Raw genomic sequence first — 51,852 nt, 5'->3', positions numbered from 1 at the left:
TTGGACCATTCGATGATGTCGGGGTGGTCGAGGTCGGGCGGTGGGGAAATTTTCAACTTTACAACGGCATAGATTAATAACGAATTGAAGATGAACAGGCCCRCCAGGCCCTCCCATAGAAAGGCGAGCACCCAGCCACGTCTGTGTGCGAACTCGATAAAGTCYTCTTTGTAACAGGTGAATATATTTTTGCCTGGCCGATTGTATTGAAACGTCTGGTCCTCGACCGCGTCGGGGCCGATTTCCATGTAGCAACGAATGCACTCCCATAACGCCATGGCTGCTTCACCGCCGCCACAGCCAAAGCCCATCGTGAAGTGTTGGTTGTCTTTAGTAGCGTTTGGGTCAGGGTTTTCAAGACTGACAACCAGCATGCCGTAGGTCATCTTTCCACCTTGGCTGGTCGAGGAGGCTTGGGTGGCGGCAGCCACGACACTTTCCCAGGGGACAATCCAGTATTCACCACTTCTTTTCAAAAAACAGGCCTCGCGACGTTGCCGATTGAAACGGATAGGAAGAGGGGTGGGGCGAAAGAGTAAATAGATCAGTCTCAGGCAGGAGGGTACTGTTATGACAGCTCCCAGAATCAGAAAGTTAATATCGTCCGTGAAATAGGCCAGGCTGCAAAAAATAATAATAATAGGCCAAAGTATCATGATGCCCGAGCCGATGCTGTAGTTGCTGATGTCCATGAAGACATCATTTTTACGCCAGATGATCCGCATACCGTCACTGGGTTTTTGTCCTGTCGGTAAAGGCAGGGGGGCCAGATAATCCTGCCTGGAAAAAAAGCCTTTTTTACAGGTGCCAGATGGAGGAAGGCTCATGGCTTCTCCTTGGGGAGCGAGATCATCGAATTATCCTGAATGCGAATGTTATGCAGGCGCGCCTGATCCAGCACCGGTGTGCCTGAGCTGCGTAACGGGATGACACCGCCGTCGGCCGACAGGGCGAAGGCCAGGCCGTGTTTGCCTCCTAGATATGGGTCTATCTCAAGCATTGTTGTCAGTGGCGTGCTGTATTTCACTCGCAGATACAGTTGGCGAGGAAGGGACAGGAATGTGCCGGTTATCAGTTTAAACGGCCCGCTCAAGCGCAGGCCCTGGCCTTGTTCATGAGGGATCCATTGGCAGCGCAGGTCTTTCAACCAATACTCGCCGATGTCTCGCATCCTGTGAACGGGACTGCCAAGAGCCGTTTTACCGCGACTGTCCACCCAGGCGTCGTAAATGATGGGATCACCGGTCAATGCCACTTGCAGGTTCATGGTTTCCGGTGTCGCACCCGGCAGGTCGATGCGCAAACCTGAAATATAAGCGTGCTGCTTCATGCCATCCCTGCTGTCGGTCAGTGCATAATCGAAAATGTGTTCATGGCTGATCTGAGGGGTATAAATAAGCGTCAACAGATGATTCATCTCTTCTTGTTGGCTTTTTCCATCGATAGGTCCCGGTATTTTGGCCTTGGCATGTGACCAGCAACTGTGGGATAAAAAATTCTGCAGTGGCGTGCGCTGAAACAGCGAGGCCACAAGGTAAATCACACCCAGGATTGCAGTAATCAAAATGATAGGCGCCAGCGCTATGCCAAGGCCGGTAAGGGCAGCGCCTGCCGACATGAGGCCTGTGAAGGCGGCGAACGTATAAAACGTACCGGCTATTGCTTGAGCAGCATAAACAGCAGTTTGTGCGCCGACGATATTCTTTCGAAATTCAAGCCACGGATCGACGAAGTCTTGGGATCTTTCTATCTGGAATGCTAGAGATTGAAACTCGCTATAGGCCGCACCTGCTGAAAGCGATCCAATGATGGCTATAAATAATGGCGGGACGAGTAGTGTGCCTGACCGTGTATTGAATTGTGTTATACCTGCGCCTTTGCGCACTCTATTGTCCACCACGGCGGCCAATGCGGCTGCCGTATAAAGCGTTGCCGACAAGGTGTCATGAAAACGCTGCTTATCCATCGTTTCCACAACCCCGGCCTGTGCCAAGTACCGACTGGCATTCCATATATTCAATATCAACACGATCAACGGCGTCAGCCCGCCACTGTCCTGCACCGCACGGCTATTGACGATGTCGGCCACACGCCCCTTGCCAATTGCCGCACCGGTTCGGGCTGCCCAGTGCCGTACTTCATCGACGTTCTGACCAAAAGCTTCCAGTATGCGAACGTTCTGCTGCTGTACCCAGCGAAAGCCCAACTGGGAATTGAGGCGGGCAAAGGTCATCAGGCTTACCCAGGTGGCGCTCAGGCGATCCCCCTGGTTGCTCTTGAGTTGCAGCACGGCCGGGCTCAGTCGATTGACCATGGCGGTCCACTGGCTGTTATTGGCCATGGCCTGCATATGGGCCAGCACGGGTTGGCCTTCGGTCCCCAGGATTTTTGATAACAAGGCTTTGGTATTGGCGATGTTTTCGTCGCTGAGCGCCGCCAGTATTTCGCCCAGGCGCGTCTCGCTATTGAGTGCCGCCTCCAGGCTCGGGCTCCAAGAGAAGAACAACTGCCGCAAGGCACCCGGGTCCTTGCTGCGCACATAGTCGGCGTACTGTTGGGCGCCCTGGCTGCGTATGCATTGGGCCGTCAGGCAACTTTCCGCCAGCTCATTCAGCCAGGTGCGGTGGCCGGCATCGTCATGGTTCACGAACCATGTACCGCTGTCATGGCGGGGCAGGAAGACACCACGGTCGGCATAGAGTCGTTGCTGGCGGTCTTCTATGTGTCGGTAATGGTCGGGGGCCGTGACGTCCAGCCAGTGGTTCATGGTCGGCAGGTCGACGTATTCACCGATTTTCCCATCAAGAATGCCATTCTTGTTGTTGTGCTTTTTCTGCTGGCGATAACGGCGTACTTCGCTTTCCAGATCGTCCTTGTCTATTTCCCTGGGCAGGAACGAGTCCATAGGCGCTCTCACGTGTTCGATTTCATCGTCGATGTCGGCCAGTCTTGCTTGAGCCCTGGCCTGCGTACGCACCCTGCTGAATTTTATGATCCTGGCCTTTTCAGCACGTAACGGCTCCAGCTGGCGACTGATCTCCAGCAAGGTTTCACCCTGTTCAGGCGTTACATTGGGTTTATGCGGCGCGAAGCGGTAATTGACCCGGTTTGCCACCTCCGTCCCGTCTTCCTTCAGCAAGCTGCGAACGAACCCGCCCACCGTCAGGCGGATCTGGTTGTCACCGATCCACTGCTGATGGCTGATTTCCAGATGATCCTGTTCGTGATCGATGTCGCGCAGCACGCCCAGGTCATCGTCCAGGCAGGCGAGTACCGCCCACAGCTCTTTTGCTTCCTGCCTCGCCGCTCGCAGCCAATGGTAGGTGGTNAACGAAACACCCGGTGAGCACGCGGCGCATAACAATCTCTGTCAGTCTGTTCGTGATCAATGTCGCGCAGCACGCCCAGGTCATCGTCCAGGCAGGCGAGTACCGCCCACAGCTCTTTTGCTTCCTGCCTCGCCGCTCGCAGCCAATGGTAGGTGGTCAGGGCATTCCAGGGGTGGGCGCTCCACTGGCCGGGGGCAGGGCGGTCTTTGTCGGCGTCGGGGTACCTGGCGAGGATGTCCTCGCGTGTGCTGATCCGGTTCATGGCAGCGGTGTAGGCCCTGGCGGTTTCAACCGTGTGGTGCTTGATCATCGTGTCGTACAGTTGTTCGGCCTTGCGGCGCTCGGCCTCGCCACGACGTTGATGTTCGCTGGCCGCCCCCCGGCTGAAGGTTTCCGGCATCAGTTCAGCGATGACTTTCTCAGCGTCTCGCAGCGGCGGGCAATGGGGGGCCTGCAAATGATTGGCGACCTGCGGCAGGTCGATCAGGCGCATGCGTCTTTGCCGTGTGGCCGGTTGGGCAAGTTCCGCGCAGCGTTGCTGGTCGAGCGGGTATTCGGTGTACATCAGCCAGGCCGGCTGGTGTTTGTTCAGGGCAAGACCTGTCAGGGTGCCGCACTGGATCAGCGTGTCATCGCCATCCAGAGGGTCCGGGTCCAGCCTGCCTTCCGGGCACACGCCAAAGCGTTGCAGCGGGCCGTTGCCCTGCCACAGGTAGAGGTANCAGCGTGTCATCGCCATCCAGAGGGTCCGGGTCCAGCCTGCCTTCCGGGCACACGCCAAAGCGTTGCAGCGGGCCGTTGCCCTGCCACAGGTAGAGGTAACCGCCCCGTAGTCGGCGGGCGGCCATGGCGTGGGACCTGGTTTCGACACCGGGCTGGCAGCCTGGGTGGCTGGCAGCTTTTTCGGCCAGGGCGTAACGCACCGGCACCACGAAGATCGTGTCCTGCCTGGCCGGGCAGGCGGCCACCGGGCTGTCGATGTCTTCATGAGGCTGCTCCCTGGCTGCGCGCTCGGCATTGCACAGGTTGAGCAGGGCGGTTTCGTTTGGGTCGGTGCTCATGTGTGGGGCTCCAGGCGGCGGACCCATTGCAGGGTCAGTTCGTCGATCAGGTCATCGAGGCGCTGCGCAGGGGAGCGGCCTCTGGTTGCAAGAATCTTGCGGTAGGCCTGAGGCACAGGTTCATCGGGGAAGTGAGCGCCCAGAAGCGCGTACAGGCTGACCCAGCGGGTGATCTCGTCTTTCGTGCTGTAGCCATGACGTTTGGCGCTGTCCCGGCAAGCCTTGGCCCAGGCGTATTGCGCGGGGCTGTCCAGTCCTTTGAGTGCATTCGGAAAATAGCGCTGGCAGTGCTCGATCAGGTGTTGGTCGAATTGCCGGTACCGCGCCGCGCTGAGGTGTTCAAGCTGTGCCGCGCTCAAGCGCAGCCAGGGAATAGGTGCATAGCGCTGCCCTGGCATCGGGTCGGTGTTGATGATCGACAGCTCGCTGCCGTCCTCGGCAGGCAGGCGAATCGACTGGATAGGCCCCATGACCCGGCCGCGCTCGGCAGGGGCAAGGTCTTGCAGCCATACACGGGCGATGCGCGGGTCGTGGTAACGAAAGAACGTCGTGACATCACCGTCCAGGCTGGCATGCACCAGGCTGCGCAAGTGATCGAGCAAGACCGGTTCCGGCGCCTCGGTTTCCAGCCAGAGACCGGCCTGCAGGCGCCACTGAGCATTGAATAACTGTGCCAACGGACTGTCTGGCACCACCGGGACCAGCAACGGTCCGCAATCGGCCAGTTCGGCGTAGTCGGTCGTCAGGTAAAGCGGGTGGCAGGGCATGAACTGGCCCAGGCTCAGCAGGTGCCGGGGCAGGTTCTCGATCAGGGCGCTGTCGAGCAACAGATAGGCGCGTCTCATGCGGTGGCCGCCTTGAGCTGTTGGCATATGGCGCACACGGGGGCTGCGCTGTTGGCCGCATTGATGAAAGCTTGTTTCTGCACGTTGAGGGTCAGTGTCAGCAACGCGGCAACCTGCACCGGTAACGTTGACAAGGCGGGCATGCCGGCCAGTGCCGGGCCGCCGGTCAGGATCGGGCTGCTGCTGAACAGGCCGGCGGCGCTGATCAGCAAGTGCTGGCCTCCGGCCTTGAGCGTGATGCTGGCCCCGGCATCGATGATCAGGTTGGCCCCGGACTTGAGGTGCACCTGCTGGCCGGCCTCGATGGCCAGCACCTGGCTTGTGCGGGTGTAGCTGTTGCCCTCGATGTGCAGGTAGTCGTCGGCCTTGAGGTGGGTCTTGCGATCAGCCGCCACTGTGCACTGCGCCTCGCCTTCCACCTGGCTGATGCTGTTGCCCTTGATGGTTTCCAGCCGGTCCTTGCCCACCTCCAGGCGGCTGTCGTTGTTGATCTTCTGTTCCAGGTCGCGCTGCGCATGCAGGTAGATCAGCTCCTGCCCGGTGCGGTCTTCGATATGCAGTTCGTTATAGCCGGTGCCCTGTGGTGTGCTGCGGCTGCGATAAACGCTGCGGGTCTTGTGGGCCGGCAGCGGGTAGGGCACAGGGTTGATGCTGTTGGGCAGGCAACCGCTGATCACCGGCTGGTCGGGGTCACCCTCCAGAAAGGTCACCAGCACTTCCATGCCGACGCGTGGAATGGTGACGCTGCCATGGGCGTTGCCCGCCCAGTTAGAGGCCACCCGCAGCCAGCAACTGCTGGCTTCGTTGTACTGGCCATGACGGTCCCAGTGAAACTGCACCTTGACCCGGCCGTATGCGTCGCAATAGATCTCTTCGTTGGCCGGGCCGGTGACCCGGGCGGTCTGGCTGCCGAGTATGCGCGGCCTGGGATGACGCAGGGCCGGGCGAAAGAAGGTGTCCCAGGGCGTGGCGGTGAAACGGTTGCGGTAGCCCTGGCTGAAGCCGTCAAGGTCGTCGGTGCCCAGGGCGTTTTCTTCCAGCACTTGAGGTTGTTTACCCTGGTGCTCGACACGGCTCAGCAGCCACTTGGTATTCCACTCCGGGCGTGGGTGATCGGCAAACCTCACAAAGTGGCCGCTGCGCAGTTGCGGATGATCGCTGCCGCCTTCGGCCAGGCAGTAGTCGGTGCGTCGTCGCTCCAGCGCCCGCCGGGTCAGCGGCTTGCCGCGCTCTTGACCCTCGAAGCCACCGGGGCAGGCATAGTCTTCGAGGTCAGGCTGCAGGATGTCCGGATCGGCAGGGGACTCATATTCCAGTTGTCGGCTGGCTTTCTGGAAGTCGTAGTCACGTCGTGTGGTGCGGCTGGTGCGTGCTTGCAGGCGCAGGCTCAGGTGCTGCATCACCGGTTGCTGTGCTGGCTGACCGCTGGGTGGGTGGTAGGAAAGTGGAAAGTCCAGCGTGTTGAACATGCTCTGGTGGTCGGCAAAGATCAGGACGTGGCCTTCGCGACTGTGCTGGAAGTGAAAGTGCAGGCCCTCTTCTTCGCACAGGCGCTGGATGAAATGCAGGTCGCTTTCAGCGTATTGCACGCAGTATTCCCGGGCGCTGTAACTGTCAGCGAGCCTGAACTGGCAAGTGTTGCTGAACAGCCCGTGCTCTTTGAGGATCGCCTCGATGATCTCTGGCACCGACTTTTTCTGGAAGATGCGCTGGTTGATACGGTGCTGCAGGCAGTCAAGCCGCGGCACGAGGGTCAGGCTGTAGTGCGCCAGGCGCTGGCCGCTGTCGCGTTGCACGATGCGCTGGACCTGGCCATGAATGCCCGCCCCGGTGCGATCGAACGCCAGGAACGCCATTTGATGCAGCAGTGAGGCAAGTTTCAGTTGCGGGCGTTCGCTGACCAGTTCCACCGTGAACCGATACGGTTGGCTGATCGCTTCCTCACCGTCGAAAGACAGCACTTGAAAGTCATGGCCGAGCGTGTCGAGGTACAGGTTGAAATGACCATCGGTGGCGAGCATGCATGGGTTCCTGGCAGTCGTTGAATCGAAAAGACCTGGCAGGCTAGCCATGAAGCACGTAGAAAAAAGCCGGGCATTTCTGCGTGTTGTGTAAGAAAAAGGACCTATACAGGCAGGGCTTTTACTACTTAAACACTGCAACACTCTGCGGCTGTACAGCCGGTGTTTCGCCGCCATTCTGTAAGGCTTTTCTGCCTGAGGAATGCTCATGCGCACAGGGATGGTCGCGCTTGCACTGGGTCTGTTGACCCTGCGTTTTTTGCCGGCCTTGCCGCCGGGCTGGCTGTTGCTGCTGATGCCGGTGCTGGCCTTGATGCTGTTGCCGTACCGCACCTATCCGCTGGCGCTGTGGCTGTTGGGGTTGAGCTGGGCCTGCCTGTCGGCGCAATGGGCGCTGGATGACCGGCTGTTGCCCAGGCTCGATGGCCAGACACTGTGGCTGCAGGGCGAGGTGAGCGGATTGCCGAGCGCCAGTGAGGGCGTTGTCCGTTTCGAGCTCAAGGACGCTCACTCACGGCGTGCCCGGTTGCCGCAGCGCATCCGGGTGAGCTGGCAGGGCGGGCCACAGGTGCGCAGTGGTGAACGCTGGCGGCTGGCGGTCAAGTTGCGGCGCCCGGACGGGCTGGTCAATCCAGGGACCTTCGATTACCCGGCCTGGCTGCTGGCGCGGCGTATCGGTGCGAGCGGTACGGTGGTCGATGGTCAGTTACTGGCATCCGGGCAGGGCGCCTGGCGCGAAGCCATTCGCCAGCGGTTGTTGGCGGTCGATGCACAAGGGCGCGAGGGCGCGCTGGCGGCACTGGTACTGGGCGACGGCGCCGGGTTGGGCAGTGACGACTGGCAGGTGTTGCAGGAGACCGGCACGGTGCACCTGCTGGTGATCTCGGGCCAGCATGTCGGGTTGCTGGCTGGCGCGGTGTATTTCCTGATCGCTGCGCTGGCGCGTTGGGGCCTGTGGCCGCGCGCCTGGCCCTGGTTGCCCTGGGCATGCGGGCTGGCCTTTGCGGCGGCCCTGGGGTATGGGCTGCTGGCGGGCTTCGAGGTGCCGGTGCGGCGGGCGTGTGCGATGGTCGCCATGGTCTTGCTGTGGCGCTTGCGCTTTCGACACTTGGGGCTGCTGTGGCCCTGGCTGGTGTCGCTCAACCTGGTGCTGCTCTTCGAGCCGCTGGCCAGCCTGCAGCCGGGGTTGTGGCTGTCATTTGCGGCGGTGGGCGTGCTGATGCTGACCTTCGGCGCACGGCTGGGTGCCTGGCGCTGGTGGCAGGCCTGGACCCGGACGCAGTGGTTGATCGCTATCGGGCTGTTGCCTGTGTTGCTGGCGTTGAACCTGCCGGTCAGTCTCAGTGCGCCTTTCGCTAATCTGCTGGCGGTGCCGTGGGTGAGTCTGGTTGTCTTGCCGCTGGCGCTGCTGGGCACACTGTTGTTGCCAGTGCCGGGGGCGGGGGAAGCGCTGTTATGGCTGGCCGGCGGTGCCTTGCACATGCTGTTCGTGGCGCTGGGCTGGCTGGCCGGGCAAGTGCCGGCCTGGGTGCCGGCGACCATACCTTTGTGGGCCTGGGGCTTGAGCCTGATCGGCGCGCTGTTGCTGTTGTTGCCAGCAGGCTTGCCCTTGCGGCCACTGGGCTGGCCGTTACTGCTTTTATGTGTCTTTGCACCGCCAGACAGGATTGCGCACGGACATGTGGAGGTGCTGCAGCTGGATGTCGGCCAGGGCCTGGCGGTCCTGTTGCGCACCCGCGACCACGCGCTGCTGTATGACGCCGGCCCTGCCACGGCCGGAGGCGATCTCGGCGAGCGCGTGGTGCTGCCCGTGCTGCGCAAGGCCGGGGTGCGCCAACTGGACCTGATGCTGATCAGTCATGCGCATGCCGACCACGCCGGCGGGGCCCTGGCGGTGCAGCGTGGCATGTCGGTCAAGCGGGTGGTGAGCGGTGAGGCCGAGGCCCTGCCGGCTTCACTGGCGCCTCAACCATGCCGCACCGGGGAGCGCTGGCAATGGAATGGCGTGCAGTTCGCGACCTGGCGCTGGGAAGACGCACGTAGCAGCAACGAGTCCTCGTGTGTGCTGAGTGTCGAGGCCAATGGCGAGCGCTTGCTGTTGACCGGTGATATCGAAGCCGGTGCCGAACGTGCACTGCTGGCGGCGGACTTTGACTTGCAGGCCCACTGGTTGCAGGCGCCGCACCATGGCAGCCGCACCTCGTCCTCGCGGCGTCTGCTGGAGCGCGTGGCCCCCAGGGGCGTACTGATTTCCCGCGGACGGCACAATACGTTCGGCCACCCGCACCCTCTGGTCATGGCCCGCTACAAGGCTTTGGGCATCGGCGTTCATGACAGCGCCGAGGCCGGCGCGATCCGTCTGCGCCTGGGGGCGTTCGGCGAGCCGGAGGCTGTACGTGCGCAGCGGCGTTTCTGGCGAGATTGATGCGTCGATACCGGCCATCGGTCGTGTTAGAGTGGCGCCAATTTTTCAGGGGAGACGGCACTGTGTGGGAACTGGTCAAATCCGGTGGCTGGATGATGCTACCGATCATTCTGAGTTCGATCGTCGCAGCCGGCATCATCGTTGAGCGCCTCTGGACGCTGCGCAGCAGCCGTATCACGCCGCCGCACCTGCTGGGGCAGGTCTGGCAGTGGATCCAGGAAAACAGGCTGGATGGCGAAAAGCTCAAGCAACTGCGTGCCGACTCGCCGCTGGGAGAGATCATGGCCGCAGGCCTGGCCAACTCCAAGCATGGTCGCGAGATCATGAAAGAAAGTATCGAAGAGGCCGCCGCGCGCGTTATCCACGAACTGGAGCGCTACCTCAGTGCCCTGGGGTCGATCGGTGCAATGGCGCCATTGCTCGGTCTGCTGGGTACGGTGCTGGGCATGATCGACATTTTCGCTTCGTTCAATGCCACCGGCACGGCCGGCAATGCCGTGGTCCTGGCCGGCGGTATTTCCAAGGCGCTGATCTGTACGGCTTCGGGCCTGATGGTCGCCATCCCGACGATCTTCTTTCATCGCTTCCTGCAAGGCCGGGTCGATGAACTGGTGGTCGGCATGGAGCAGCAGGCCATCCGCCTGGTTGAAGTGGTGCAGGGCGACCGCGAAGTGGATCTGGTCGATGCGCCGGTCGATCTCAGGTCCCTGGCCAAGACCGGGGGCAAGAGAAAGTGAAGTTCCGTCGCCGCAAGCAGCGCGACATCATCGACATCAATCTGGTGGCCTTGATCGATGTGGTGTTCATCCTCCTGCTGTTTTTCATCCTGACCACCACGTTTACCCGTGAGACGCAGTTGCGTGTCGACCTGCCACAGGCGGTGACCGGGGCTTCGAACGACGACGCCGCTCGCAAGCAGGTGGACATCGCGATCAATGCCGACGGCATCTTTTCGGTGAACAACCAGATGCTGCCCAGCAATGACCTGGCCAGCCTGATCGACGCCTTGCAGCGTGAGTCCGCCGGTGACACCAGCCTGCCACTGTCGATCAGTGCCGATGGCAAGACCCCGCACCAGGCGGTGGTCACGGCCATGGATGCGGCCGGCAAACTGGGTTTCAGCCATCTGCGCATGACCACCGTTCAGGCCGCTCAGGCTAACTGATGGCGCTTTCCGATCGCTTGCTTGCCGCCTGGTATCAAGGGCATCCGGCCCTGGCGCTGTTGCGGCCGCTGGAGTGTCTGTATCGGCGAGTGGTCAACAACAAGCGGGCGCGCTTTCTGGCCGGCCACGGCACGATCTACAAGGCGCCAGTGCCGGTTATCGTGGTGGGTAATATCACAGTGGGTGGCACCGGCAAGACGCCGATGATCCTCTGGCTGATCGAGCAGTGTCGCCGCCGTGGCCTGAAGGTCGGGGTGGTCAGCCGTGGTTATGGCGCCAGGCCACCGAGCCTGCCATGGCAGGTGCAGGCCGGGCAGAGCGCAGCCGAGGCCGGCGACGAACCCTTGCTGATCGTGCAGCGCACCGGCGTACCGCTGATGATCGATCCTGATCGCGGGCGCGCCGTGCAGGCGCTGCTCGACGCCGAACCGCTCGACCTGATTCTCTCTGACGACGGCTTGCAGCATTACCGCCTGGCCCGAGACCTGGAGCTGGTGTTGATCGATGCCGCTCGCGGGCTGGGTAACCGTCGCTGCCTGCCGGCCGGTCCCCTGCGTGAGCCGGTCGAGCGCCTGCAAGGCGTCGATGCGTTGCTCTACAACGGTGCGCCGAGCGATCGCGAGGATGGTTTCGCCTTTACCCTCCAGCCTTCGGCCCTGGTCAACCTGCGCACCGGCCAGCGCGTCGGCGTGGCGCATTTTCCGCCCGGGCAGGCCGTGCACGCGGTGGCTGGCATCGGCAACCCGCAACGTTTCTTCACCACCCTCGAAAGACTAGACTGGCGGCCTGTGCCGCATGCCTTCGCCGACCATGCCGTATTTGACGCACAAGCGCTGGCGTTCACACCGGCACTGCCGTTGGTCATGACCGAGAAGGACGCGGTGAAATGCCGTTCCTTTGCCGCCGAAGACTGGTGGTACCTGGCTGTGGACGCCCAGCCGTCTGCAGCATTCGTCAGCTGGTTCGACGAGCGGCTGGCACTTCTTATTCAATGACGGGACCTTTCATGGATACCAAACTGCTCGACATCCTCGCCTGCCCGATCTGCAAGGGGCCTCTTAAACTCAGCGCTGACAAGACCGAGTTGATCAGCAAGGGCGCCGGCCTGGCCTATCCCATCCGCGACGGTATTCCGGTGATGCTCGAAAGCGAAGCGCGCACCCTGACCGCCGAGGAGCGTCTGGAGAAATGACCGCCCCTTTTACCGTGGTGATTCCGGCGCGTTTCGGCTCCAGCCGCTTCCCTGGCAAGCCGCTCAAGACCATTGCCGGCAAGCCGATGGTCCAGCATGTCTGGGAACAGGCCCGCAAGAGCAGCGCCGAACGTGTGGTCGTGGCCACCGATGACACACGCATCGTCGAAGCCTGTCAGGGCTTTGGCGCCGAAGTGCTGCTGACCCGCGAAGATCACAACTCCGGCACTGACCGTCTGGCCGAAGTGGCCGGCAAGCTGGGCCTGGCGGCGGATGCCATCGTGGTCAATGTGCAGGGCGACGAGCCGATGATTCCCCCGGCGGTGATCGATCAGGTAGCCGCCAATCTGGCGGCACACCCCGAAGCCGGCATGGCCACCCTGGCCGAGCCGCTCGAGGATGTCACCAGCCTGTTCAATCCCAATGTGGTCAAGGTCGCGACCGACCTCAACGGCCTGGCCCTGACGTTCAGCCGCGCACCGCTGCCCTGGGCGCGCGATGCGCTGGCGGCCAGCCGTGATGTGCTGCCAGAGGGCGTACCCTATCGTCGCCACATCGGCATCTACGCGTACCGTGCGGGTTTCTTGCATGATTTCGTGGCGTGGGGGCCGTGCTGGCTGGAGAACACCGAGTCGCTGGAGCAATTGCGAGCGCTCTGGCACGGTGTGCGTATTCATGTCGCCGATGCCGTCGAGGCGCCGCCGGCGGGCGTCGACACCCCTGAAGACCTGGAGCGCGTACGGCGCTTGCTGGAGGGTTGAGGTGGGGATGAGTCTTGACGTGCAGCCCGGCGTTTCGCTCAAGCCGTTCAACAGCTTTGGCGTCGAGGTCCAGGCCCGGTTGTTCGCCCAGGCCCATGATGACGACGAGGTGCGCCAGGCCCTGGCCTGTGCCCGTGGGCTTCAGGTGCCGTTGCTGGTGATCGGCGGTGGCAGCAACCTGTTGCTGACCGCTGATGTGCAGGCGCTGGTGGTGCGCATGGCCAGTCGCGGCGTGCGTATCCTGAGCGATGAGCCGCAGCGGGTGGTGGTCGAGGCCGAGGCGGGCGAGCCCTGGCACCCCTTCGTGCAGACCTGTTTGCAGATGGGCCTGGCAGGGCTGGAAAACCTCAGCCTGATCCCTGGCACCGTGGGTGCTGCACCGATGCAGAACATCGGTGCCTATGGGGTAGAGCTCAAGGATGTGTTCCACAGCCTGGTCGCCCTGGAGCGTGAAACCGGCGAGTTGCACGAGTTTTCCCTGGAGCAGTGCCGCTTCGGTTATCGCGACAGCGTGTTCAAGCAACAGGCCGGGCGCTGGATCATTCTGCGCGTACGTTTCATCCTGAGCCGTCAGGCGCACCTGCACCTGGAATATGGCCCTGTGCGTCAGCGCTTGGTCGAGCAGGGTATTGAACAGCCGACCCCGCTGGATGTCAGCCGGGCCATCTGTGCCATTCGCAGCGAGAAACTGCCCGACCCGGCCGTACTGGGCAATGCCGGCAGTTTTTTCAAGAACCCGCTGGTGCCGGTCGCCCAGGCCGAAGCCCTCAAGGCGCGTTATCCGCAACTGGTGGCTTACCCGCAAGGTGATGAGCAGGTGAAGCTGGCTGCCGGCTGGCTGATCGAGCAGGCTGGCTGGAAGGGCTTTCGTGACGGGGATGCCGGTGTGCATCGCTTGCAGGCGCTGGTGCTGGTCAACCATGGCCAGGCCAGCGGCCTGCAGTTGTTGAGCCTGGCGCAGCGCATACAGGCCGATGTCATCGAGCGCTTCGGTGTCAGCCTGGAGATGGAGCCTAATCTGTATTGAGCTTCAGGCTCAAGGTGCAGGCGGCAGGCCGGGGTCGATTCCGGTCATGCTGATCGACTGCTCCCAGAGGCGTCGCGCCATTACAGGATCCTGCGCCTGCGCCGAGCGTGATGCCTCGCCTGAGGCGCCTCGGGCTTCACCTAGGCCGGTCGGGCCATAGTAAGCACCTGGCTTCACTATTGCTGTTGCTGCTTGCAACGCAGGCCATGCGCCTTTTTGCGCCGTGTTGAGCAGCCACCCCACCATGGGCCCGAAAACCTTCATGGGCCCCATGAAGCGTCCCAGTTCGGTGGCGGCGATGCCTGGATGACAGCCCACTGCCATCACCTTCGACCCTGTGGCACGCAGGCGTCGGTCAAGCTCGAAAAAGAACAAGGCATTGGCCAGTTTGCTGGCGCCATAGCGCTTCATTCGGCTGTAGCGGCGCTCGGCATTGAGGTCCTCCCAGTCGATGCTGGCGCCCCGGTGGGCCAGGCTGGAAGTGGTCACGACCCTGGCGCCAGGTGTTTCGCCCAGCTTGGGCAGTAACAGGGCTGTCAGTGCAAAGCTACCAAGGTGATTGACGCCCCATTGCAGTTCAAAGCCTTGCTGGGTCCGCATCAGCGGTGGTGTCATGACGCCGGCATTATTGATCAATGCGTCCAAGCGTGGTTCGCCTGTCGCCTGGCGGGCCGCTGCCTGGATGCTGGGCAAGTCGCTTAGATCCAGTGGCAGGAAGGCCAGGTCAGCCTGTGGCGCCAGCGTCTTGAGGCGCGTCATGGCCTGCTCGGCCTTGACCGGGTCGCGGCACGCGAGCAGGACACGTGCACCGCGTACAGCCAGGACGCGTGTTATTTCGTAGCCGAGTCCGGTGTTGGCCCCGGTGACGATAAAGCATTTGCCGGACTGGTCCGGGACGTCGGCATCGGTGAAGCCTTTCAAGGGGGAGGGCATGAAGAAACTCGTGTAGGGAAGGAGGCAGCCAATTGGCGGGTCATACCACAGACCAAAAAAAAGCCCCGTCTGCTTGCGCAGGCGGGGCTTTTTCATGAGGTCGATCAGACCAGCGGTTTGCTTTCGCTGGTTTCTTCCTCAGTCAGGGCCTTGCGAGGAGCGGTCGGTTCGACCTTTTCCTCTACGGTGTCCTGTGCCACGGGAGCCTCGGTGCTGACCAGAGGCTCTACGGCTGGTGCTTCGATTGCCGCGTTTTCAACCACAGGGGCTTCGACGACAGGGGCCTCGACCGGCGCCACAGGTGCTGCCTGGTTTTCAGCTTGCAGGCGACGCTGCTCCTCCGCTTCACGCTTGCGACGACGCACTTCGCGTGGATCGTTAGGCGCGCGGCCCGAGCTGCTGACCGGCAGGGCCGGGGCTTCGACAGGGGCTGGCACGTCGACGGCAGGCGTATCGATGACCGGCGCTTCAACCACCGGGGTTTCAATGGCCGGCGTCACAACGGCTGGTGCCTCGACCGCGACAGTCTCGACTACCGGTGCCTCGACGACAGCAGGGGCTTCGACGACGGGCTCGGTCTGGGCGACAGGCACGAGTTCAGCCGATTCGGTTGCCGGAGCATCGGTGATGCTGGAGGCTTCAACCTGGGCTTCGACTTCAGGTGTCGGCTCGGGTGTCGGCGTGAACCGTGCAGCAGGCTGGTCATCGGCAATCACGACCGGGGCAGGCGCTTCGGTGTTCAGCTCGACGTCTGGAACGGCCGGGCTTGCGGGTGCAGGCTCGAAACGTTCAACCACCGGCGCTTCTACCGGAACGATGTCTGCTGCAGGGGCCTGAGTAACCGGCGCCTCGCTGGCGGAGACGTCTGTGACCGGCGCTTCAAAGCGGGCAGGCTCGTCGGCGGCTGGCGCTTCGACCACTGCTGCCTGAGTGTCCACCCGGGCAGGCGCTTCAGTTTCAGTGCTGGCGGCAACCGTCTCTGCTGCAGGCTCGGTCGTTTGCACGGTGACATCACTGGCACGTTCGGCCTGTTGATGGGCATCGGCTTCGGCTGGCGCGCTAAGCACGCCGCCTGCGACGGCAGCCGTTACGACCAGGCCGGCGGCCAGGGCGTCGCTGTTGTCATCGTTACCGGCTTCTTCGCTGCCTTCAATGATGTTGCCGTTGGCATCGCGTTGACGCTCACGACGGTTGCTGCGACGACGTTGACCACGCGAGCGACGACGCGGGCGATCACCCTCGTTGCCTTCCTGCTGATCGTCGTGGGCCTGCTCTTCGCTGCTCAGAGCCTCTTCTTCAGCGGTGTCGGTGTCCTGCTCGACGCGAGGCTGACGCTCTTCACGCGGCGGGCGTGGCTGACGTTCTTCACGCGGTGCGCGCTCAGGGCGCTCTTCACGAACCGGTGCCTCGGCGCTGGGTGCAGCGACGGCATCGGCTGCCAGTGCAGCGGCGACCGGTGCGGCATCCAGTGGTTCGCGCAGTTCACGCACACGCTCTTCACGCGGCTTGCGGTCGCGAGAGTTGCGTTCTTCGCGCGGGGCGCGGGCCGGGCGTTCTTCACGCTGGCCGTTTTCTTCACGCGGTGCACGTTCCTCGCGTGGGGCACGTTCTTCGCGTGGTGCACGCTCTTCACGAGGTGCACGCTCTTCACGTGGAGCGCGTTCTTCACGAGGCGCACGCTCTTCACGTGGCGCACGTTCCTCGCGAGGCGCGCGCTCTTCACGCGGGGCGCGCTCGGCACGCTCTTCGCGTGGCTTGCGCTCTTCGTCGCGACGGTTGTTGCGGCCACGGCTCTGCTGGCGACCGTTACGACGCTCGTCATTGCGTGCCGGGCGCTCGGTGGCGGCAGGCTTTTCAGCCGCGACTGGCGCGACCGGCTCCGGCTTGCTGGTGGCAAACAGGCTGACCAGCGATTTTACCAGGCCCTTGAACAGGCTGGGCTCATGCACCGGTGTCGGCGCTGCGACAGGCGCGGGGGCAGGGGCTGCCTCTTCGGCTGGCATCGGGGCGTTGGCGCGGGCCGGCGCGGTCTTGACCGCCGCTTCCTGGCGAACCAGGGTGCGTGTGGCGCTGACCTGGGGCACGACCTCTTCGACTTCGGCGGCGGCCGCAGCGATTTCGTAGCTGGTGTTGATGTTGGCGTCCGGGTTGTCGTCACGCAGGCGCTGCACTTCGAAATGCGGCGTTTCCAGATGATCGGTCGGCAGAATGACAATACGGGCGCGGGTACGCAGTTCGATCTTGGTGATCGAGTTGCGCTTTTCATTGAGCAGGAACGCTGCGACCGGAATCGGCACCTGGGCGCGGACTTCGGCGGTGCGGTCCTTCAGGGCTTCTTCTTCGATCAGGCGCAGGATGGCAAGCGACAGGGACTCGACGTCACGGATGATGCCGGTGCCGTTGCAGCGTGGGCAGACAATGCCGCTGCTTTCGCCCAGCGAAGGACGCAGGCGCTGACGGGACATTTCCAGCAGGCCGAAGCGCGAGATGCGCCCGACCTGAACGCGGGCGCGGTCGGCTTCCAGGCTTTCGCGGACTTTCTCTTCCACGGCGCGCTGGTTCTTGGCCGGCGTCATGTCGATGAAGTCGATGACGATCAGGCCGCCGATGTCACGCAGGCGCAGCTGGCGGGCGATTTCCTCGGCCGCTTCCAGGTTGGTCTGCAGGGCGGTTTCTTCGATGTCGCTGCCTTTGGTGGCGCGCGCCGAGTTGATGTCGATGGACACCAGGGCTTCGGTCGGGTCGATCACGATCGAGCCGCCGGACGGCAGTTCGACCACGCGCTGGAAGGCGGTTTCGATCTGGCTTTCAATCTGGAAGCGGTTGAACAGCGGCACGCTGTCTTCGTACAGCTTGATCTTGCTGGCGTACTGCGGCATCACCTGGCGGATGAAGGTCAGGGCTTCTTCCTGGGCCTCGATGCTGTCGATCAGGACTTCACCGATGTCCTGGCGCAGGTAGTCGCGGATGGCGCGGATGATGACATTGCTTTCCTGGTAGATCAGGAAAGGGGCGGAGCGATCCAGGGATGCTTCCTTGATGGCGGTCCACAGCTGCAGCAGGTAGTCGAGGTCCCACTGCATTTCTTCGCTGCTGCGGCCCAGGCCGGCAGTGCGCACGATCAGGCCCATGTCGGCCGGTGCGATCAGGCCGTTAAGGGCCTCGCGCAGCTCGTTGCGCTCTTCGCCTTCGATGCGGCGCGAGATGCCGCCGGCACGCGGGTTGTTGGGCATCAGCACCAGGTAACGGCCGGCCAGGCTGATGAAAGTGGTCAGGGCGGCACCCTTGTTGCCACGTTCTTCTTTCTCGACCTGAACGATGACTTCCTGGCCTTCGCTCAGGACGTCCTTGATGTTGACGCGGCCTTCAGGATTTTTCTTGAAGTATTCGCGGGAGATTTCCTTGAGGGGCAGGAAGCCGTGGCGCTCGGAGCCGAAATCGACGAAGGCGGCCTCCAGGCTTGGCTCGATGCGAGTGATGCGGCCTTTATAGATATTGGCCTTTTTCTGCTCGCGGGCACCGGACTCGATGTCCAGGTCGTAGAGGCGCTGGCCATCTACCAGGGCAACACGCAACTCTTCGGGTTGAGTTGCGTTAATCAGCATTCTTTTCATGTAGTACCGTCGGTTTCCGGGCTGCCGGAAACGGCGTTCGGCACACACGACTTCTCACGGTCGGTGTCAGAGCACGTCAGGAGTACCGGGGTACTCCAGTTTCTGGCGAAGATTCCGGCCAACAGGGCCGGAAAGTCGCAACGACGTATCCTGTTTGCTGTGGTGACATAAGGCACCCAGCCAGCAAAAGCTTGATCAGGAGGAGGAATCGGCCATCGGTAGCGGACGAGATGAAGCGTCTTGAACAGCGTTGTTGCTACACAGTCCGATGGTCGTGCGTCTCCGCCCTACACGTATCCCTGATAATTCGGGTGCTGCCGTGCGCAGAATCCGCAGCGGGTTGGCATTTACCGCGATCTTCCCGTGGAAGGTCGCGCATCATGGCTCGAGGCGTTGTTCGTAAGGCTTCGCTCAAAGCGCCCGGAAGCGACTGCACCTTGTGAACTGGCCGTGGGTTCTTCGCTCGGGAAGGCGAGTATCGACTCAGCGATCCGGCGTATTTCAGGCCTCATGTCACGCGCGCTTGTTACATTTCCAGGGGGCTTCGTTATCACCGAGAGCCTTGCAGGGCGGCCTCCCGCCCTGTGAATTGCGTTGGTCAGGGCCGGTTGTCAACCGTTTGTCCGCTGTCCGACCGCTTTTGGCGGCGTTCGCGACTATAGCAGCAATCATTAAGTGCTTCAAATCCATAAAAAATTGTTATGATTCGCGGCATGACGAATATTGCCCCCCCAACCCCCGGCGTCCAGCTGGTCGAGGTTGCGCCGGAACTTGCCGGTCAACGCATTGATAATTTCCTGATCACGTACCTGAAGGGCGTGCCCAAGACCTTGATCTACCGCATCGTGCGCAAGGGCGAAGTGCGGGTGAACAAGGGGCGCACCAAGCCCGAGTACAAGCTGCAGGCTGGTGACATCGTGCGCATTCCGCCGGTGCGGGTGCCTGAGCGTGACGAACCGGTGCCGGTGGCGCAGGCCCTGCTACAGCGCCTGGAGGCCTCGATTGTCCATGAGGACAAGGCGCTGATCGTGATCAACAAGCCGGCGGGTATCGCCGTGCATGGCGGCAGCGGCCTGAGTTTTGGCGTGATCGAGGCTTTTCGCCAGCTGCGCCCCGATGCCAAGGAGCTGGAACTGGTCCATCGCCTGGACCGCGACACCTCAGGTCTGCTGATGATCGCCAAGAAGCGCAGCATGCTGCGGCACCTGCACGAAGCCTTGCGCGGCGACGGGGTCGACAAGCGCTACATGGCGCTGGTACGTGGCAACTGGGCGACCAGTTGCAAGCAGGTGCGCGCCCCGTTGCTCAAGAGCAACCTGCGTTCGGGCGAGCGCATGGTCGAGGTCAATGATGAAGGCAAGGAGGCCCTGACGCTGTTCAAGGTGCTGCGTCGCTTCGGCGATTTCGCCACCATGGTCGAGGCCAAGCCGGTGACCGGTCGCACCCACCAGATTCGCGTGCACACCCTGCACGCCGGGCATTGCATTGCCGGTGACACCAAGTATGGAGACGAGGATTTCTCCCGTGAGATCCGCGAACTGGGCGGCAAGCGCCTGTTCCTGCATGCCTATATGCTTAATGTACCGCTGCCCGATGGTGGTCTGCTGCAGTTGCAGGCGCCGGTCGATGAGATGTGGGCCAAGACCGTGGAGCGTTTGAGTGCACCGTGACTATGACCTGCTGATTTTCGACTGGGACGGCACGCTGGCCGACTCCATCGGGCGTATTGTCCAGGCCATGAGCGAGGCGGCGCTGACCGGTGACATGCCGGTGCGTGACGAGCTGGCGATCAAGGGCATCATCGGCCTTGGCCTGCCCGAAGCCATTCGCACGCTGTATCCGGACATTTCTCCCAATGCGCTGCTGGATTTTCGCCAGCGCTATGCCGACAGCTACATGGCCATGGATCAGGTGGCTTCGCCGCTGTTCGACGGCGTGCTGGAATCGATGCAGGCCTTTCGCGAGGAGGGCTACCGCCTGGCGGTGGCCACCGGCAAGGCGCGGCGCGGGCTGGATCGGGTGCTGGGTGCGCATGGCTGGCTGGAGTATTTCGACATCACCCGGGCGGCCGACGAAACGGCCAGCAAGCCTGATCCGTTGATGCTGCACGAAATCATGGCGCACTGCGATGTGCCGCCCGAGCGTTCGCTGATGATTGGCGATGCTTCCTTCGACCTGTTGATGGCGCGCAATGCCGGCATGGATTCGGTGGCGGTGGGCTATGGCGCCCAGTCGCTGGACTCGCTGCGTGCCTACCAGCCACGATTGGCCATTGAGCATTTTTCCGAACTGCGTGCCTGGTTGGGCAAGCGCAGCCACTCGCTTTTGCAGCAGGGGTAGATGAGCCATGTCTGATAAATGGAACGCACCGTCGCAGGACCGGGACGGATCGCCGGAAGACGCCAAGAGCTGGAAGCTGCTGGAGAAGACCCTGCTGGCCGGTGTTCAGGAGCAGCGCCGCAGCCGGCGCTGGGGTATTTTTTTCAAGTTTCTGACGTTCGCCTATCTGTTCACGGCGCTGATGCTGTTCATGCCGCTGTTTGGCGATAAAAAGGTATCGGGCTCGGGCAGCCACACCGCACTGATCGAGATCCAGGGCATGATCGCCGACAAGGAGTCGGCCAGTGCCGACAATATTGTCGGCAGCCTGCGTGCAGCTTTCGAGGATGCCAATACCCGTGGCGTGATCCTGCGTATCAACAGCCCCGGCGGCAGTCCGGTGCAGTCGGGCTATGTGTATGACGAGATTCGTCGCCTGCGCGCCGAGAAACCGGCCATCAAGGTCTATGCCGTGATCAGTGACCTGGGCGCCTCGGGCGCCTACTACATTGCCAGCGCAGCCGATCAGATCTATGCCGACAAGGCCAGCCTGGTCGGTTCGATCGGTGTGACTGCGGCCGGTTTCGGCTTTGTGGGCGCAATGGAGAAGCTGGGTGTGGAGCGGCGCACCTACACCTCGGGTGAGCACAAGGCCTTTCTCGATCCGTTCCAGCCGCCCAAGGCCGATGAGGCGCAGTTCTGGCAGGAAGTGCTGGCCACCACGCACCGTCAGTTCATCGCCAGCGTCAAGCAGGGGCGTGGTGATCGCCTCAAGGACAAGGAGCATCCCGAGCTGTTCTCCGGCCTGATCTGGACCGGTGAGCAGGCCGTGGGGCTGGGCCTGGTCGATGCGCTGGGCAGTTCGAGCTATGTGGCGCGCGAAGTGATCGGGGCCAAGGACATTGTCGACTATACGATTCAGGAATCGCCGTTCGACCGGTTCTCCAAGAAATTGGGCACCAGCATCGCCGAGCGCCTGGCCATGTGGGCCGGCTTTACCGGGCCGAGCTTGCGCTAAAGCCCGGCCGCTGGTCGGGCTTTTTTATCAGGGCACGCTGACGCCTTCCTTTAACAGCATGTCGACCAGCCGGATCAGCGGCAGGCCGATCAGGCTGGTGGCGTCCGTGCCTTCGGTGCTGCGAAACAGGCTGATTCCCAGGCCTTCGGCCTTGAAGCTGCCAGCGCAGTCGTAGGGCTGCTCGGCGTGCAGGTAGCGCGCCAGGGTGGCGGGTTCCAGTTCGCGAAAGGTGACGCTGAACGGCACGCAATCGACCTGGCACTGGCCGGTGCGGCTGTTGAGCAGCGCCAGGCCGGTGAGGAATGTGACCCGTTTGCCGCTGGCGGACGACAGTTGCGCCAGGGCGCGCTCGAAGGTGTGGGGCTTGCCGAGGATCTGCTCGTCCAGCACGGCCACCTGGTCGGAGCCGATGATCAGGTGGTCCGGATGACTGCCTGCCAGGGCCTGGGCCTTTTCCCGGGCCAGGCGTTGCACCAGCTCGATGGCGCTCTCGTGCGGTCGGCGGCTTTCGTCGATGTCGGGCGAGCTGCAGGTGAAGGGCAGGCGCAGGCGGGCAAGCAGTTCGCGGCGGTACGGCGAGCTGGAGGCAAGAAGCAGGGAAGGCATGCGATTCTCCAAGGATTGAACGCTGAATTCTAATCAAGGCCGGTCCTTGCTGACAGGCCGAATTTCCTTTGACATGCCATGGGGTGATCCCTAGAATGCTGCGCCTATGTTGAATGACCAGATTCCACCTCACGTTGACCCTCGCAAATTGGCTGATCGCGGCACTTCCCTTGAAGGAAACGTGCAGCTGGCCGATCTGGAGAGGCTGTGCGACCCGTTGGCCGACAGTGTCGGCACGGTACAAGCGAAATTCATTTTCGAGCGAGATGAGCGCCGGTCGGTGGTTTTCCACACCCAGTTGCAGGTCGCGGTCAAAATGGTTTGCCAGCGCTGTCTTGAGCTGGTCACCCTGCCGATCCAGAGCGAATGTACCTACATCGTGGTGAAGGAGGGTGCGAATACCCAGTCGTTGCCGAAAGGTTATGACGTACTGGAACTGGGCGAAGATCCATTGGATCTGCTGGCACTGATCGAGGAGGAGCTTCTGCTCGCCTTGCCCATTGTGCCGGCTCATCAACCGGAAGAATGCCAGCAACCGGCGGGTCTCGATGAGCCCGAACCGAGCGTGGACGAGGTAACACGGTCCAACCCGTTCAGTGTATTGGCGCAGTTAAAGCGTGACCCAAACGTTTAGGAGTTAATCAATTATGGCTGTTCAGCAGAACAAAAAATCCCGCTCTGCCCGCGACATGCGCCGTTCGCACGACGCCCTCGATGCCAGCGCTCTGTCGGTTGAGAAAACCACCGGTGAAGTTCACCTGCGTCACCACGTATCGCCTGAAGGCGTTTACCGTGGCCGCAAAGTGATCGACAAGGGCGCTGACGAGTAATTTCTTGTCCGCTCCGATCATCGCGATCGACGCAATGGGCGGGGACTTCGGTCCCCGCAGCATTGTAAAGGCAAGCCTCGCCTGCCTGACTGCCAACCCCTCGCTGCACCTGGTCCTTGTCGGCCAAGCCCCCCTCCTTGAAGAACTGATCGCCCGCCAACAGGGTGTGGACCGTACGCGCCTGCACGTTGTGCATGCCAGCGAAGTCATCACCATGGATGAGCGGCCTTCCCAGGCCTTGCGCGGCAAGCCTGATTCTTCGATGCGCGTGGCGCTCGGGCTGGTGGCGGCCGGTCACGCCCAGGCGTGTGTCAGCGCCGGCAACACCGGCGCGCTGATGGCGTTGTCGCGCTTCGTGCTCAAGACCCTGCCGGGGATCGATCGACCCGCGATGGTGGGGGCGATTCCAACCCGCAGCGGCTATTGCCAGTTGCTGGACCTGGGCGCGAACGTCGACTGCAGCGCCGAAAACCTGTACCAGTTCGCCGTCATGGGGGCGGTGGCCGCCGAAGTGCTGGGCAAGCCGCGACCCAGGGTCGCACTGCTCAATGTCGGCACCGAAGACATCAAGGGCAACCAGCAGGTCCGCCAGGCGGCTGCGCTGCTGCAAGCGGCACCGATGCTCAATTACATCGGCTTCGTCGAGGGCGATGGCCTGTACCGGGGCGAGGCGGATGTGGTGGTGTGCGACGGGTTTGTCGGCAATGTGCTGCTCAAGTCCAGCGAAGGCCTGGCCACCATGATTGCCGACCGGATCGAGGCCTTGTTCACTCAGGGTGTGCTGGGCCGGATGGCAGGTGTGGTTGCCTTGCCGCTGCTGCGGCGCCTGAAAAGCGACCTTGCGCCGGCCCGGCACAATGGTGCCAGCCTCCTGGGGCTGCAGGGTATCGTGGTCAAGAGTCATGGCGCCGCCGGTGTCGACGGCTTGCAAAGCGCAATCCAGCGCGCCGTGGTGCAAGTCCAGGAAAACCTGCCGCAACGTCTTGGCGGGCGGCTTGAGGCGCTTTTGCGCGAGCGCGGGCAAATGTGACGCTGCCTGCGGGTGCGTCATCAAACCGTTCAGTCGTGCCAGTTTGCATCATGTCGTCGGTCCTGCCGGCGGCTCATTTCGAAGATAACCACTCAGGGGCCTGTTACATGTCTGCATCCCTCGCATTCGTCTTTCCGGGTCAAGGATCGCAATCGCTCGGCATGCTTGCCGAACAAGGCGCGCAGCATCCGTTGATCCTCGATACCTTTGAACAGGCGTCCGAAGCCCTGGGCTATGACCTCTGGAAGCTGATTCAGGAAGGTCCGGCCGAAGACCTCAATCGCACCGACAAGACCCAGCCGGCCATTCTGACCGCCTCCATTGCCCTGTGGCATGTGTGGCTGGCCGAGGGCGGTGCCGTGCCTGCGTATGTCGCCGGTCACAGCCTGGGTGAATACAGTGCCCTGGTCGCCGCGCAAAGCCTGGCGCTGGAAGATGCCGTCAGGCTGGTCGAGCGCCGTGGCCAACTGATGCAGGAGGCCGTGCCGGCCGGGCAGGGTGGCATGGCGGCGATCCTGGGGCTGGATGATGCCGATGTCATCGCCGTGTGTGCCGAGGCGGCGCAGGGTGAAGTGGTCAGTGCGGTGAATTTCAACTCGCCAGGCCAGGTCGTCATCGCCGGCAGCGCCGAGGCGGTCAAGCGTGCGATGGAGCTGTGCAAGGCGCGAGGTGCCAAGCGTGCACTGCCGCTGCCGGTCAGCGTGCCGTCGCACTGTGAGCTGATGCGTCCTGCGGCCGAGCGTTTTGCCTCGTCTGTCGAGGCGATCGAGTGGCAGGAGCCGCGCATTGCCCTGGTGCAGAACGTCAGTGCTGCAGCCGTCACCGATCTGGCTACGCTCAAGCGTGACTTGCTGGAGCAGTTGTACAAGCCTGTGCGTTGGGTCGAGTCCATCCAGTGCCTGGCCGGTCTCGGTGTGACCCAATTGGTGGAGTGTGGCCCGGGCAAGGTGCTCGCCGGCCTGAACAAACGCTGCGCCGACGGCGTGGTGACCTACAACCTGGATACACCCGATGCCTTTGCTGCCGCCCGTGCGGCACTGGCTTGAATAAGGAGAAACCTGCATGAGTCTGCAAGGTAAAGTTGCACTGGTGACCGGCGCCAGCCGAGGTATTGGCCAGGCCATCGCCCTGGAGTTGGGGCGCAACGGTGCTGTGGTTGTCGGTACGGCGACATCCGAAGCCGGTGCAGAGCGCATCAGCGCAACCCTCAAGGAACATGGCATCGAAGGTTTCGGCCTGGCGCTGGACGTATGCAATGCCGAGTCCGTCGAAACTGTCCTGGCGACCATCCAGGCGCGGGTGGGCGTGCCGTTGATCCTGGTCAACAATGCCGGCATCACACGCGATAACCTGATGATGCGCATGAAAGACGACGAATGGCATGACGTCATCAATACCAACCTGACCAGTCTGTACCGCCTGTCCAAGGGCGTGTTGCGTGGCATGACCAAGGCGCGTTGGGGCCGAATCATCAATATTGGTTCAGTTGTCGGTGCCATGGGCAACGCCGGTCAAGTAAACTACGCTTCCGCGAAGGCTGGGCTGGAAGGTTTCAGTCGTGCCCTGGCGCGTGAGCTCGGTTCTCGTGCCGTGACCGTGAATGCGGTAGCGCCAGGCTTTATCGATACGGACATGACCCGCGAATTACCCGACGCCCAGCGTGAAGCGCTGTTGACCCAGATTCCTCTGGGTCGCCTTGGGCAGGCGCAGGAAATTGCCAACGTAGTAGCATTTCTGGCGTCCGAGGGTGCAGGCTATGTGACCGGGGCTACGATCCCGGTGAACGGCGGGATGTACATGTGAGCTGATTGCGACGGTTCGTTTCAAAAAAATGTAATACGAGCTGTCTAAAATCCGTTATAAAGCTGCAATCTTTCAGTAGGTACAGGGCCGGTGGGGAGCCGGAGGGGTGCGACAAGCTTGAAAAAGCCAAAACCTCTTCTATACACTTACCCACTGGCCAGATGCCTGAACATTTCCACTAGGAGTTAAAACTAGGTATGAGCACCATCGAAGAGCGCGTCAAGAAAATCGTTGCCGAGCAACTTGGCGTCAAAGAAGAGGAAGTGAAGAACGAGTCCTCTTTCGTTGAAGACCTGGGCGCTGACTCCCTGGACACCGTCGAGCTGGTCATGGCTCTGGAAGAGGAATTCGAAACCGAAATCCCTGACGAAGAAGCGGAAAAGATCACCACCGTTCAGGCTGCCATCGACTACGTGAACAGCCACCAGGCCTGATTCTTCGTAATCGCTGCCTGTTGTCATGGGAAAACCGCACTGCTTTTACCGGCGTGCGGTTTTTTCTTTGAAACGATGAAGATGTTTCGCCAACGAGAGAGAAGGAGAGTCCTGTGTCGCGTAGACGCGTCGTGGTCACCGGGATGGGAATGATATCGCCACTGGGCAATGATGTGCCCAGCAGTTGGCAAGGCATTCTGGCAGGCCGCAGTGGTATTGATCTGATCGAACACACTGACCTGTCGGCTTTCACTACACGCTTCGGTGGGTCGGTGAAAGGATTTGATGTCACGCAATACCTGGCGCCCAAGGAGGCGCGGCGGGTCGACCTTTTTATTCAGTATGGGCTGGCGGCCAGTTTTCAGGCAGTGCGTAACGCCGGGCTTGAAGTGACCGATGCCAACCGTGAGCGCATCGGCGTTGCCATGGGCTCGGGCATTGGCGGCCTGACCAACATCGAGAACAGCAGTCGTCTGATGCACGAGCAGGGGCCAGGGCGGATTTCTCCGTTTTTCGTGCCAGGCTCCATCATCAACATGATTTCCGGCTTCCTGTCCATCCACCTGGGTGCACAGGGACCCAACTACGCCATTTCCACGGCCTGCACCACCGGTACCCACTGCATTGGCATGGCGGCCCGCAATATTGCCTACGGTGAAGCCGACGTGATGATTGCCGGCGGCGCCGAAATGGCCGCATGCGGTCTGGGCATGGGTGGTTTCGGCGCGGCCCGTGCGTTGTCGACCCGCAATGACGAACCGGCGCGTGCCAGCCGGCCCTGGGACAAGGAGCGCGACGGTTTCGTGCTGTCCGACGGCTCGGGGGCGATGGTGCTCGAAGAGCTTGAGCACGCCAAGGCGCGTGGTGCAACCATCCTGGCCGAACTGGTCGGCTTTGGCATGAGCGGCGATGCCTTCCACATGACCTCGCCACCCGACAGTGGGGCCGGTGCTGCGCGCTGCATCACCAACGCCCTGCGTGATGCGCGGGTCAACCCCGAGCAGGTGCAGTACATCAACGCCCACGGCACCTCGACCCCGGCCGGCGACCTTGCCGAAGCCCAGGCGATCAAGAGCGTATTTGGCGATCATGCCTACCGACTGGCGGTCAGCTCCACCAAGTCGATGACCGGTCACCTGCTGGGTGCAGCCGGTGCCGTCGAGGCGATTTTCAGCGTACTGGCCTTGCTCGATCAGGTGGCGCCGCCGACCATCAACCTCGACCAGCCCGATGAAGGCTGCGACCTGGACTTCGTGGCCCATGAGGCCCGGCGTCTGCCGATCGACGTGGTCCTGTCCAACTCCTTCGGTTTTGGCGGTACCAACGGCTCGCTGGTGTTCCGTCGGTTCAGCGAGTGATGCAAGCCTGGGTCGACGGCTGCCCGGCTGACGCCCTGTCGCTGACCAGTCGGGGGCTGGCCTACGGCGATGGCCTGTTCGAGACCGTTGCCGTCAGGGCCGGCCGGCCCGTGTTGTTCGAGCGTCACCTGCAGCGCCTCGAGGCTGCCTGCGCACGGCTGGCCATCGAGCCTGACCTGTCGCGGGTGCGGGACGAGATGGTTCGCTTCGCCGCCGGACTGGATGAAGGGGTCATGAAACTGATCCTGACCCGTGGCGACAGCCTGCGCGGTTATGCCCCGGCGCCTGATGCGCCGGCACGGCGCATCCTGCAAGGATCCGCTGCCCCGTCATACCCGGCCGGACATTACGAGCAGGGCGTGCAACTGTTCGAATGCCAGACCCGCCTGGCCGAGCAGCCACTGCTGGCCGGCCTGAAGCACCTCAATCGCCTTGAGCAGGTGCTGGCCCGCGCCGAATGGCGCGACCCCCGTTATGCCGAGGGGCTGATGCGCGACACCTCGGGGCGACCGGTCGAAGGGGTGTACAGCAATCTGTTCCTGATTCGTAACGGCGTGTTGCTTACTGCCGCGCTGAGCCGCTGTGGCGTGGCCGGCGTCATGCGCGGCGAACTGCTCGATCAGGCACGAACGCTGGGTATTGCGGTCGATATACGCGATTTGTCGATGTCCGACCTTGAGCAATCGGACGAACTCTTTGTGTGCAATAGCGTGTATGGCATCTGGCCGGTGCGTGGGTTTGCGCAGTTGAACTGGCCGGTCGGACCGCTCACCCGTAAACTGCAGTCTATTGCGCGCGTGCTTCTGGGTAACTGATTCGTGATCCGAAAATTACTGGTGTTGCTGGAAACTGCCGTGGTGCTGGTCGTCCTGGGGCTCGGCTATGCGCTCTGGGAGCAGAACCAGGCCTTGCATCAACCGTTGAATGTCGCACAGGAGCGCCTGCTGGACGTGCCCAATGGCTCTACGCCGTCGGGCGTGCTCAATCGCCTTGAGGGTGAAGGCGTCATTGATGGCGCGTTCTGGCTGCGCCTGTACTGGCGCTTCAACCTCGCCGGCCAGCCCTTGCACAGCGGTGAATATCGCCTGACACCAGGCATGAGTGTCCAGGACCTGTTCGGTGTCTGGAAACGCAAGGAAGTGGTGCAATACAGTGTGACACTGGTCGAAGGCTGGAATTTTCGTCAGGTGCGTGCGGCACTTGCGCGCCAGGACAAGCTGGAGCAGACCCTGCAGGGCCTGAGCGACAGTGAACTGATGACGCGCCTCGGCTATCCGGGTGTCGTGCCCGAAGGCCGGTTCTTTCCGGACACTTACCGCTATGTGCGTGGCATGACCGATGCCGAGCTGCTCAAGCTGGCTTACAAGCGCCTTGAAGAGGTGCTGGACGACGAATGGCGCCAGCGAGCCCCGGACCTGCCGTATGTCGATCCGTACCAGGCGCTGATCATGGCCTCGCTGGTCGAGAAGGAAACCGGCGTGCCCCATGAGCGTGGCCAGATTGCCGGTGTGTTCGTGCGCCGTCTGCAGATCGGCATGCTGCTGCAGACCGACCCGACCGTGATCTACGGCATGGGTGAGCGCTACAACGGCAAGATCACCCGCGCGCACCTCAAGGAACCCACGCCTTACAACACCTATGTGATTGCCGGTCTGCCGCCGACCCCGATCGCCCTGGCCGGTCGTGAAGCCATCAACGCCGCCCTGCACCCGGTGGCCGGGCGCAGTCTGTATTTCGTGGCCAAGGGCGATGGCAGTCATGTGTTCTCTGCCAGTCTGGACGAGCACAATGCCGCTGTGCGCGAGTACCAGATCAAGCGCCGCGCCGACTACCGGTCGAGCCCCGCGCCCCTGGCGCCACCGGCCACCGGTTCAACCCCTGCGCCAACCGATCCTGCCGAGGCTGAACAAGCGTCCGGCGACGAGCCGGTGGCGCCATGACCCTCAAGGATTTTTTGTGACTGGCCTGTTTATCACCCTCGAAGGCCCTGAAGGCGCCGGCAAGAGCACCAATCGTGAGTACCTGGCGGCGCAGCTGCGTGCCCAGGGTGTCGATGTGGTCATGACCCGCGAGCCGGGCGGCACGCCACTGGCCGAGCGAGTTCGCGAAATTCTCCTGGCGCCCAGTGCCGAGGTGATGAGTGCCGATGCTGAACTGCTGCTGGTGTTTGCGGCGCGTGCCCAGCATGTGGCCGAGGTCATCCGCCCGGCGCTGGCGCGTGGTGCGGTGGTACTTTGTGATCGATTTACCGATGCCACCTACGCCTATCAGGGCGGTGGGCGCGGCCTGTCTCATGAGCGCATCGCCATTCTCGAACAGTTTGTGCAAGGCACATTGCGACCCGACCTGACCCTGGTATTCGACCTGCCGGTGGAGATCGGTCTGTCGCGGGCAGCGGCCCGGGGTCGGCTGGATCGCTTCGAGCAGGAAGGCCGGGCGTTTTTCGAGGCGGTGCGCAACACCTACCTGCAACGCGCACACGCTGAACCTGCACGCTATCAACTGATCGATGCCGCGCAGTCGCTCGAACAGGTCCAGCGCTCGCTCGACGCGCTGCTGCCCGCCTTGCTGGAACGTTGCCGTGGCTGAGGCCTACCCTTGGCAAGATGCGCTGTGGAAGCAACTGGCCGGCCGTCCCCGGCATGCGCATGCCTACCTGTTGCACGGACCGGCCGGTATCGGCAAGCGGGCCCTGGCCGAGCGGTTGATGGCGCACCTGCTGTGTCAGCGGCCCGAGGCGCTCAAGGCCTGTGGGCAGTGCAAGTCGTGCCTGTTGCTGGTCGCCGGCAGCCATCCCGACAATTACATCCTGGAGCCTGAAGAGGCCGACAAACCCATCAAGGTCGATCAGGTGCGCGACCTGGTGAGCTTCGTGGTGCAGACGGCACAGATGGGCGGGCGCAAGGTCGTGCTCATCGAGCCGGTCGAGGCGATGAACATCAATGCTGCCAATGCCTTGCTCAAAAGCCTGGAAGAGCCTTCGGGCAACACCGTGCTGCTGCTGGTCAGTCACCAGCCGAGCCGTTTGCTGCCCACCATCAAGAGTCGCTGCGTGCAACAGGCCTGCCCCCTGCCGGGCGAGCGCATGAGCCTGGACTGGTTGCAGGCAGCCCTGCCGGATGCCGGTGAGTCACTGCGGATCGAGTTGCTGACCCTGGCCGCCGGTTCGCCGCTGCTGGCGGTCAAGCTGCAGGCCCAGGGCGTCAGTGAGCAGCGGGCGCTGGTGGTCGACGGCGTCAAGAAACTGCTCAAGCAGCAGCAATCACCGACCCAGTTGGCCGAAGCCTGGAAAGACGTGCCGTTGTTGCTGCTGTTCGACTGGTTCTGCGACTGGTCGTACCTGATGCTGCGCTACCAGTTGACCCAGGACGAAGAGGGCCTGGGCCTGGCGGACATGCGCAAGGTGGTGCAATACCTGGCGCAGAAGTCGACGCGCAACAAAGTGCTGGCCATGCAGGACTGGGTACTGGCCCAGCGCCAGAAGGTCATGGGCAAGGCCAATCTCAATCGCGTGCTGCTGCTCGAAGCCTTGCTGGTGCAGTGGGCAGGCTTGCCCGGACAAGGGTAGACTGCGTTGAATGTCACCTTGAGGAGCTGCAATGAGCTTGCCGATCAGTCCTGGTCCGCGTAACGGCATTCTGTCCTTGACCATCAAGGACAAGTCCGTGCTGTATGCCGCCTACATGCCCTTCGTCAAGAACGGTGGCCTGTTCATCCCGACTGGCAAGAACTACAAGCTGGGTGACGAGGTGTTCATGCTGCTCAACCTGATGGACGAGCCGGAAAAAGTCCCGGTCGCCGGGCGCGTGATCTGGATCACGCCCAAGGGCGGACAGGGCAACCGCGCCGCCGGCGTCGGTGTGCAATTCAGCGACGGTGACAATACCGCCCGCAACCTGATCGAAACCCATCTGGCCGGTGCCCTGAAGTCCGACCGTCCCACCCACACGATGTAGTTGTGTCCTTGCCCATGCTTGTAGATTCCCATTGTCACCTTGATCGCCTTGACCTGACCTCGCACGCGGGGTCGCTGGACGCTGCGCTGGAGGCCGCCCGCGCCCGCGGCGTCGGCCACTTTTTATGCATCGGCGTCAGTGCCGACAACGCCGCCGTGGTCAAGGCCGTGGCCGAGCGCTACAGCGATGTCGACTGTTCGGTGGGCATTCATCCGCTGGACGTGACACCGGGCGGGGCGCCAGCCTTGCAGTGGCTGTTGAGCGAACTGGATCACCCCAGGGTGGTGGCTATCGGTGAAACCGGTCTGGATTACCATTACGAGCCCGAGGCGGCCGAGGTGCAACAGGACTCGTTTCGCCTGCACCTTCAGGCTGCGCAAGTCACCGGCAAGCCGGTGATCGTGCATACCCGTGCGGCCCGTAGCGACACCCTCGCGCTGCTGCGCGAAGCCGCGTTGCCGCAGGCCGGCGTGCTGCATTGTTTTACCGAGGACTGGGAGATGGCCAAGGCTGCCCTGGACCTGGGCTTTTACATCTCGCTGTCCGGCATCGTGACCTTCCGCAATGCCGATGCCTTGCGCGATGTCGCGCGCCAGGTGCCGGCCGATCGCTTGCTGGTCGAGACCGACTCGCCTTATCTGGCGCCGATTCCCTATCGTGGCAAGCCCAACCTGCCGCAATACGTGCGTGAAGTGGCCGAGTTTCTGGCCATGCTGCGCGGCGAACCCTATGAGCGTTTTGCCGAGCAGACCACCGCCAACTTTGCCCGCTTGTTCCCCCTGGCCCGGGTGCAGGCCTGAAGCCTGCCGCACAAGCCGTAAACCGCAGGCAAAAAGAAACCCGGGTTCTGGGGGGGGAATCCGGGTTCAAGACCATTAGGAGTAAAACAAAGGCAGGGTCATCCATGGTTGCCTTTACTGGCGCGACATTTGGGGGAATGCGCACCAACGCTTTAAGTATTGATGAGGATACGATGGCGTCCAGTCGTCTTTGATCATTTTTTAAACAGTTTTGGAATAGCAAACCATCGCTTCAGAGCTTGATGAATGGTCTGTAGGCCACTCCTCGGCGCTTGTGGGCGGTTTTTCAGGGCGCTTTGGCGTGCCGTTTTATGTGAGGCGATGAAAAATGGAGTTTTCCAACGGCTTTCTGCTCAGCCTGTCGTTATGCCTGGACATTGGCCTGGCCAATATCGCCATGATGACCCTGGCCATGCAACGTGGTTTTTCCAAGGGCTTATGGCTGGGCATTGGCACCTGTTTCGGTGACCTGGCCTATGCGGTGCTGGCCATGACCGGCATGGCGGTGCTGTTGCAGTATGAGGCGGTGCGTTATGTGTTGTGGCTGGGCGGCACGGCGGTGCTGACCTGGTTCTGCATCAAGATGATCATGAGCGCGATGTCGGCCACGGCGGTGTTGCAGACCCCGGAGCGTGTCGGCAACGACAGCAATCGCACCTTGTTCTTTCGCGGCATTTTCCTGGCCATGTCGTCACCGACCGCCATTTTGTGGTTCGCTGCAGTGGGTGGGGCGATCATTGCCCGCCAGGGGGCAGACCTGGGCGGCGCGTCGGCTTTTCTGAGCGGGTTCTTCATGGCCGGGCTTTGCTGGTCGTTTGCCTTGTGCGCATTGGCCCACCAGGGGGGACGCTTGCTCGGCGAGCGCATGCTCAAGTGGTCGTATATCGCCTCGGCATTGATTTTTGCCTACTTCGCCATTTATGTCGTCGTGACCGGCTACATGGAGTTCATTGGCGGCGCGTCGCCGGTTTTTGCGCACTGACACCTTGAATGTGGGCTGAAACACCGGCAGATTTGCCGGTTGCGCACTGTCGCAGCGCGTGGATGATCCGTGCAATTTCGCGCCAGACAGGCATAATACCGGGCTTCGATTTAAGCCCTGCAGATTGACTCACTATGCAAAAAGAACCTCGAAAGGTCCGTGAATTTCGCCGTCGTGAGCAGGAAATCCTCGACACTGCGCTAAAGCTGTTTCTGGAACAGGGCGAAGACAGCGTCACCGTCGAAATGATTGCCGACGCGGTCGGCATCGGCAAAGGGACGATCTACAAGCACTTCAAATCCAAGGCTGAAATCTACCTGCGCCTGATGCTTGATTATGAGCGCGACCTGAATACGCTGCTGCATTCGGCCGATGTCGACAAGGACAAGGAAGCGCTGTCGCGCGCCTATTTCGAATTCCGTATGCGTGACCCGCAGCGTTACCGGTTGTTTGATCGTCTTGAAGAAAAGGTCGTCAAGGGCAATCAGGTGCCCGAACTGGTCGAAGAACTGCACCGCATCCGCGCGTCTAACTTCGAGCACCTGACCCTGCTGATCAAGGGACGGATCAACGAAGGCAAGCTTGAAGACGTTCCCCCGTATTTCCATTACTGCGCGGCGTGGGCGCTGGTGCACGGCGCCGTGGCGCTGTACCACTCGCCGTTCTGGAGCAATGTGCTCGAAGACCAGGAGGGGTTCTTCCAGTTCCTGATGGACATTGGCGTGCGCATGGGCAACAAGCGCAAGCGTGATGCCGACAGCCATCCTGAGCCAGCACTCGATCCTGCCGATAAATAAGGCGGCCAGTCGAATCTGTCTGCAATCCGGGTGGAAATGGCGCGGAAGCTGCATCAGGCGACCATTCGCCGGTTTTTCGTCACCGGCCTCTGGGAGGAACATGATGCGTAGCCTGGTCTTGCTGCTGGCGCTTGTGGCGCTGGGCGGTTGCATGAAAGTGAGTGACATGGGGGAGGGGGTGCGCGAGCAGTTCAGCGATGCCGGCCTGCTCGATCATAGCCAGACCCGGCGCACCAGCAACTTTCGCCTGCAACCCGACTCCTTCATCTACATCGCTCAGGGCGCTTTCGTGCCGCCTGGCAAGGCTTACCCGCGCCCCAATGTGGTGGCTGAAGAGGCCTTCGATAACTTTGTTGAGTTCTTTCCCATGGTCCGCCGTGCCCGTGGGCCGCTCGGCCTTGACGATGCCTTGACCGAGGCGCGCAGTGCCGGTGCTCACTATCTGCTCTACGCGCGTTTTGCCAGGGCTGACGACCGGATCGGCACCTATGATCAGTGGGCAGACGAAGAAGCACTGGATCGCATGGGCATCGACAGCGGCGTCATCCAGTTGATGCTGGTTGAAACCAGTACGCGTTATCTGATCGACAGCGCCCGTATTCGCAGTCGCGGCGGATTGCTGACGCTTTACGATACCCGTCCTGAAGATTTGCTTGGTCCGCCCCTGGAAGACTACGCTCGCAGTCTGTTGGGACTTTCCCGTTAGGACTCATCATGAGTGATTCAGGCAAGGTTAACGATCTGCTGGGGCAGATTCCGAAAAGTGGTGCATTGCCGCCGGTGCACCTGTGGAATCCGGCATTCTGCGGTGATATCGACATGCGTATCGCTCGCGACGGCACCTGGTACTACCTGGGCTCGCCCATTAGTCGCAAGCCGATGGTGCGGCTGTTTTCCCGCATCATTCGCCGCGACGGCGATGATTATTTCCTGGTCACGCCGGTGGAAAAGGTCGGCATCCAGGTCGATGACGCACCCTTCGTGGCCGTGATCCTGCAGGTGACGGGCGAAGGTGAAACCCAGGTCCTGCGCTTGCTGACCCACGTCGACGATGAAGTCGAAGTCGGCCCCGGTCATCCCTTGCGTGTTCACACCGACCCGCTGACCCAGGAGCCTGCGCCGTATGTGCTGGTGCGTGACAACCTCGAGGCCCTGATTCATCGCAATGTGTTCTACCAACTGGTCGAGCTGGCGGTGGTGCGTGAGATCGACGGCCAGCGCTGGCTGGGTGTCTGGAGCCATGGGGCCTTTTTCTGCCTCGGCCTGGAGCCGTGACCTCGTTTGCCTGACAGGCGTTGCCCGCGTAAAGTGCCGCTCCCTGTTTTTTCCTGAGGTTTTTGCATGAGCCAGTCCTTTGATATCGCCGTGATTGGCGCCACCGGTACTGTCGGCGAAACCATTGTCCAGATTCTTGAAGAGCGCGATTTTCCGGTGGGTGAGCTGCATTTGCTCGCCAGCGCCGAATCTGCCGGCAGTTCAGTGCCCTTTCGCGGCAAGAACGTACGAGTGCGTGAAGTCGATGCCTTCGATTTTTCTCGCGTGCGCCTGGCGTTTTTCGCCGCCGGTCCCGCCGTCAGCCTGAGTTTTGCCCCGCGTGCGCTGCAAGCGGGCTGCTCGGTGGTCGATTTGTCCGGTGCTTTCCCGGCTGACCAGGCGCCGCAGGTGGTGCCTGAAATCAATGCGGCACGACTGGCGGGCCTGTCGGGTGCGTGCCTGGTGGCCAGTCCGAGTCCGTCGGCCACTGCGCTGGCCCTGGTCCTGGCACCCTTGCAGGATTTGCTGGACATTCAGCGCGTCGATGTCACGGCCTGCCTGGCCGTCTCTACCGTGGGCCGCGAAGGCGTCAGCGAGCTGGCACGCCAGACCGCCGAATTGCTCAATGTCCGTCCACTGGAACCGCGCTTTTTTGATCGCCAGGTGGCTTTCAACGTGCTTGCGCAGGTGGGCACGCCCGATGCCGACGGTCATGTGGCCCTGGAAAAACGCCTGATCCTGGAGTTGCGCCAACTGCTTGGTCTGCCTTTGCTGAAGGTTGCGGCCAGTTGCGTTCAGGTCCCTGTGTTTTTTGGCGACAGCTTCAGCGTTTCTCTGCAAGGCGCCAGGGATGTCGACCTGCAGGCCATCAATGAACGCCTTGAGGCGGCAGCCGGGATCGAGCTGGTCGAGGCAGGTGACTATCCAACGCCGGTAGGCGACGCAGTGGGGCAGGATGTGGTCTATGTTGGTCGGGTGCGTGGCTCGATGGACGACCCCAAGCAGCTCGGTTTGTGGCTTGTGTCAGATAATGCACGCAAAGGTGCTGCGCTCAATGCTGTGCAGTTGGGTGAATTGTTGATAAAAGACCATGTGTAAAAGATACTTGTCGGTAATTTGCAGAAATACTCTAGCAACAACACGCTTTAGACCCATTGCGGAACTAAGTTCTTCAGCTTCGGGGAATATTTAACAAGGGATGGGCTATGGTTCAGGTTCGTAAACTGGTAGTAGCAATCGCTGCAGCTTCGGCACTGTCATCGGGCATGGTGCATGCGTTGGGGCTTGGTGAGTTGTCGGTCAAGTCGACCCTGAACCAGCCGCTGCTGGCTGAAATCGAGCTGACGGATGCGAAGGGCATCAACGCCTCGCAACTGGTGCCCAGCCTGGGCACGACGGCCGATTTCGCCCAGGCAGGCGTGACCCGGCAGGCCTTTCTCAGTGACCTGACCTTTACCCCGGTGATCAATCCCGGTGGCAAGAGCGTCTTGCGCATTACTTCCAGCAAGCCGGTGCGTGATCCTTACGTAAAGTTTCTGGTGCAGGTCCTGTGGCCCAATGGCCGTGCTCAGCGTGAGTACAGCCTGCTGCTGGACCCGCCCAAATTCGAAACGGCTGCCGCGCCTGCCGAGAAGCCGGCAGCCGTGCCTGCGGCGGCCGCCCCGCAACTGCCATCGGTGACACCGCCGGTGGCTGCACCGGTACAGCAAGCCCCGGCGGCCGCTGCGGCAGCGCCTGCCGAGGCGCCTTTGCCGGCACCGAGCGCCGACAAGGCGGCCCGCTACGTCACCTCCAACAACGATACCTTGTGGGAAATCGCGGCGAAGGTGCGCAATGGCGGCACCATTCAACAGACCATGCTGGCCATCCAGGCACTGAATCCGGATGCGTTCATCGATGGCAACATCAACCGCCTCAAGAAAGGCCAGGTCTTGCGCTTGCCGACTGCGCCGCAGGCCACCGCCTTGCCGCAAAGCCAGGCCGTGGCCGAAGTGGCCCAGCAATACCGCGCCTGGCGCGAAGGCCGCAGGACGCCTGCCGGCAGTCGTCAGGTGGATGCGACTCGCCGCGCCAGTGCAGGCGCAGCCCCCGCCCAGGTCGAAGCCAGGGATAACCTCAGCCTGGTCGCGGCCGGCCCCGCCGCCCAGAAAGGCGCGGCGGCCGATGCCGACCTGGCCAACAAGCTGGCGGTGACCCAGGAAGCGCTCGACACCACGCGTCGTGACAATGCCGAGCTGCAAAGCCGCATGGGCGATCTGCAGAGCCAGCTCGACAAGCTGCAGCGCCTGATGGAGCTCAAGAACGATCAACTGGCCAAGATGCAGGCCGGAGCCAACGCACCGGCCGCGCCGGCCACCCCGGCTGTCGCACCGTTGCCGGCCACTGCTGTCGATGCCGCCGGTGCGCCGATCAAGCCGGCCGGTGAGGTTGCACCTGAAGACGCCCTGGCGGCAGCCCAGGTGGCCACACCGCCAGCCGATCAGCCGCTGGCGGTGGAGCCTGTGGCTGCAGAGCCTGAATCCGATCCGCTCAAGGCCGTGCTCGACAACCCGGTGATGCTTGGCCTGATTGGCGGTGCCGCCTTGCTGGTCCTGGCCTTGCTGCTGCTGTTTCTGGCGCGTCGTCGCAATGCCAAGGCCGAGAAAGACAAGCACAAGCGCATGGCGCGTGCCCTGGCCGAAGAGGCGCAGTTCACCAACGACATGGAGCTCAATGCGCCGGCCGACAGCTTCGATGGCCTGGACGTCGCTTCGCCCAGCTACAAAATGGCCCCGGCTGCCGTGGCCGCCGCTGCTGCCAATGCCTCGCGCGACCGACCGACCGATCCTCTGGTGCAAGCCGAGATCCATATTGCCTATGGCCGCATGAACCAGGCTGTGGAACTGCTGGAAGAGTCGGTCAGAGAAGAGCCGCAGCGCGACGATCTGCGTCTGAAACTGATGGAAATCTACGCCGAGCAAGGCAACCACAAGGCGTTCGCGGCTCATGAACGAAAGCTGGTGGCGGCGGGAAAGCTTCAAGCTGAGGCCGGGCCGGCGCTGGCGCCGGCCGTTGTGCCATTGCCTGTAGAGCCTAAAGTGGCCGATACCGCAGCGCCTGTGGCCGCCGTTGCCGCTGCCGCCGCAGTCGCCGCCACTACGGCGGCGCTGTCGACGGAACTGGATGCCAAGTACCTGGAAGAACTGCTGGCCGATGACGAGCCCGAGCAGGCGCCGGTGGTCGAGCCAGTCGTTGAGCCGCCAGCCGTGGCGCAGGACGAGGCTGAAGTCGACCCGCTGGAAAACGAGTTTGACCTGAGCCTGGATGCCCTTGAGTCGGCGCCTGAAGATCATGTGGTCACGGTGGACGACCTGGATGACCTGCTGCTCGACGACGCGCCAGGTGCCAGCGATACGCCGGTCATGGATGAGCCGCTGTCAGCGGTGAGCCCCGAGCCTGACAATCTGTCGGACTTCGACCTTGATCTGGCCGACGACGATCCGGTGCTCAATCACGAGGACGATTTCCTGGCAGGCTTGGGTGAAGATCCGCTGGACCTGGGGGCGAGCGAGCCTGAGCACGCCAACGTTGACCTGGAGCTGCCCGAGGATTTCGACCTGTCTTTGGCCGATGAAATTGAAACCGAGCACGCCAGCGAAGCCTTTGCCTCCGAGATCGACGACGTCAATGCCGAACTCGATCGTCTGTCGCAGAGCCTGGAGAATCCACCGCTCGAAGAACAGGCCTTCACGCGCAACGAGCCGGCGCCTTTCACCAGCGACGATGCGTTGGCCTTCGATGACGAGCCTGAATTCGATTTTCTTTCAGGCACCGACGAGGCGGCAACCAAGCTGGACCTGGCACGGGCTTATATCGACATGGGCGATGCCGACGGCGCGCGCGACATTCTTGGCGAAGTAGTCGACGAGGGTGACGAAGGGCAGAAAAGCGAAGCGCGGGAGCTGTTGGCAGGCCTGACCTGACATCATGCATCGGGGCGGCTGGCGTCTTTTGTCCGCCGCCTTATAATGGCCGCCCTTTTTGTAACCCTCTCAGGCTGTAATCCTTGGCCAATATCGATAACCCGGCTGCCGAAACGGCTGCCGAGGGCGTTTACCGCATTGCGCTGGGCGTCGAATACAAGGGCTCGCGCTACAACGGCTGGCAGCGTCAGCTCAGCAGTGCGACCACCGTCCAGGAAGTTCTCGAAAATGCCCTTGGCAAGGTGGCGGCAATGCCCGTCTCGCTGCAGTGCGCCGGCCGCACCGACGCCGGGGTGCATGCCTGCGGTCAGGTGGTGCACTTCGATACCACGGTCGAGCGCTCTGAAAAAGCCTGGGTCATGGGCACCAATGCCAGCCTGCCGCACGATGTCAGTGTGACCTGGGCGCGCGTCATGCCGCCGCATTTTCATGCGCGCTTCAAGGCCATCGCCCGACGTTATCGCTATGTGATCTACAACGACCAGATCCGCCCGGCGCACATGGGCCAGGAGGTCACCTGGAACTACCGGCCGCTGGATGTCGAGCGCATGGCCGAGGCGGCGCAATACCTGATTGGTACCCACGATTTCAGTGCCTTCCGTGCCGGGCAATGCCAGGCCAAGTCACCCATCAAGAAAATGCACCACCTGCGTGTGACCCGTCACGGCAAGATGATTGTCATTGATGTGCGGGCCAACGCCTTCTTGCATCACATGGTCCGTAATATTGCAGGTGTCCTGATGACCATCGGCACCGGCGAGCGGCCGCCGCGATGGGCCCTGGAAGTCTTGCAGAGCCGGGTGCGGCGCAATGGCGGGGTCACGGCGCATCCTTTCGGCCTGTACCTGGTGCAGGTCGAGTACCACGATGAGTTCGCCTTGCCGGAACGTTACATCGGTCCGCATTTTCTCACCGGCTTCACTGGCCTTGCCGGCTGACGATCGCAGCAGCATTTGTTAACATCCGGCACTTTCCGAAAGGACTGAGGTTTCGCGACATGTCAGCCGTTCGAAGCAAGATCTGCGGGATTACCTGCATGGAAGATGCACTGGCTGCCGTGGATGCCGGCGCAGACGCCATCGGGCTGGTGTTTTATCCGCCCAGCCCGCGTGCGGTCACTGTGTTGCAGGCGCGGGCAATCATTGCCGCCTTGCCGCCGTTCGTCACCACGGTCGGGTTGTTCGTCAATGCCACCCGGTGCGAGCTCAACGAGACCCTCGAGGCCGTGGCGCTCGACCTGCTGCAGTTTCATGGCGATGAATCACCCGAGGACTGCGACGGTTACCACCGGCCGTTCATCAAGGCGCTGCGGGTCAGGCCTGGCGATGACATCGCCGCCGCTTGCAGGACATACGCCAAGGCCAGCGGGCTGTTGCTCGATGCCTATGTGCCCGGCGTGCCGGGCGGCACCGGAGAAGCCTTTGACTGGAGCCTGATTCCCGAGGACCTGGCAAAGCCGGTGATTCTGGCCGGTGGCCTGACTCCGGACAACGTGGCGCAGGCCATTGCACAGGTCAGGCCTTATGCGGTGGATGTCAGTGGCGGGGTGGAGTTGCGCAAGGGCATCAAGGATCACGACAAGGTACGGGCTTTCATGCGTGCTGTGCGTGGGGCCTGATGTGACGGTTGCCAAAGTGCTGCCGTCCATTAGCCTGTCCCTGTGTCGAACCGCATCGGCAGGTCTTATTGAGCAGGTCAGGTCCTGATGGGCGCTGGCCGGATTGTAAATACCATGGTCGAAAGCAGGCAGGTCTGGCCAGGCGCCGGCCGCAGGCTGTCTGTTTCGGCCAACATCACGAATTTAGTCAAGGGCATGCACCCGACGCACAGGCGTCAGGTGCTGGAACCGAACCGGTACTGGAGAAGCAAAGCATGAGCAATTGGTTGGTAGACAAACTGATCCCTTCGATCATGCGTTCCGAGGTCAAGAAAAGCTCGGTCCCTGAAGGCCTGTGGCACAAGTGCCCCTCCTGCGAAGCGGTGCTGTATCGCCCCGAACTGGAAAAGACCCTGGATGTCTGCCCCAAGTGCGATCACCACATGCGCATTGGTGCGCGCGCGCGCCTGAACATTTTCCTCGATGCCGAGGGCCGCAATGAGCTGGGTGTCGACCTGGAGCCTGTGGACCGCCTGAAATTCCGCGATGGCAAAAAGTACAAGGACCGCCTGGTCGCTGCGCAGAAGCAGACCGGCGAAAAAGACGCCCTGATTTCCATGAGCGGTACGCTGCTGGACATTCCTGTCGTGGTGTCGGCGTTCGAATTCTCGTTCATGGGCGGCTCGATGGGCGCTGTCGTTGGCGAGCGCTTTGTACGCGCAGTCAACTACGCGCTTGAACACCGCTGCCCGATGATCTGCTTCTCGGCCTCCGGCGGTGCGCGCATGCAGGAAGCGCTGATCTCCCTGATGCAGATGGCCAAGACCTCGGCGGCGCTGGCACGTCTGCGCGAAGAAGGCATTCCGTTCATCTCCGTGCTGACCGACCCGGTCTACGGCGGCGTTTCCGCCAGCCTGGCCATGCTGGGCGATGTGATCATTGCCGAACCCAAGGCGCTGGTCGGCTTTGCCGGGCCTCGCGTCATCGAGCAGACCGTGCGCGAGAAACTGCCCGAAGGTTTCCAGCGCAGCGAGTTCCTCATCGAGCATGGCGCCATCGACATGATCATCCCGCGCCAGGAACTGCGCGTGCGCATGGCCCGGCTGCTGGCACAGATGCTGGGCCTGCCGTCGCCAAAGACACCAAAGCCGGTCTTTGAGGCCGTTGCCGCCGAGCCGGACCTGGCCACCGTATGACCGCGCGCACGCTGGATGACTGGCTTGCCTATCTGGAGCAACTGCACCCGTCGGCCATCGACATGGGGCTGGACCGTTCACGGCAAGTCGCTCGCCAGCTGGGCCTGACCCGGCCGGCACCGCGGGTGATTACCGTGACCGGCACCAACGGCAAGGGCTCGACCTGTGCCTTCCTGGCAGCTCTGTTGCAGGCGCAGGGCCTGAAGGTCGGCGTCTACAGCTCGCCGCACCTGCTGCGCTACAACGAGCGTGTGCAGGTGCAGGGCGAGCAGGCCAGCGATGCACAGTTGTGCGCAGCCTTTACCGCTGTCGAGGCTGCGCGTGGTGGCATCACCCTGACTTACTTCGAGATGGGCACCCTGGCGGCGTTCTGGCTGTTCGAGCAGGCGCAACTGGATGCCGTGGTACTGGAAGTCGGCCTGGGCGGGCGCCTGGATGCTGTCAATCTGGTCGATGCCGATCTGGCGCTGGTGACCAGCATCGGGCTGGACCATGCCGACTGGCTGGGCGACACCCGCGAATCGGTGGCATTTGAAAAGGCCGGGATCTTGCGCGCCGGTGTGCCGGCGCTGTGTGGTGATCTCGATCCACCGGCGCCATTGCTTGAGCGTGCTGCCGAGCTGGCGTGTCCGTTGTCACTGCGCGGCCGCGATTTCGATCTGAGCATCGAGGCGCGGGGCTGGCACTGGCAGGGGCGTGACCGGGCAGGGCACCCGCTTGAGCTGCGTGAGGTGCCCTTGCTCGACCTGCCGATGGAAAATGCCGCCCTGGCCTTGCAGGCCTATGCCCAGCTCGACCTGCCCTGGCAGGCTGATGTATTGCGTCAGGCGCTGAGGGATGCGCGTATCGTCGGGCGGCTGGATCGGCGGGTCGTGCGCTGGCAGGGCAAGACCCTCACGTTGCTGCTGGACGTCGGTCACAACCCGCATGCTGCCCGCTTCCTGGCGCAGCGCATGGCCCAGCGGCCGCTGTCTGCCGGGCGCCTGGCCGTATTCGGCCTGCTGTCCGACAAGGACCTTGAAGGCGTGGTGGGTGAGTTGCAGGGCAGCATCCGGCACTGGGCGGTGGCGCCTTTGCCGACGCCGCGTACCCGACCGGTCGTGCAATTGCAGTCGACCCTGCAGAACCTTGGCGCGAATGTGACGTCTTATCAGGATGTCGCGCAGGCGCTGCAAGCACAGTGCGTGGAGGCGACAGCCGATGACGAGATCCTGGTGTTCGGGTCTTTTTATTGTGTGTCCGAGGCGCTGGCGTGGTTGGCCCGGCACACCGATTGAGGATTGAGGAAGCTGCACATGGCGTTTCTGGATAAGGCTTACAAGCAGCGGATGGTGGGTGCGCTGGTATTGATCGCTTTGGCGGTCATCTTCCTGCCGATGTTGTTTACCCGCCAGGACGAGACCCGTTCGGTGCAGGTCGACGCCCCGGCAGCCCCCCAGGCACCGGCGGTGCAGCCCTTGCAGGTCGAGCCGGTGCCGGTGCCTGAGCAGCAGGAGGCGCTGGTTGATAATGCGCCCACTGGAACTGCGCCGCCGTCGATGCCGATTGCACCGTCACCCACCGCTTCTGCGCAAGCATCGGCACCGGTTGCCAGCGCACCGGCGCCCAGGCCTGCGCCCGCTGCCAAGCCGACCCCGGCGCCTGTGACCACCGCTTCGGTGCCTGCCGCCACGGCCCCGGCGACCACGCCCGCCAAACCGGCGGCGCCCAGTGGTGTCGATGCCAACGGCCTGTCGGTGAGTTGGTCGGTGCAACTGGCCAGCCTGTCGAACCGGGCCAATGCCGACAACTTGCAGAAGACCCTGCGTGCCCAGGGCTATAACGCCTATATCCGCACTGCAGGCGAGGTCAATCGGGTGTTCGTCGGGCCGCTGATCGAGCGTGCCGAGGCCGACCGCCTGCGCGATCAGCTCGACAAGCAGCAAAAGCTCAAGGGCATCGTGGTGCGCTTCCAGCCTGAGCGCGGCTGACTCTCCTGCATTTCTGCGTAATACGGGCCAGTTTCCTGGTCCGTTCTGGATAAAAATCCCTGCACCGATAATCGCAGCTTACCGAGGGCCGAGCGCTCTGCTAAAATGCGCCGCCTTATCCGTCTGCAGGCTGCAACGTGTCATTTACTCCGGTTGACTGGGCGATTCTTGCGATTATCGCCATCTCCGCTTTGATCAGTCTCAAGCGCGGCTTCGTCAAGGAAGCCCTGTCGCTGCTGACCTGGATCATTGCAGGTGCGGTCGCCTGGATGTTCGGCGCGGGGCTGGCCCACCACCTGGCTGACTACATCGCAACGCCTTCTGCGCGCATCATTGCCAGTTGTGTCATTCTTTTTGTCGCCACCCTGCTGGTAGGCGCCATGGTCAATTTTCTCATCGGCGAACTGATTCGCGTCACCGGGCTGTCCGGGACCGATCGTTTCCTGGGCATGGTCTTTGGTGCCGCGCGCGGTGGCCTGTTGGTCGTCATCGCCGTCGGGCTGATGAGCCTGGGGCCGGTGCAACAGGATCAATGGTGGCAGCAATCGCGTCTGCTCCCGCAATTTCTCATGGTCGCTGACTGGTCGAAAAACCTGGTTCTCGGGATGTCCGGTCAGTGGTCCGCCAGCGGTATCAGCATTCCTGCTGAGCTACCGTTCAAGGAGCAGGTCCTGTCGCCGGAAGCGGCGCAGGACGTGCTTGGTAAATCCAGTTCCATTAAGTAGGGGTTGTGTCGCATGTGTGGCATCGTCGGAATCGTCGGTAAGTCGAATGTCAATCAGGCGCTCTATGACGCGCTGACTGTCCTGCAGCATCGCGGCCAGGATGCTGCCGGTATCGTGACCAGCCATGACGGCCGGTTGTTCCTGCGCAAGGACAACGGATTGGTGCGCGATGTGTTCCAGCAGCGTCATATGCAGCGTCTGGTCGGGCACATGGGCATCGGCCATGTGCGCTATCCGACAGCGGGCAGCTCGACCTCGGCCGAGGCTCAGCCGTTTTACGTCAACTCGCCTTATGGCATTACCCTGGCGCACAACGGCAACCTGACCAACGTCGTGCAGTTGGCCAAGGAGATCTACGAGTCTGACCTGCGTCACGTCAACACCAACTCCGACTCGGAAGTGCTGCTCAACGTGTTCGCCCATGAGCTGGCTGTGCGCGGCAAGCTGCAGCCCACCGAAGAAGATATCTTCGCGGCCGTCACCGACGTGCACAAGCGTTGCCGTGGTGGCTACGCCGTGGTGGCGATGATCACCGGTTATGGCATCGTCGGCTTCCGTGACCCGGACGCCATTCGTCCGATCGTGTTCGGCCAGCGTCATACCGACGAAGGCGTCGAGTACATGATCGCCTCCGAGAGCGTGGCCCTGGATGTGCTGGGCTTCACCCTGATTCGCGACCTGGCGCCGGGCGAGGCGGTGTACATCACTGACGACGGCAAGCTCTACACCCGTCAGTGCGCGCCGAACCCCAAGTACGCACCGTGCATCTTCGAACACGTCTACCTGGCGCGTCCGGACTCGATCATCGACGGCATCTCGGTGTACAAGGCGCGCCTGCGCATGGGTGAGCGGCTGGCCGACAAGATCCGTCGCGAGCGTCCCGAGCACGACATCGACGTGGTCATCCCGATTCCTGACACCAGCCGCACGGCGGCGCTGGAGCTGGCCAACCACCTGGGCGTCAAGTTCCGCGAAGGCTTCGTCAAGAACCGCTACATCGGCCGTACCTTCATCATGCCCGGCCAGGCGGCCCGCAAGAAGTCCGTGCGCCAGAAGCTCAACGCCATCGAGCTGGAATTTCGCGGCAAGAACGTGATGCTGGTCGACGACTCGATCGTGCGCGGCACCACCTGCAAGCAGATCATCCAGATGGCCCGTGAAGCCGGCGCCAAGAATGTGTATTTCTGCTCGGCGGCGCCTGCTGTGCGTTATCCGAACGTGTACGGCATCGACATGCCGAGCGCCCACGAACTGATCGCCCACAACCGCAGCACCCAGGAAGTGGCCGACCTGATCGGTGCCGACTGGCTGGTCTACCAGGACCTCAGCGACCTGATCGAAGCGGTCAGCGGCAGCAAGAAGATCAAGATCGACAATTTCGACTGCTCGGTCTTCGATGGCAAATACGTGACCGGCGACATCGACGAGCATTACCTGAACCGGATCGAAGATGCGCGCAACGACGCGGCCAAGGTCAAGACCCAGGCCGTAAGTGCGATCATCGACCTGTACAACAACTGATTGCGACAAGGAATACGCGCATGTCTGAGCAATGGGATGCAGGGCGCCTGGACAGTGATCTGGACGGCGCAGGCTTCGATACCCTGGCCGTACGTGCCGGCCAGCACCGCACGCCGGAGAGTGAACACGGTGATCCGATGTTCTTCACCTCCAGCTATGTGTTCCGTACGGCGGCCGATGCCGCCGCCCGGTTCGCAGGTGAAGTGCCAGGCAATGTCTATTCGCGCTACACCAACCCGACCGTGCGCTCCTTCGAGGAGCGCATTGCCGCCCTCGAAGGCGCCGAGCAGGCGGTGGCCACGGCCACCGGCATGGCCGCCATCCTGGCTGTGGTGATGAGCCTGTGCAGCGCCGGCGATCATGTGCTGGTGTCGCGCAGCGTGTTCGGCTCGACCATCAGCCTGTTCGAAAAGTACTTCAAGCGCTTCGGCGTCGAAGTCGACTACGTGCCGCTGGCCGAACTGACCGGCTGGGATGCGGCGATCAAGAGCAACACGAAACTGTTGTTCGTCGAATCACCGTCCAACCCGCTGGCCGAACTGGTCGATATCGCCGCGCTGGCTGAAATCGCCCGTGCCAAAGGCGCGATGCTGGTGGTCGACAACTGCTTCTGCACACCGGCCTTGCAACAGCCGCTGAAACTGGGCGCCGATGTCGTGGTGCATTCGGCCACCAAGTTCATCGACGGCCAGGGCCGTTGCATGGGTGGCGTGGTTGCCGGTCGCAGCGAGCAGATGAAGGAAGTGGTCGGTTTCCTGCGCACCGCAGGCCCGACCCTGAGCCCGTTCAACGCCTGGATCTTTCTCAAGGGCCTTGAAACCCTCAGCCTGCGCATGCGTGCCCATTGCGCCAGCGCCCAGACCCTGGCCGAGTGGCTGGAGCAGCAGGACGGCATCGACAAGGTGCATTACGCCGGCCTCAAGAGCCATCCGCAGCATGCCCTGGCCCAGCGCCAGCAAAAAGGCTTCGGTGCGGTGGTGAGTTTCGAGGTCAAGGGCGGCAAGGAGGGCGCCTGGCGCTTTATCGATGCAACCCGACTGGTGTCGATCACCGCCAACCTGGGCGACAGCAAGACCACCATCACCCATCCGGCCACCACCTCCCATGGTCGCCTGTCGCCTCAGGAGCGCGCCTCGGCGGGCATCCTTGACAGTCTGATCCGTGTGGCTGTCGGGCTGGAAGAAGTGGCCGACCTGCAGGCTGACCTGGCACGCGGGCTGGCAGCCCTGTGAGTGACTGGACGCTGCCGGTCCACAGCAACAGCAACGGTCGGGTGGCGCTGGTCACCGGGGCCGCACGCGGCATCGGCCTGGGCATCGCCGCCTGGCTGATCAGCGAGGGCTGGCAAGTGGTGCTGACCGACGTGGACCGCATGCGCGGTGCCAGGGTCGCCGAAAGCCTGGGGGACAACGCCCTGTTCATTTGCATGGACGTGGCCAGTGAAAGCCAGGTGGTGGGCGGCGTGGCCCAGGTGCTGCGCCAGTTCGGGCGTCTGGATGCGCTGGTGTGCAACGCGGCGGTGTCCGAGGCGCACAACGGCACACTCGAAAGCCTGGACCTGGAGCGCTGGAACCGGGTGCTGGCGGTCAACCTCAGTGGTCCGATGCTGCTGGCCAAGCACTGTGCGCCTTACCTGCGTGCCCACGGCGGCGGCATCGTCAACCTGACCTCGACCCGTGCGCATCAGTCCGAGCCTGATACCGAGGCTTATGCAGCAAGCAAGGGCGGTCTGCTGGCCCTGACCCATGCCTTGGCGATGAGCCTGGGGCCGGAGATCCGCGTCAATGCCGTATGTCCCGGCTGGATCGATGCCCGTGATCCCTCCGTGCGGCGTGCCGAACCGCTGGCCGATGCCGATCATGCGCAACACCCGGTTGGCCGGGTCGGCACCGTTGAAGACGTAGCGGCCATGGTCGCCTGGCTGTTGTCGCGCAACTCCGGTTTCGTGACGGGGCAGGAGTTCGTGGTCGACGGCGGCATGAGCCGCAAGATGGTCTACGTAGAATAGCGGCAAGCGGCAAGTTGTCAGCGACAGGTAAAAGCGCTCTGATTCGGAGAGATTTTAAAAAACTTCAATCAGGGTATTGACTTAGGTTCTGTAGGTGCGTAAATTTCGCGGCCTCAGCGAAGCAAAGGGTGATTAGCTCAGCCGGGAGAGCATCTGCCTTACAAGCAGAGGGTCGGCGGTTCGATCCCGTCATCACCCACCATCGTTGAGTTTGAAGGCTGTTTCACGAGGGTCTTCAAGGTTTCAAAACCAGGGTGAAAGTCCTGAATGCGCAGCGGTAGTTCAGTCGGTTAGAATACCGGCCTGTCACGCCGGGGGTCGCGGGTTCGAGTCCCGTCCGCTGCGCCATATCATCCAGACCGGGTTCGCCGGGTCCGGGACTGAAAAGCCCAAGGGCTGATCAGTCAGGCAGTGATGCAAACTACCGAAAGTTTGTTTCAGGCCGATTAAAGTGTTGTAAGCGTCACAAGCGATACGCAGCGGTAGTTCAGTCGGTTAGAATACCGGCCTGTCACGCCGGGGGTCGCGGGTTCGAGTCCCGTCCGCTGCGCCATACAAAGCTTCAAGGCCTTGAACTCCTTGAAGCAAATAAAAAAGCCACCTCAGGGTGGCTTTTTTATTGCCTGGTGTTTTTGCACCTTTCTGATGCGCAAGCGTCGAGTGACGGGTACGTCTGTCGCGAAGGTTGATGAAACACAAAATGTATCGTCATCCATGCCAACTCTGCGTTGATCCTCTGCCTGCCTTGTTGCAGACTTGGCGCCTCTTTTGCTTTGTCGTCTTGTCGCTACTCTCTCCAGGATCCTCGATGGTCAATTTTCTGAATGTGCGCACCGCCTGCTGGGTGACTGCCCTGCTGCTGGCTGCCGGCTGCACGTCTCCCAAGAAGCAGGCGCTTTACGATCACGAGCATTTCGACGATGCCGGCACGTATTCGCGCAGTTACCCGGCCAGCGACGTAGCGTCCTGCGAAGCGGCGCGCCGCGCCTTGCTCAGCCAGGGCTACATCATCACCAGCAACGACCCGAAGATGATCGGCGGGCGCAAGAGCTTCCAGCAGACCGGCGACACCCATATCGAGATCAGCTTCAACGTGGTCTGTGCCGATGACTCCAGTCCTGGTACCTCAAGCATGTTCGCCAACGCCTTGCAGGACCGCTACGCGTTGAAGAAAACCAACACCTCGGCCAGCCTGGGCGTCGGCGTGCTGGGGTCGGTGTCGATGCCGATCGGCTCCACCGACGACTCGATGGTCAAGGTGGCCAGCGAAACCGTGGCGTCAGACAAGTTCTACGAGCGCTTCTTCGGCCTGGTGGAAAACTTCCTGCCGGCCGAGGTCAAGCAGGCGGCGCATATCGTCGAGAAACCCAAGGCGGACATGGGCGTGCCTGAAGTGGCGCCGGCTCCGGCTCCGGCTGCCGCGCCCGTATCTGCCGCACCGGCGGCGCTGTCGGCTCCGGCGACCCCGGCGGTGGTGCCGGCTGATGCAACGCCCGCGCCGGCGGCTGTCAGCGATTCAACGGCCACCGACGTGAGCAGTCAGCCGCAGGCGGCGCCTGTGGAGTCGGAGTCGATCAAGGTCGAGGCTGTCGAAACACCGGCCCAGGCGCCCGTTGAGGAGGTTCAGCCAGCGGCAGAGCCACCCGCCGCCGAACAGCCGGTCATCGAGTCGTTGTCCACGGAACCTGCGTCCAACAAGCCGCCGTCGGAACCGATCCAGGCCATGCCGATCCCGTAACCGCGTCAGCCCTTCTGCGCCAGGCTCTGTTCGTGCAGTTGCTGGAGAAATGCCGTCAAGGCGACCTCTTCGGCACTCAGGCCCTGGCGCTTGCGCACCCGCGGCAGCTTCGCCAACTGGCCCAGCACAAACCCTTCCAGCACCGCCGGGTGGATGTAGCACTTGCGGCACACCGCCGGCGTGTTGCCCAGCTCCCTGGCCACGTTCTTGACCATCTCGACGATGTGCTTTTTCGCATCGGCTTCCGGCTCCCAGTCCAGCTTGCGCAAGGTGGTCAGGGCCATGACGCTGCCGGCCCAGGTGCGGTAGTCCTTGGCGGTGAAGTCAGCGCCGGTGAGGGTGTGCAGGTAGGCGTTGACGTCCGATGAGGTGATGGCGTGGCGCTGCCCGTCTTCGTCCAGGTACTGGAACAGGTTCTGGCCGGGCAGCTCCAGGCAGCGCTTGATGATGCGCGCCATGCGCTTGTCCTTGATGCTGATCTGATGCTCGACGCCGCTCTTGCCCCGGAACTGAAACAGGATCTCGCTGCCCTTGATGTCCACATGCTTATTGCGCAGGGTGGTCAGGCCGAACGAACGGTTATCCCGTGCGTAGCGTGTATTGCCTATACGTATCAGGGTGGCGTCAAGCAGCATGACCACGGCCGCGATCACCTTGTCGCGGCCCATGCCGGGCACGCCCATCTGCGCTTCGAGCTGCTTGCGCACCTTCGGCAGTGCCGAGCCGAACGCCATCATGCGCGTGTACTTGTCCTGGTCACGGATTTCCCGCCAGCGCGGGTGGTAACGGTACTGCTTGCGCCCGCGCGCATCGCGGCCAGTGGCCTGCAGGTGACCGCGAGGGTCGGCGCAGATCCACACATCGGTGTAGGCGGGCGGAATGACCAGCGCATTGATGCGCTCGATCTCGGCCTGGTCGCGGATGTGCTGGCCGTCCAGGTCGAAGTAGGCAAACTTGCCGCGCAGGATCTTGCGACTGAAGCCGGGCTGGCTGTCGTCGACATAATGCAGGTCGCTGGGAAGCTGTTCGGCGGCGATGGCGTCAGGCATGACGTTCAGGTCCAGAAGGGGATATCTTCATGGACCCTCGCCGCGTTTACAGGTGCCAAAAATCTGCAGACACAATCGTGTCACGCTCCCCGTAGGAGCGACCAGCGGTCGCGAAGACTCACGATCAGACGCAACAGATTCAGTGTGTGCCCCGGCCCTTTCGCGACCGTGGGTCGCTCCTATAGTTATTTCTATAGCGACCCACGGTCGCGACTCGGTTCTACCCCATAAACAGCCGGTACGCCGGATTATGCGTCTCGTCCCAATACGGGTAGCCAATCTCCTGCAACGTGTCCTTGACCAGGTCGTGTTCATCCTCTGGCACCACCAGCCCGGCCACTACCCGCCCATCGGCCGCGCCGTGGTTGCGGTAGTGGAACATCGAGATGGTCCAGCGCCCGCCCAGCTTGTTGAGAAAGTTGAACAGCGCCCCCGGCCGTTCCGGAAACTCGAAGCGCAGCACCAGCTCGTCGCTGACCCGCTCCGAATGCCCGCCCACCATGTGGCGGATGTGCAGCTTGGCCAG

47 protein-coding genes, 3 tRNA genes and 2 pseudogenes are annotated in these 51,852 nt (G+C 62.3%); 42 read left to right on the top strand and 10 right to left on the bottom strand.

The genetic code is table 11. The features are described from left to right. From ASF84_RS07655 to ASF84_RS07635, 5 genes and pseudogenes are all read right to left on the bottom strand, one after another. A partial coding sequence (locus ASF84_RS07655) for a DUF6708 domain-containing protein (protein WP_156684177.1) occupies nucleotides 1-827 on the bottom strand: 827 nt, incomplete at its 3' end. 2,502 nt (nucleotides 828-3,329) lie between these two features. Next, nucleotides 3,330-4,005, bottom strand: a pseudogene (locus ASF84_RS30165) (toxin VasX); the annotation flags it as partial. A 46-nt stretch (nucleotides 4,006-4,051) separates the two neighbouring features. Further along, nucleotides 4,052-4,390: toxin VasX (locus tag ASF84_RS29005; RefSeq protein WP_330219665.1), on the bottom strand; the 339-nt coding region annotated here is incomplete at its 3' end. Next, entirely contained in the window at nucleotides 4,387-5,235 is an 849-nt protein-coding gene (locus ASF84_RS07640; RefSeq protein ID WP_056836882.1) for a DUF4123 domain-containing protein, read from the bottom strand. The genes ASF84_RS29005 and ASF84_RS07640, both read right to left, overlap by 4 nt. Then, nucleotides 5,232-7,256, bottom strand: a complete 2,025-nt coding sequence (locus ASF84_RS07635) for a type VI secretion system Vgr family protein (protein WP_056836880.1) — start codon at nucleotides 7,254-7,256, stop codon at nucleotides 5,232-5,234. Before ASF84_RS07635 ends, ASF84_RS07640 begins: the two co-directional genes overlap by 4 nt. A gap of 208 nt (nucleotides 7,257-7,464) precedes the next feature. Between ASF84_RS07635 and ASF84_RS07630 the strand changes: the two genes are divergently transcribed. The 7 genes from ASF84_RS07630 to murB all read left to right on the top strand — a co-directional run bounded on the left by ASF84_RS07630 (nucleotide 7,465) and on the right by murB (nucleotide 13,826). Beyond that, complete coding sequence (locus ASF84_RS07630) at nucleotides 7,465-9,681, top strand: DNA internalization-related competence protein ComEC/Rec2 (RefSeq protein WP_056836878.1); 2,217 nt, start codon at nucleotides 7,465-7,467, stop codon at nucleotides 9,679-9,681. A 62-nt stretch (nucleotides 9,682-9,743) separates the two neighbouring features. Beyond that, complete coding sequence (locus ASF84_RS07625) at nucleotides 9,744-10,418, top strand: MotA/TolQ/ExbB proton channel family protein (protein WP_056836877.1); 675 nt, start codon at nucleotides 9,744-9,746, stop codon at nucleotides 10,416-10,418. Next, nucleotides 10,415-10,846, top strand: coding sequence for an ExbD/TolR family protein (locus tag ASF84_RS07620; RefSeq protein ID WP_056836874.1), 432 nt, complete (start codon nucleotides 10,415-10,417; stop codon nucleotides 10,844-10,846). Before ASF84_RS07625 ends, ASF84_RS07620 begins: the two co-directional genes overlap by 4 nt. Further along, the gene (gene lpxK, locus ASF84_RS07615) at nucleotides 10,846-11,841 is read left to right on the top strand and encodes a tetraacyldisaccharide 4'-kinase (protein WP_056836873.1); all 996 of its coding nucleotides are present in this window, start codon (nucleotides 10,846-10,848) and stop codon (nucleotides 11,839-11,841) included. The genes ASF84_RS07620 and lpxK overlap by 1 nt, the downstream gene beginning before the upstream one ends. An 11-nt stretch (nucleotides 11,842-11,852) precedes the next feature. Then, nucleotides 11,853-12,038, top strand: coding sequence for a Trm112 family protein (locus ASF84_RS07610; protein WP_056836870.1), 186 nt, complete (start codon nucleotides 11,853-11,855; stop codon nucleotides 12,036-12,038). After that, complete coding sequence (gene kdsB / locus ASF84_RS07605; protein ID WP_056836868.1) at nucleotides 12,035-12,799, top strand: 3-deoxy-manno-octulosonate cytidylyltransferase; 765 nt, start codon at nucleotides 12,035-12,037, stop codon at nucleotides 12,797-12,799. Before ASF84_RS07610 ends, kdsB begins: the two co-directional genes overlap by 4 nt. Nucleotides 12,800-12,806: 7 nt before the next feature. Then, entirely contained in the window at nucleotides 12,807-13,826 is a 1,020-nt protein-coding gene (murB, locus tag ASF84_RS07600; RefSeq protein ID WP_056836866.1) for a UDP-N-acetylmuramate dehydrogenase, read from the top strand. A gap of 9 nt (nucleotides 13,827-13,835) precedes the next feature. On the opposite strand, the gene ASF84_RS07595 is transcribed toward murB, so the two are convergent. Continuing rightward, nucleotides 13,836-14,759 carry an oxidoreductase gene (locus ASF84_RS07595; protein ID WP_056836891.1) on the bottom strand — a complete coding sequence of 308 codons (924 nt, stop codon included), beginning with the start codon at nucleotides 14,757-14,759 and terminating at the stop codon, nucleotides 13,836-13,838. Between the two features lie 104 nt (nucleotides 14,760-14,863). Continuing rightward, nucleotides 14,864-18,373, bottom strand: a complete 3,510-nt coding sequence (rne, locus tag ASF84_RS07590; protein ID WP_442963031.1) for a ribonuclease E — start codon at nucleotides 18,371-18,373, stop codon at nucleotides 14,864-14,866. 713 nt (nucleotides 18,374-19,086) lie between these two features. Between rne and rluC the strand changes: the two genes are divergently transcribed. Genes rluC through ASF84_RS07575 form a run of 3 tightly spaced genes read left to right on the top strand, consistent with a single transcriptional unit; the run spans nucleotide 19,087 to nucleotide 21,710 of the window. Continuing rightward, a complete protein-coding gene (gene rluC / locus ASF84_RS07585) occupies nucleotides 19,087-20,043 on the top strand; it encodes a 23S rRNA pseudouridine(955/2504/2580) synthase RluC (RefSeq protein WP_056836890.1) in 957 nt (318 codons plus the stop codon). After that, a complete protein-coding gene (locus ASF84_RS07580) occupies nucleotides 20,033-20,713 on the top strand; it encodes an HAD-IA family hydrolase (RefSeq protein WP_056836862.1) in 681 nt (226 codons plus the stop codon). The genes rluC and ASF84_RS07580 overlap by 11 nt, the downstream gene beginning before the upstream one ends. 7 nt (nucleotides 20,714-20,720) lie before the next feature. Continuing rightward, nucleotides 20,721-21,710: a S49 family peptidase gene (locus ASF84_RS07575; protein WP_056836860.1), complete on the top strand. Its 990-nt coding sequence runs from the start codon at nucleotides 20,721-20,723 to the stop codon at nucleotides 21,708-21,710. A 27-nt stretch (nucleotides 21,711-21,737) separates the two neighbouring features. Here ASF84_RS07575 and ASF84_RS07570 read toward each other — a convergent pair whose 3' ends face one another. Next, nucleotides 21,738-22,316: a Maf family protein gene (locus ASF84_RS07570; RefSeq protein ID WP_056836858.1), complete on the bottom strand. Its 579-nt coding sequence runs from the start codon at nucleotides 22,314-22,316 to the stop codon at nucleotides 21,738-21,740. Between the two features lie 106 nt (nucleotides 22,317-22,422). On the opposite strand from ASF84_RS07570, the gene ASF84_RS07565 reads away from it, so the two are divergent. The 32 genes from ASF84_RS07565 to ASF84_RS07410 all read left to right on the top strand — a co-directional run bounded on the left by ASF84_RS07565 (nucleotide 22,423) and on the right by ASF84_RS07410 (nucleotide 50,277). Beyond that, entirely contained in the window at nucleotides 22,423-22,950 is a 528-nt protein-coding gene (locus ASF84_RS07565; RefSeq protein WP_056836855.1) for a YceD family protein, read from the top strand. A gap of 13 nt (nucleotides 22,951-22,963) precedes the next feature. Next, nucleotides 22,964-23,146 carry a 50S ribosomal protein L32 gene (rpmF, locus tag ASF84_RS07560; protein WP_056836854.1) on the top strand — a complete coding sequence of 61 codons (183 nt, stop codon included), beginning with the start codon at nucleotides 22,964-22,966 and terminating at the stop codon, nucleotides 23,144-23,146. A gap of 4 nt (nucleotides 23,147-23,150) precedes the next feature. After that, nucleotides 23,151-24,176 (top strand): phosphate acyltransferase PlsX, encoded by a 1,026-nt coding sequence (gene plsX / locus ASF84_RS07555; RefSeq protein WP_082481438.1) that lies wholly within the window; start codon nucleotides 23,151-23,153, stop codon nucleotides 24,174-24,176. A 107-nt stretch (nucleotides 24,177-24,283) separates the two neighbouring features. Then, on the top strand, nucleotides 24,284-25,222 hold the full coding sequence (fabD, locus tag ASF84_RS07550) for an ACP S-malonyltransferase (protein WP_056836848.1): 939 nt from the start codon (nucleotides 24,284-24,286) through the stop codon (nucleotides 25,220-25,222). Between the two features lie 16 nt (nucleotides 25,223-25,238). Continuing rightward, complete coding sequence (gene fabG, locus ASF84_RS07545; protein ID WP_056836847.1) at nucleotides 25,239-25,979, top strand: 3-oxoacyl-ACP reductase FabG; 741 nt, start codon at nucleotides 25,239-25,241, stop codon at nucleotides 25,977-25,979. Between the two features lie 197 nt (nucleotides 25,980-26,176). Beyond that, a complete protein-coding gene (acpP, locus tag ASF84_RS07540) occupies nucleotides 26,177-26,413 on the top strand; it encodes an acyl carrier protein (protein ID WP_010223225.1) in 237 nt (78 codons plus the stop codon). Between the two features lie 113 nt (nucleotides 26,414-26,526). Continuing rightward, complete coding sequence (gene fabF, locus ASF84_RS07535) at nucleotides 26,527-27,771, top strand: beta-ketoacyl-ACP synthase II (RefSeq protein ID WP_056836845.1); 1,245 nt, start codon at nucleotides 26,527-26,529, stop codon at nucleotides 27,769-27,771. Further along, nucleotides 27,771-28,586, top strand: a complete 816-nt coding sequence (gene pabC / locus ASF84_RS07530) for an aminodeoxychorismate lyase (RefSeq protein ID WP_056836844.1) — start codon at nucleotides 27,771-27,773, stop codon at nucleotides 28,584-28,586. The genes fabF and pabC overlap by 1 nt, the downstream gene beginning before the upstream one ends. Nucleotides 28,587-28,589: 3 nt before the next feature. Further along, entirely contained in the window at nucleotides 28,590-29,711 is a 1,122-nt protein-coding gene (mltG, locus tag ASF84_RS07525; RefSeq protein ID WP_056836842.1) for an endolytic transglycosylase MltG, read from the top strand. A gap of 16 nt (nucleotides 29,712-29,727) precedes the next feature. Further along, entirely contained in the window at nucleotides 29,728-30,360 is a 633-nt protein-coding gene (gene tmk / locus ASF84_RS07520) for a dTMP kinase (RefSeq protein WP_056836839.1), read from the top strand. Further along, nucleotides 30,353-31,339, top strand: a complete 987-nt coding sequence (locus ASF84_RS07515) for a DNA polymerase III subunit delta' (protein WP_056836837.1) — start codon at nucleotides 30,353-30,355, stop codon at nucleotides 31,337-31,339. Before tmk ends, ASF84_RS07515 begins: the two co-directional genes overlap by 8 nt. 31 nt (nucleotides 31,340-31,370) lie before the next feature. Continuing rightward, nucleotides 31,371-31,727 carry a PilZ domain-containing protein gene (locus ASF84_RS07510; RefSeq protein ID WP_056836836.1) on the top strand — a complete coding sequence of 119 codons (357 nt, stop codon included), beginning with the start codon at nucleotides 31,371-31,373 and terminating at the stop codon, nucleotides 31,725-31,727. Between the two features lie 14 nt (nucleotides 31,728-31,741). Beyond that, nucleotides 31,742-32,527 (top strand): TatD family hydrolase, encoded by a 786-nt coding sequence (locus ASF84_RS07505; RefSeq protein WP_056836834.1) that lies wholly within the window; start codon nucleotides 31,742-31,744, stop codon nucleotides 32,525-32,527. Nucleotides 32,528-32,855: 328 nt separating this feature from the next. Beyond that, nucleotides 32,856-33,509 carry a LysE family translocator gene (locus ASF84_RS07500; RefSeq protein WP_056836831.1) on the top strand — a complete coding sequence of 218 codons (654 nt, stop codon included), beginning with the start codon at nucleotides 32,856-32,858 and terminating at the stop codon, nucleotides 33,507-33,509. A gap of 134 nt (nucleotides 33,510-33,643) precedes the next feature. Further along, a complete protein-coding gene (locus ASF84_RS07495) occupies nucleotides 33,644-34,306 on the top strand; it encodes a TetR/AcrR family transcriptional regulator (RefSeq protein WP_056836830.1) in 663 nt (220 codons plus the stop codon). 103 nt (nucleotides 34,307-34,409) lie between these two features. After that, nucleotides 34,410-35,012, top strand: a complete 603-nt coding sequence (locus ASF84_RS07490; protein WP_056836828.1) for a DUF4823 domain-containing protein — start codon at nucleotides 34,410-34,412, stop codon at nucleotides 35,010-35,012. A gap of 8 nt (nucleotides 35,013-35,020) precedes the next feature. After that, entirely contained in the window at nucleotides 35,021-35,581 is a 561-nt protein-coding gene (locus ASF84_RS07485; RefSeq protein WP_056836825.1) for a DUF1285 domain-containing protein, read from the top strand. Between the two features lie 66 nt (nucleotides 35,582-35,647). After that, nucleotides 35,648-36,658 (top strand): aspartate-semialdehyde dehydrogenase, encoded by a 1,011-nt coding sequence (locus tag ASF84_RS07480; protein WP_056836822.1) that lies wholly within the window; start codon nucleotides 35,648-35,650, stop codon nucleotides 36,656-36,658. Nucleotides 36,659-36,765: 107 nt separating this feature from the next. Then, the gene (locus tag ASF84_RS07475; protein ID WP_056836820.1) at nucleotides 36,766-39,522 is read left to right on the top strand and encodes a FimV/HubP family polar landmark protein; all 2,757 of its coding nucleotides are present in this window, start codon (nucleotides 36,766-36,768) and stop codon (nucleotides 39,520-39,522) included. A gap of 83 nt (nucleotides 39,523-39,605) precedes the next feature. Continuing rightward, nucleotides 39,606-40,460 (top strand): tRNA pseudouridine(38-40) synthase TruA, encoded by an 855-nt coding sequence (truA, locus tag ASF84_RS07470; protein ID WP_056836817.1) that lies wholly within the window; start codon nucleotides 39,606-39,608, stop codon nucleotides 40,458-40,460. Nucleotides 40,461-40,519: 59 nt separating this feature from the next. Beyond that, nucleotides 40,520-41,140: a phosphoribosylanthranilate isomerase gene (locus ASF84_RS07465; protein ID WP_056836815.1), complete on the top strand. Its 621-nt coding sequence runs from the start codon at nucleotides 40,520-40,522 to the stop codon at nucleotides 41,138-41,140. A 254-nt stretch (nucleotides 41,141-41,394) separates the two neighbouring features. Beyond that, the gene (gene accD, locus ASF84_RS07460; protein WP_056836813.1) at nucleotides 41,395-42,315 is read left to right on the top strand and encodes an acetyl-CoA carboxylase, carboxyltransferase subunit beta; all 921 of its coding nucleotides are present in this window, start codon (nucleotides 41,395-41,397) and stop codon (nucleotides 42,313-42,315) included. Further along, on the top strand, nucleotides 42,312-43,592 hold the full coding sequence (folC, locus tag ASF84_RS07455) for a bifunctional tetrahydrofolate synthase/dihydrofolate synthase (RefSeq protein WP_056836811.1): 1,281 nt from the start codon (nucleotides 42,312-42,314) through the stop codon (nucleotides 43,590-43,592). The genes accD and folC overlap by 4 nt, the downstream gene beginning before the upstream one ends. Nucleotides 43,593-43,610: 18 nt before the next feature. Then, nucleotides 43,611-44,285, top strand: coding sequence for an SPOR domain-containing protein (locus ASF84_RS07450; RefSeq protein WP_056836809.1), 675 nt, complete (start codon nucleotides 43,611-43,613; stop codon nucleotides 44,283-44,285). A gap of 137 nt (nucleotides 44,286-44,422) precedes the next feature. After that, nucleotides 44,423-45,010, top strand: coding sequence for a CvpA family protein (locus ASF84_RS07445; RefSeq protein WP_056836807.1), 588 nt, complete (start codon nucleotides 44,423-44,425; stop codon nucleotides 45,008-45,010). Between the two features lie 12 nt (nucleotides 45,011-45,022). Next, entirely contained in the window at nucleotides 45,023-46,531 is a 1,509-nt protein-coding gene (purF, locus tag ASF84_RS07440) for an amidophosphoribosyltransferase (RefSeq protein WP_056836804.1), read from the top strand. A gap of 20 nt (nucleotides 46,532-46,551) precedes the next feature. After that, nucleotides 46,552-47,763: an O-succinylhomoserine sulfhydrylase gene (locus ASF84_RS07435; RefSeq protein ID WP_056836802.1), complete on the top strand. Its 1,212-nt coding sequence runs from the start codon at nucleotides 46,552-46,554 to the stop codon at nucleotides 47,761-47,763. Then, nucleotides 47,760-48,539, top strand: a complete 780-nt coding sequence (locus tag ASF84_RS07430; protein ID WP_056836800.1) for an SDR family oxidoreductase — start codon at nucleotides 47,760-47,762, stop codon at nucleotides 48,537-48,539. The genes ASF84_RS07435 and ASF84_RS07430 overlap by 4 nt, the downstream gene beginning before the upstream one ends. A 126-nt stretch (nucleotides 48,540-48,665) precedes the next feature. Next, nucleotides 48,666-48,741 (top strand) — tRNA-Val (locus tag ASF84_RS07425). 69 nt (nucleotides 48,742-48,810) lie between these two features. After that, nucleotides 48,811-48,887, top strand: a tRNA-Asp gene (locus ASF84_RS07420). A gap of 128 nt (nucleotides 48,888-49,015) precedes the next feature. Then, nucleotides 49,016-49,092: transfer RNA gene (locus tag ASF84_RS07415), tRNA-Asp, on the top strand. Between the two features lie 255 nt (nucleotides 49,093-49,347). Continuing rightward, on the top strand, nucleotides 49,348-50,277 hold the full coding sequence (locus tag ASF84_RS07410) for a DUF2242 domain-containing protein (RefSeq protein ID WP_082481435.1): 930 nt from the start codon (nucleotides 49,348-49,350) through the stop codon (nucleotides 50,275-50,277). Nucleotides 50,278-50,282: 5 nt separating this feature from the next. Here the strand turns inward: ASF84_RS07410 and ASF84_RS07405 are convergent, their stop codons facing one another. Both ASF84_RS07405 and ASF84_RS07400 read right to left on the bottom strand, forming a co-directional pair. Then, nucleotides 50,283-51,326 (bottom strand): DNA topoisomerase IB, encoded by a 1,044-nt coding sequence (locus ASF84_RS07405; RefSeq protein ID WP_056836798.1) that lies wholly within the window; start codon nucleotides 51,324-51,326, stop codon nucleotides 50,283-50,285. Nucleotides 51,327-51,546: 220 nt separating this feature from the next. Beyond that, nucleotides 51,547-51,852: pseudogene (locus ASF84_RS07400) on the bottom strand (threonine ammonia-lyase, biosynthetic); the annotation flags it as partial.

It is taken from the genome of Pseudomonas sp. Leaf127 (assembly GCF_001423155.1).
In the GTDB taxonomy this organism is placed as follows: Bacteria; Pseudomonadota; Gammaproteobacteria; order Pseudomonadales; family Pseudomonadaceae; genus Aquipseudomonas; species Aquipseudomonas ovata.
This window is presented reverse-complemented; position numbering and strand designations above follow the sequence as displayed.

Excerpts from the sequence above, each read along its gene's own strand:
- ASF84_RS07495 (WP_056836830.1), top strand. The coding sequence starts at position 33,644 with ATGCAAAAAGAACCTCGAAAGGTCCGTGAATTTCGCCGTCGTGAGCAG.
- purF (WP_056836804.1), top strand. The coding sequence starts at position 45,023 with ATGTGTGGCATCGTCGGAATCGTCGGTAAGTCGAATGTCAATCAGGCG.
- ASF84_RS07630 (WP_056836878.1), top strand. The coding sequence starts at position 7,465 with ATGCGCACAGGGATGGTCGCGCTTGCACTGGGTCTGTTGACCCTGCGT.
- ASF84_RS07610 (WP_056836870.1), top strand. The coding sequence starts at position 11,853 with ATGGATACCAAACTGCTCGACATCCTCGCCTGCCCGATCTGCAAGGGG.
- ASF84_RS07480 (WP_056836822.1), top strand. The coding sequence starts at position 35,648 with ATGAGCCAGTCCTTTGATATCGCCGTGATTGGCGCCACCGGTACTGTC.
- accD (WP_056836813.1), top strand. The coding sequence starts at position 41,395 with ATGAGCAATTGGTTGGTAGACAAACTGATCCCTTCGATCATGCGTTCC.
- ASF84_RS07565 (WP_056836855.1), top strand. The coding sequence starts at position 22,423 with ATGTTGAATGACCAGATTCCACCTCACGTTGACCCTCGCAAATTGGCT.
- fabD (WP_056836848.1), top strand. The coding sequence starts at position 24,284 with ATGTCTGCATCCCTCGCATTCGTCTTTCCGGGTCAAGGATCGCAATCG.
- ASF84_RS07465 (WP_056836815.1), top strand. The coding sequence starts at position 40,520 with ATGTCAGCCGTTCGAAGCAAGATCTGCGGGATTACCTGCATGGAAGAT.
- ASF84_RS07505 (WP_056836834.1), top strand. The coding sequence starts at position 31,742 with ATGCTTGTAGATTCCCATTGTCACCTTGATCGCCTTGACCTGACCTCG.
- ASF84_RS07510 (WP_056836836.1), top strand. The coding sequence starts at position 31,371 with ATGAGCTTGCCGATCAGTCCTGGTCCGCGTAACGGCATTCTGTCCTTG.
- ASF84_RS07635 (WP_056836880.1), bottom strand. The coding sequence starts at position 7,256 with ATGCTCGCCACCGATGGTCATTTCAACCTGTACCTCGACACGCTCGGC.
- rpmF (WP_056836854.1), top strand. The coding sequence starts at position 22,964 with ATGGCTGTTCAGCAGAACAAAAAATCCCGCTCTGCCCGCGACATGCGC.
- murB (WP_056836866.1), top strand. The coding sequence starts at position 12,807 with ATGAGTCTTGACGTGCAGCCCGGCGTTTCGCTCAAGCCGTTCAACAGC.
- fabG (WP_056836847.1), top strand. The coding sequence starts at position 25,239 with ATGAGTCTGCAAGGTAAAGTTGCACTGGTGACCGGCGCCAGCCGAGGT.
- rluC (WP_056836890.1), top strand. The coding sequence starts at position 19,087 with ATGACGAATATTGCCCCCCCAACCCCCGGCGTCCAGCTGGTCGAGGTT.
- ASF84_RS07435 (WP_056836802.1), top strand. The coding sequence starts at position 46,552 with ATGTCTGAGCAATGGGATGCAGGGCGCCTGGACAGTGATCTGGACGGC.
- ASF84_RS07410 (WP_082481435.1), top strand. The coding sequence starts at position 49,348 with ATGGTCAATTTTCTGAATGTGCGCACCGCCTGCTGGGTGACTGCCCTG.
- lpxK (WP_056836873.1), top strand. The coding sequence starts at position 10,846 with ATGGCGCTTTCCGATCGCTTGCTTGCCGCCTGGTATCAAGGGCATCCG.
- ASF84_RS07490 (WP_056836828.1), top strand. The coding sequence starts at position 34,410 with ATGCGTAGCCTGGTCTTGCTGCTGGCGCTTGTGGCGCTGGGCGGTTGC.
- kdsB (WP_056836868.1), top strand. The coding sequence starts at position 12,035 with ATGACCGCCCCTTTTACCGTGGTGATTCCGGCGCGTTTCGGCTCCAGC.
- rne (WP_442963031.1), bottom strand. The coding sequence starts at position 18,373 with ATGAAAAGAATGCTGATTAACGCAACTCAACCCGAAGAGTTGCGTGTT.
- ASF84_RS07575 (WP_056836860.1), top strand. The coding sequence starts at position 20,721 with ATGTCTGATAAATGGAACGCACCGTCGCAGGACCGGGACGGATCGCCG.
- ASF84_RS07500 (WP_056836831.1), top strand. The coding sequence starts at position 32,856 with ATGGAGTTTTCCAACGGCTTTCTGCTCAGCCTGTCGTTATGCCTGGAC.
- ASF84_RS07570 (WP_056836858.1), bottom strand. The coding sequence starts at position 22,316 with ATGCCTTCCCTGCTTCTTGCCTCCAGCTCGCCGTACCGCCGCGAACTG.
- ASF84_RS07450 (WP_056836809.1), top strand. The coding sequence starts at position 43,611 with ATGGCGTTTCTGGATAAGGCTTACAAGCAGCGGATGGTGGGTGCGCTG.
- ASF84_RS07595 (WP_056836891.1), bottom strand. The coding sequence starts at position 14,759 with ATGCCCTCCCCCTTGAAAGGCTTCACCGATGCCGACGTCCCGGACCAG.
- folC (WP_056836811.1), top strand. The coding sequence starts at position 42,312 with ATGACCGCGCGCACGCTGGATGACTGGCTTGCCTATCTGGAGCAACTG.
- ASF84_RS07405 (WP_056836798.1), bottom strand. The coding sequence starts at position 51,326 with ATGCCTGACGCCATCGCCGCCGAACAGCTTCCCAGCGACCTGCATTAT.
- ASF84_RS07640 (WP_056836882.1), bottom strand. The coding sequence starts at position 5,235 with ATGAGACGCGCCTATCTGTTGCTCGACAGCGCCCTGATCGAGAACCTG.
- acpP (WP_010223225.1), top strand. The coding sequence starts at position 26,177 with ATGAGCACCATCGAAGAGCGCGTCAAGAAAATCGTTGCCGAGCAACTT.
- pabC (WP_056836844.1), top strand. The coding sequence starts at position 27,771 with ATGCAAGCCTGGGTCGACGGCTGCCCGGCTGACGCCCTGTCGCTGACC.
- ASF84_RS07485 (WP_056836825.1), top strand. The coding sequence starts at position 35,021 with ATGAGTGATTCAGGCAAGGTTAACGATCTGCTGGGGCAGATTCCGAAA.
- ASF84_RS07475 (WP_056836820.1), top strand. The coding sequence starts at position 36,766 with ATGGTTCAGGTTCGTAAACTGGTAGTAGCAATCGCTGCAGCTTCGGCA.